This is a genomic window from Streptococcus pseudoporcinus LQ 940-04, assembly GCF_000188035.1.
Taxonomy (GTDB): Bacteria; Bacillota; Bacilli; order Lactobacillales; family Streptococcaceae; genus Streptococcus; species Streptococcus pseudoporcinus.
In genome coordinates this window covers 634,386-692,056 of the sequence record NZ_AEUY02000005.1, presented here as the reverse complement: position 1 = coordinate 692,056, position 57,671 = coordinate 634,386, and the positions used below count along the sequence as shown (strand labels likewise).

The following is a 57,671-nucleotide window of genomic DNA, read 5'->3' as shown; positions in this document are numbered from 1 at the left end:
TAACGTTTTTTGTAATTGCTCTTGGGATAATTGACTAAGAAAATAGGTTTGGTCTTTTCCATTATCCACTCCCCTTAGCATATGAACTCTGCCATCTGAATCACGTTCTACTTGTGCATAATGTCCAGTAGCTACATAATCTGCTCCTAAATTTAGAGCGTAATCAAGGAAAGCTTTAAATTTTATTTCCTTATTACACATAACATCAGGGTTGGGGGTTCGTCCTGCACGGTACTCTGCCAAAAAGTATTCAAATACTCGATCCCAATACTCTTTCTCAAAATTGACGGAGTAATAAGGAATGCCAATCTGGTCAGCTACTGCTGCCACATCCTTATAATCCTCTGTTGCTGTACAGACGCCAAATTCATCTGTATCATCCCAATTTTTCATAAAAACGCCGATCACATCATAACCCTGCTCTTTTAATAAAAGAGCCGTTACTGATGAATCGACACCGCCACTCATGCCGACTACGACACGCGTTTTTGACTTATCTGTCATATATAGTCTCCCATCTTTTCGTTTAACGTACGATTGAAGGTCGTCGTTTCCAAAAGTCGATTTGAAGGTCGATTTTGAAGCGTCTCTGACGCACTGACTATTATAACAAGAATTCAGCCGAAATCAACTACTTAATAGTCGCAAAAATTAAGACAAGTTATCCACTAGTTTGTTATAATAAAACTACAGTAAAATTTGGGAGTAACTATGAAAACACAAAAATTTCAATCTGTTTTTGATATTATTGGACCTGTGATGATTGGACCATCCAGTAGTCATACCGCAGGAGCTGTCAGAATCGGTAAAGTCGTCCATTCTATTTTTGGTGAGACTCCTGATGAAGTCACATTCCATCTTTATAATTCTTTTGCCAAAACCTATCAGGGACATGGAACCGATAAAGCCTTAGTCGCTGGTATTCTTGGCATGGATACTGATAACCCTGATATTAAAAATTCCTTGGAAATTGCCCATCAAAGAGGAATCCGTATTTATTGGGATATTTTAAAAGATAGCAATGCTCCTCACCCAAATACTGTTAAAATAGCGGTCAAAAAGAAAGACAAATCGATGAGTATTACTGGAGTTTCCATTGGTGGTGGTAATATACAGGTAACCGAGTTAAATGGTTTTTCAGTTTCTCTAACAATGAATACACCAACCCTTATTATCGTTCATCAAGATATTCCAGGTATGATTGCTAAAGTTACTGATATTTTATCGGAATATGAGATCAATATTGCACAGATGAATGTTACTCGTGAAAGCGCTGGTGAAAAGGCTATAATGATTATCGAAGTTGATACCCATGACTGTCAAGATGCTGTCAATAAAATTGCAACTATTCCACATTTACATAATGTCAACTTCTTTGACTAGAAAGATTATCACATGTTTTATACAATCGAAGAACTTGTTAAACAAGCTAATGAAAAATATGACGGCAACGTTGCAGAATTGATGATAGCAACAGAAATTGAAATGACTGGTCGATCCCGTGATGAGATTCGTGTGATTATGGGGCGGAATTTAGAAGTTATGAAAGAATCTGTTGTGAATGGTTTAACTCCTAGTAAATCTATAAGTGGCTTAACTGGTGGAGATGCATTAAAAATGGACACCTACATCAAATCTGGTACAACGCTTGCTGATGTAACAGTCCTTACTGCTGTTCGGAATGCCATGGCAGTTAACGAACTAAATGCTAAAATGGGACTTGTCTGTGCAACTCCTACTGCTGGGTCTGCGGGGTGCTTGCCTGCTGTCTTAGCGACTGCCATTGATAAACTGAAATTAAATGAAGAAGAACAACTTGACTTTCTCTTTACAGCTGGTGCTTTCGGATTAGTTATTGGAAACAATGCCTCTATTTCGGGTGCAGAGGGAGGTTGTCAAGCTGAAGTTGGTTCTGCATCTGCAATGAGTGCTGCAGCAATGGTTAAAGCTGCAGGAGGTACTGCCTTCCAAGCCAGTCAAGCCGTTGCCTTTGTTATTAAGAATATGCTAGGTCTAATTTGTGACCCGGTGGCTGGACTTGTTGAAGTGCCTTGTGTTAAAAGGAACGCTTTAGGTGCAAGCTTTGCAATTATAGCAGCTGATATGGCATTAGCAGGAATCCAATCACAGATACCTGTTGACGAAGTTATTGATGCTATGTATCAGGTTGGCTCAGCTTTACCAACTGCTTTCAGAGAGACTGCTGAAGGAGGCCTTGCAGCAACTCCAACTGGCCGTCATTACAGTAAAAAAATTTTCGGTGACTAATTAAGGTGATAGAGTGAAAAATATATTATTTGATTTAGATGGCACTTTAGTTGACTCCAGTAAAGGGATCATAAATGCCTTTACATATACCTTTACAAATATTAATTTAGAAGTTCCTGATGTAAACCTCTTGTCAACATACATTGGCCCTCCTCTAGAAACAACTTTTTCGAGTTATTTTTCCAACCAAGAAGACATTGACCTTGCCATTGGACATTTTCGAAAATACTATCAGGACCTTGGTGTCTACCAAGTTATAATGTATGAGGGCATAGAAGAAATGTTAGCCCAGCTTACCAATTCTGGTTATCATTTGTTTGTCACCACCAGCAAGCATGAATCTATGGCTTTACACATGCTTGAGGAACTTGGAATTCAAACCTACTTTTCTGGCATTTATGGTTCATTACCTGATAGATTCATAAAAGCAGACGTCATAAAAGCATGTTTAGAACAAGAAAATATTTCAGCAAGTGAGTCACTTATCATTGGAGATACACCCTTTGATATTATTGGCGGAAAATCTGCCGGTATTACAACCCTAGGAATAACATGGGGCTTTGGATCTGAAATTGATTTAGTAAAGGCTGGTGCTGACTACATCAATCATACACCAAGTCAAATTGCTGAAACTATAGAAAAAATGAGTTAGTTTCCACTGCAAAAAAGCATAAGTTAGTCATTCTAACTTATGCTTTTTTAGTTAATTTATTCTAATAACCCCAAGCAGACAAACCTTGAGCGCGGTAAGCTCGAGTAGCTGCATTAATCTGGTCTTCAACCGTTGCAGTTGATCCCCATCCTGGCATAGTTTGGAATAGACCTGAAGCCCCTGAAGGATTTGACGCATTTGGATTACCGTTTGACTCACGAGCAATAATAGCCTCCCAAGTTGCTTGTGGAACACCCGTAGCTGCTGCCATTTGAGCTGCTGCCTGGCTTCCAATCACACCTGCACTATTACCATTTGCCTGATAAACACTAGTAGGTGAAGCATATTGTTGCACTGTGGCTTCTTGTGTTTGAACTACTGGGCTAACCTCTTGTGCAGGAGTCTCAACTACCTCTGCTACCGGTTCAGTAGCTGAACTTTCTGAAGTTACTGCTTCTGATTGACTCCTTGAACTTGATTGACTTGAAGACGATGAGTCACTTGTTTTTTCTTTTTTTACTTCTCTATTCCTTGAAGCTAGTTTTGATTCTTTTTTGATAACTTTAGTTTCTGGTTTTTTTACAAAAGATTCCGTGTCAACACTTCTACTTGAAAATGCAAAGACAAGAGCAACTAAAGAAATTGCAAATGCAAAGACTCCAAAACTAACGTATCGTTTTTTAAAATTCTCATTTTTAAACATTTAATACACCTCTTTTTTTCTCCAAGTATCATACTAACCTAAGTTTGTTACTTATCTATAGAAGTTATATTAAAAATATTACAATAGTATTGATTTTATAAGAAGTTCAGAACTTTTAGCATACTTGGTAAGCTCGACTACTAGATGTAGAATTAAATAGGGCTTTTTAGGTAATATAAAACTAAACCTAGAATAAGCATTCCAATTACCACACAAGTATCACCCAATTTCCATTCTAATAATCTAAACTTACTCCTATTATTACCACCTTTGTATCCTCTTGATTCCATCGCAATAGCTAAAGCATCTGCACGTTTGAAGCTTGAAGCAAAAAGTGGGATTAATATAGGGATGATTGATTTTACTTTTTGGACCAGAGTTCCTTCACCAAAATCAACCCCTCTTGCTTTTTGAGCGTTCATAATTAAGATGGTATCATCCATCAAAGTTGGTACAAATCTTAGACTTAAGGAGAGCATTAAACCAATTTCATGTGCGGGAACTTTCACTAATCTAAATGGCTTAAGTAAGGACTCTACTGCATCAGATAAGCTTAATGGAGTGGTTGTTAATGTCAGTAGAGTTGAAAAAAAGATAATCAAGATAAATCTCATAAAGATTAGCAAAGCTTGGCTTAAGCCATGACTTGTTATTTTAATAATCCAAAAATCTACTAATACTTGACCACCTTTTGTAAAGAATACTTGAAACATGGTAGTAAATAAAATAATACCAATCATGGGTTTTAAACCATTCAAAAAAAATGAAATCTTCACTTGAGAGAGAATAACAACTAACATGGTCAATCCAAACATAATTGCATTTGTTACCAGGTTATTTGCCCAAAAAATAATAACAATATAAATCATCATTGCAATTAATTTACTTCTTGGATCAAGGCGATGTATTACAGAGTCACCTGGTATGTAACGACCCAAAATAAGTTTATCCATGTTTCAGCATCTCCCTTAATTCTTCTAAAGTAATTGGTAGTCTTGAAAATTGGAAACCCTTTTTTTCTAAATGATAAGCAAACCTAGTAATTTTTGGAACACCTAGTTGCTTTTCTTCTAATAATTCTACTCTTTGAAAAATATCATTTGGTTTTCCAGATAAAATAACCTTTCCTTTTTCAAGAACATATACCTTATCTGCATAGTTGGCAACATCATCCATCAAATGAGTCACCAAAACAATTGTCATCCCTGACTTGTGTAATTTTTTAAATAGGGTCATCAATTCTCTACGGCCTTTAGGATCAAGACCTGCTGTTGGTTCATCTAAAACTAAGATACTTGGCTCCATCGCTAGAATTCCTGCAATAGCTACGCGGCGCATTTGACCGCCAGAGAGTTCAAAAGGATTCTTTTCAAATAGGGTCTCTGAAATACCAACCAAAGCTAGCTTTTCACGCGCTAACTTTTCAGCATCTTCTTTTGTGACACCAAAATTTTGGGGGCCGAAAGCAACATCTTTTAATACAGTTTCTTCAAAAAGTTGACTTTCAGGAAACTGAAAAACAAGTCCAACTTCTTTACGAATAAGTTTAATATCCTTATTTTTTGATTGACTCGTAATCGCTTTTCCACCAACATTCACAATTCCAGAAGTAGGTGTTAACAGGCCATTTAATAATTGCATTATAGTTGATTTTCCAGAACCCGTGTGCCCAATGAAAGCAGTATAGGAAGCATCCTCAATTTCAAGGTTAATGTCAAAAAGGGCACGCCCTTCAAAGGGTGTCCCTGCCTGATAAGTAAAACTCACATTTTGGAAATTAATTGCCATAACTGATTTTCTAATTCCTTCTCTGTTAGATAATCTTTGTCTAGATCATATCCATCGTCTATTAAAGCCTTTGCTAGGGTACTTGTAAACGGAATATCTAGACCTAAATCTAATAATTCTTCCCCCCGAGAAAAGAGTTCTTTTGGAGTTGAACTAGACTCGACTTGTCCATTTTTCATTACTAATACACGATCACTTAGCGCAACTTCATCCAAATCATGAGTAATTGAAATAACTGTTAATTGATAATCTTTTCTGATTGATTGTATAGTCTTGATTAATTCCATACGACCTTTAGGATCTAACATACTAGTAGATTCATCCAAAACAATAATCATAGGTCTCATCGCAATTGCACCAGCAATTGCAACCCGCTGTTTTTGACCTCCAGATAGTCGTGCAGGTTCTCGTGTCTTAAATTCTGACATTCCCACAAGTTTTAATGCTTGGTCAACTCGTTCAACCATCTCCTCATGCGGAACACCTTTATTTTCTAATCCAAAGGCAACGTCATCTTCTACAGTAGCTCCAACGAATTGGTTATCTGGATTTTGAAAAACCATCCCTATTTTTTCTCTGATTTCCCAAACATTAGATTCTGTCAAATCGTCACCGTCCACTCGAATAGAACCTGACTCAGCTACAAGTAGCCCATTTAACAACCTAACAGATGTAGATTTTCCAGAACCATTGTGCCCAATAATTGATAACCATTCTCCTCGTTTCACGTGAAACGACACATTATTTAAAGTATAATTTTCCTGGTTTTCTTGGTATTTAAATTTAATATTTTTAACTTCAATTATGTTCGACATCGTTACTTAATGGTATCCTTAAAAAGAAAACCGGCTCCCTTAAAGTAATCATAACCTGAATAAATTGTGAAAAACAAAGCAATATAGAGGAGAATTGTTCCCACAACTGACAAATGACAAAATAAGAAAATAATTGAAAGCATTTGCGAAACCGTTTTGATTTTTCCTGGCATTGCTGCGGCTAAAACTTCACCACCTGATTCAACTAACAGAAGACGCAAGCCTGTTACAGCCAACTCTCGACAAATGATAATAGCCGAAATCCACGCTGGTGCTAAGCCTGCCCCAACCAACATAATGAAGGCACTCATGACAAGCATTTTATCAGCAAGTGGGTCAGCAAATTTACCAAAATTCGTTACGACATGCCATTTCCTTGCAAGATAGCCATCAAGGTAATCAGTAAAACTAGCAATTGCAAAAATAACTGCTGCGACAATATGCCAAGTAAGAGATTGTGAAAGAGTTGTGACGATTAAGAAAAGAGGAATCATCACAATTCTAATTGCAGTTAGTAAATTAGGAATATTTTCTTTTTTTATCATTATTTTTCCTTAAAATTATTGAATTTTTAGCGTGATATAACTAATATCATTACTTGTCATAGGAGTTAGGTCTAACTTTTGCCCATCAACAGTGACTGAGACCCCTTCTCTAACACCAAGCATTAAGAGCGACTCCTTAGTATCAGCAGGTAAGGTAGTTGTGTAAGTGGGTGATTCTTGAGTAAGTGTTGTGCCAGCTTCACCAATATCTGAATGTGATAATGCAATCCAAGCACTTTCAGCGCCGGCTAATGAGACCGAAACTTCAACAGTATCTTTTGCTTTCTGAATATCAGCTACTAAATAATTATCTTGCCCTTCTGTCTTAATAACAGTTTTCTTTTCACTACTACTTGGTTGACTTGATACCTCAGGAGTCTTAGAACTTGAAGTCTTGTTTTCATTTTTTTTAAATAAAATACTCTTTGCCTTATCAAGAGTAAGATTGTTTTCTTTTGAAAATTGCTGCCAGACAGCAAAGAAAACAAAAGCAAACACAGCTAAAGCAATAACAGTCAACAAGATTATCGAAAAAATAGATTTGGATTTTTTATGATCATCTTGATAACGGCTTAAACGTGAAGTATCTCTATCTCTATGATTATCTGCCAATAAACTATCACGTTTTTTTTCTTTCGTATTATCAACTAAAGCATTCGCCTCAACATCTGGTTCCTTTTCCTTAAAATCCAATTCTTTACTAGCTAAAACATCTGGTTCAGACACTCTTGCTTCAGTTTTTAGAGGAAAAACGAATGGCTCTTGTCTTTGACTTAATTTTTCTTCAACCCGCTGAGTAATACTAGGTTCTTCATTATACTGAGTATTTGCTATTTGGTCCAGATACATTTTCTTTATCATTCCAAAGTCCAACGAGACCATCTTAGCATATTGACTAAAGAAGGAGTCAATTTTATCTTCTGGAATAATTTTAAACTGATCCAGTTCCATAGCTAATAAGTAATGAGAAGATATCCCAGTTTTATCTTCAATCTCATCCAAAGTAACTTTTCTATTAACTCGCGATTCTCTCAGGAACTCGCCTAAAGTTTGATTTCTCATACAGGTACCTCAATACTAAAATATTACTTCCATTATATCAAAATATATGCTATTTAGGAAAGACAGTAAAATCGGAGATTTCCGCAGACTCAAAAAAATCGTGACCAATAAGTAATATCTCTTCAAAATTAATTTTTTCGATGATTTGAGGAATATCCATATAAGAATCCTGAGCAGATAAATAAAGGTTAAATTGACTTACAAATTGATCCATAAAATCTAAGCTTTGCACAAAATCACCAAACATTTCTTTCTTTAAAAGTGTTAGATGATCTTGGTTAATATCCTTTGATTTCATAAAGTCTTTGATTTTTCTTCTAATATTACTAGACATCGCAATAGGTTCATTGGTATCCAAGGTTATCAAAATAAAGGAGAAATCTGCTTGTATTTCGATTTCGATATCAAACGAGTCATCTATTTTCCCATCATCGTACCAAGTCTGGTAAGTTTTTGATGTCCATCCAAATAACAGAGATAAAAGTAAACGCAAGCCAACTTTATATTCCAATAATGAAATACCTTTAGGAAGTTTTTTTCCTCTAAAGCCAACTGCTAATTTAGGAGTTGAAACGTCCATACTGATAGAACCTGTCTTTACTACTGAATGATAGGGTAAAGGGGAAATAGTCGGCTTAGCAGGTTTTCGTCTCTTTAAACGATCTTGACAATTTTCAATTGACTTAAAGGTTTCTTCAACGTTAATGTCCCCTACCACGATAAGTGTCATATTTGATGGGTGATAAAAGTGTTTATAATTTTTTTCTAAATCAGTAACCGTGATAGCTTCAATTGATTGTCGACTTCCAGCAATATCTCTTGATAGATAGGTATCTGGAAAAAGATTCTGTAGAATGCCAATATAAGACTGATAATCAGGATCGTCCATATACATATCAATCTCTTGAGCAATAATCTTTTTCTCTCTTTCGACCGATGCTTCTGTAAAATGTGCAGACATAACAAATTCTTGAAGCAAGGTTAATGACTCCATAAAGTGATTGCTAGCAGAAATAAAGTAAGAGGTTTTATCAAAGGTTGTAAAGGCATTTACTTCTGTCCCAAATTGTGTAAAGCGTTGTGAGACATCTTGTCCTCTTTCATCCTCAAAAACTTTATGTTCTAAAAAATGGGCTAGTCCTTCAGGGTAAGTATAATCTCTGTTTCTTACTGTAAAGGCATTGTCAAGAGAGCCATAATGAACTGTCAACATTGCCGTTTTTTCCGTAAACATGGGTTTTGGGATAAAAAAGACTTGAAATCCATTTTTGAATTCTACTTGGTAAACACTTTCACTTACTCTGGAATAGGTTATTTTATTTAACTGTGTCACTTATTACCCTCCAAAAAGTATACTGATTGTAATTTTAGTTTGTTAGCTGCTTTGATAATATCCATTTTCTTTACAGCTCTTATTCCGCTCAACCAATTTTCCAATGTAAACTCAGGTGTCACATAAGACTTTATATATGAACTGTCAACTAAAGCTTTACAATAATCTTCTGATTGCTTTCCATTTGTCTGTAGCATTATCTTAGTTTTTTCAACTAAGTGACTAGAAAATCTTCCCATTTTGATATCATTCATTTCTTTGACAATTAGTTGCAAAGCTCGCGCTTTATCTTCTTTATTAATACCCGCAAAAATTTCTAAAAGGCCTGTATACCTGTCTAAGTTACTACCAATACTGTAAGCAATACCTTCCTTTTCTCTTACTTTGGTAAATAATAAAGAATGAGCGTAAGATCCTAGTAAACCATTTAAAACTAATAAAGCATAATAATCTTCTTTAAACGCTTCAACTGGGAAATAATAAGCTAACTCTAAAATAGATTGATTTAACAATTTATTTTCAATTTTTTCTGAAACAACATTGTCATATTCCTGATGATAATAATATGATAGTTTCTTTTGACGACCTTCAAATGGAAATTGATGGAAAAGTTGAACCACTTTGTAATCATCAAATTCACCTAAAATATAAATATCAATCTGGTCTTCCAACAACATTTTATGAAATTCTTGATAGCTGGTGTATGCTGTTTCTCTGTCAACCAATTCCACAGATCCATATTTTGAGATTTGTAAATCTTGATTATGATAGAAGAGCTTTTTTAATTGTAAAGAGCTATAATAAAAAGAATCTTCTTTATCAGACTCAAGGTAATTCATTAAGTTAGACTTTTCAACTTCAAAAACTTTTGGTTGATATTGAGCAATTGAAAGTAAAGGCGAAAAAAGAATTCCTTTAAGTAAAAGAATAATTTCTTCCAATAGCTTTTCCCCTTGAAAACTATACTTGTCCTGAATAAATGTGATGTCAATATCAACAATGTGCACTTTACCTTTAACAGACACCTCTGTTGATAAACTTGCACCATACAACTCAGCTAATCTTTCTCTAAAAAGCTTAGCAGTGGGATAGTCATCATTAGCTGTTGCCAACATTTGGGCAACTAAGACTCTCTTTGCGACTAATTTCTGATTAAAGTCACCAGAAAATCTTAAAGTAATGTGATTAGTTTTAAATTTCTCTGTTTTTATAAGATGTAATTGGACACCTTCAACGATTTTCATAGTTCTTCCTTACTCATTTGACTAGTTCCTTAAATTATACCATTTTTAAACCAATTGATTTAAGAGAAACTTATTTTTTATTATCTTGTAGCAATAGAAAACGATATTGATATAAATCAATCATAAAAGCCCTAAGAAATAAAATTTTATTCTCTTATTTCTTAGGGCACTATTCTTAAAAATACTGAAAATATTATAACATATAATATCTCTTTTATGTCATAATATTGACCAAAATACTTCGATTAATTGGTATAATATTAATTACTGCTAATTTATGCTATAATGACTTGAATTAGCAATTGGAGAATAACAATGGATTATAAACTTTTTACAGAATTTATTACTTTACAAGCCCTGCTAAAAGAAGTAGGCATCATACAAAGTGGAGGAGCTATCAAGTCTTTTCTTGCTGAAACTACTGTTTTATTTAATGGTCAAGATGAAAAACGACGGGGAAAAAAACTACGAGTCGGCGATCATATTGAAATTCCAAGTCATCAAGTCACTATTCATTTAATTGAACCGACATCTCTTGAAAAAGAAGCCTTCCAAGAAGAACTTTTTGAAAAAGAACAACTCGCGAAGCGAGTTAAAGAAATAAATAAAGTCAATAAGAAACAATCTACTTCATTAAAACAGAAAAAACAGGGGAAAAAGCCTCTAAAAGACAAGCAAAAACCTATTCGATTCCCTGGTATGTAATATGTGGCTGAAAGAATTAACTTTAACAAATTATCGTAATTATGAGCAAATACAAACAAAATTTGTTCCAGGACTGAACGTTTTTATCGGAAATAATGCTCAAGGAAAAACAAATTTTTTAGAAGCAATTTATTTCATTGCCCTCACTAGAAGTCATAGAACACGGATTGATAAGGAACTAATCCATTTCTTAAAGGATGATTTAAAGGTCTCTGGAAAAATAGAGAGAACAAGTGGTATCATCAGTTTAGAAATTGCTTTAACAAAAAAAGGACGCATCACCAAAATTAATTCCTTAAAACAAGCAAAATTATCTGATTACATTGGTAATATGAAGGTTGTTTTATTCGCTCCAGAAGATTTACAACTTATCAAGGGAGCACCCAGTCTAAGACGAAAATTCATTGATATTGACCTCGGACAAATAAAACCTGTCTATTTATCAGATTTATCTCAATACAACTATGTTTTAAAACAAAGAAATACTTATCTCAAAACAGCTAGTTCTATCAATAGCGATTTCTTAGATGTCTTAGATGAACAATTAGCTGATTATGGCACACGAGTCATTCATCAACGTATGCAATTTATTGAAGCATTAGAAGAAGAAGCTCATAGACATCATTTTGCCATATCAGATGGATTAGAAGATTTAACATTAAGCTATCAATCTTCCATTGTATTAGAGCCAAAAGAGTCTATTAAAGAAAGATTTATAGAAGCTTTACAGAATAATAGACAAAAAGATATGTTTAAAAAAAATACAAGTGTTGGCCCGCATCGTGATGATATTTTGTTTTATATTAATGACATGAATGCAAATTTTGCCAGTCAGGGGCAACATCGTAGTTTGATATTATCTTTAAAAATGGCTGAAGTGAGCTTAATGAAAGAGCTAACTGGAGAAAATCCTATTTTGCTATTAGATGATGTTATGAGTGAACTTGATAATCTAAGGCAAACAAAATTACTTGAAACTATCATTCAGGAGCATGTTCAAACGTTTATCACTACGACAAGTCTCGAACATCTTTCAAGCTTACCACCCGATATCAAAACATTTTATGTTAGTCAAGGAACTATTAGTTTTCAATAATATAAGTAATATCAATATTAAAAAAATCGAGATCCTAGTGGCCTCGATTTTTATGCTAATTAAGCTTTAACAATTCCTAATAATATTGCCCCAGCAATAAAGCAAATAATTCCTAATATAACCCAGCGCATTTCCTGTTTTGATTTTTTCTCACCCAGAAAAATAATACCCCCAATAATGGAAATAATAGCTCCTAATTGTGAGAAACTAAAGGCAATTGCTAGTCCTGCCTTAGATGCAGCAAGAAGCATGAAGACGTTCCCAATTCCCCACATAATTCCAACTAAACTATTTTTTAAGACATAAGTATCAAAACTTAGCTTAAATGACATGAACAAACTCGCACCAAATACCATTCCAATAGCCATTGGTAGAAGAACAGAAATGAGGTCAAATTTCATAATATTATTGAAAAGGACAACATAGGAAACGTAGCCAATCGTTGAATAAGTTAAAGATTTAAAACCTTTCCCATAATGATGTAATTCTGCTTTTTGAGTGTTTTTATCCTTTTTACTTGAAAAATAAAATCCGATAATTAATAGAACTAAGGCACAGCTTCCTAAAATATATTGGTAAACTTGTGTCCATTCACCAAACAGAAACACCCCAATTAAGCTTCCTAAAACTAATTGAGAACCACTTGATAAGGGATTTGCTACAGAAACTCCCATATATTTCATTGCATGAAACTGCCCTGTCTGTCCAATGGACCACAGAAAGCCACCTAAAAAGCCAAAAATCCATAACTGACTTGTCATTTCAGGCCTTTTTACTATCCAAACCATAATAGCAAATAAAACAGCACCCAATGTCATACCAAAGGTTTGTTGACTAGGTTTACCACCAATTTTATTACTAACAAACCCAATACTTCCCCATGCAACCATTGGTACTAGTGCAAAAAGTATACCTTCCACTATACTACTCCTTTACAAAAGGTTGACACTACTTTTACAAGTAAGACAACCAAATTGACAACATTTAGATTAAAATAACCTAGAGAAATATTATATCTTAAAATGTAATAAGAAACAAGACCAAAAAAGCTAAGAAATACACTTAGCTTAGTTTATAAATCAGTGCACAGAGTAATTTGGTGCTTCATTTGTAATATGAACATCATGAGGATGACTCTCAATAAGTCCTGCACCAGACATTTCAATAAATTGTGCTTTATTATGTAAACCATTAATAGTTGCCGCACCTACGTAACCCATACCAGAACGAATACCACCTAACATTTGAAAGACTATATCTGAAACAGCACCCTTGTAGGCTACACGACCTTCAATTCCTTCCGGTACCAACTTATTAGCTTCATTAACAGAACCTTGGAAATAACGATCACTAGACCCTTTTTTCATTGCTGCAATAGATCCCATTCCACGATAAGTTTTAAACTTGCGCCCTTGGAATATCTCTGTTTCACCCGGGGCTTCATCAGTCCCTGCAAACATAGAACCTAACATGACTGCATTACCTCCAGCAGCTAAAGCTTTCACGATATCACCAGAATATTTAATACCGCCATCAGCAATAATTGTTTTCCCATATTCCTGAGCAACAGATGCCGCATCATAAATTGCTGTAACCTGAGGTACTCCCACGCCCGCAACAACACGCGTAGTACAAATTGAACCCGGACCAATACCAACTTTCACCACATCTACACCTGCATCATATAAGGCGCGTGCTCCTTCAGCAGTTGCAATATTTCCGGCAATAAGAGTCTTATCAGGAAAATGAGCACGAATCTCCGCAATTTTACGCAGAACCCCTGCTGAATGTCCATGAGCGGTGTCAATCACAATTGCATCAGCACCTGCTTCAAATAAAGCTTCTGCACGATCAAAGGTATCTGAAGTAACACCGACTGCAGCCGCAACAAGTAAGCGACCAAAAGTATCTTTCGCGGCATTAGGGAACTCAATCACTTTTTCAATATCTTTAATCGTAATAAGACCAGATAAACGACCACTATCATCTATCAAGGGTAATTTTTCAATACGATGCTGATGTAAAATTTGTTCTGCAGTTGTTAAGTCTGTTCCAACTTCTGCAGTTACTAATTTTTCACTTGTCATATGCTCAGAAATTGGTGAATCATAATCACTAATAAAACGCATATCACGATTTGTAATAATACCAACTAATCTACGATTCTCCATTGTTTCAACGATAGGAACCCCGCTAATCCTGTAGCGTTGCATAAGCTCCTCAGCTTGGGCAACTTTATGATTTGGAGTTAGGAAAAATGGATCAATGATAACACCGTTTTCAGAACGTTTCACCTTACGAACTTCTTCTGCCTGTTCAATGATTGACATGTTTTTATGGATAACGCCTAATCCACCTGCACGCGCAATAGCAATAGCCATTCTACTATCAGTAACAGTGTCCATAGCAGCGCTAATAATAGGAATATTTAATGTTAAATTTTTGGCTAATTTTGTTTGCATATTAACTTCATTTGGCAAAATATGGCTTTCAGCTGGAATAAGTAATACATCATCAAAAGTGAAGCCCTTTTTAAAAAATTTGGTGTCCCAATTCGACATTAAAATCATCCTCTTTTCTTTGTTTTTCGTGGTTTTTAGCCCAGTCATTTTTATTGTTACTATCATATCATGCTAGATGAATTTGTCAATAAATAGACTACAATTTTTATATTTATTCGTTCTTATCTTTCACGATTTCTCTATTCTTTTTTCAGAAGTAAGCGACCATTATAATCAAAAAGCCAACCCCTTAGAATTGACTTTTCCTTTAATTAAAAATAATTTATACCCATTGCCGATTTCACTTCTGATAAGGTTTGCGCAGCAACTTTTTGGGCCTTTTGACTACCTTTTTCTAACATTCTAAAAACTTCGCCCATATCTCGTGCATATTCTAATCTTTTCTCACGTATGGGGGTCAGTTCGCGATCAAGAATATCTAATAAGAAGCGCTTAGTTTTTACATCACCTAAACCTCCTTTTTGATAATGTTCTTTCATCGCCTGAATCTCAGCTTGGTCTTCTTCTCTACCAAAAATATCAAGATAGTGGAATACCATATTGCCCTTAATCTGACCAGGGTCTGTTACCTTTATATGATTTGGATCGGTATACATACTCATAACTTTTTTCTTTACCGTATCTGCATCATCGGATAGGTAGATACCATTTCCTAGCGATTTAGACATCTTTGCATTACCATCTAAACCAGGTAGGCGACCTGCACCTTCATTTTCAGGATATAGTCCTTCAGGTTCAACAAGACAATCAGTTTTATAAGTAAAATTAAAACTTCTGACAATCTCTCTCGTTTGCTCAATCATAGGTTTTTGGTCGTTACCGACTGGAACTATGTTTGCTTTAAATGCTGTAATATCAGCAGCTTGAGAAATTGGATACACTAAAAAGCCACTAGGTATGCTTTCTCCAAACCCTTTTTGGGTAATCTCTGTCTTCACTGTTGGATTACGCTCCAGTCTTGCTAAGGAAACAAGATTCATGTAATACATAGTTAATTCTGCTAATTCGGGAATTTGACTTTGAATAAAAATAGTTGATTTTGCTGGATCTAGACCAACAGATAGATAATCTAACGCGACATTCCCAATTGAATTTCTGATTAATTCTGATTCTTTAGCGTGGTCAGTTAAAGCTTGTTGATCCGCAAGGAAGACAAACATTTGATACTTACCTTCATTCTGTAAAACAACTCGATTTTTTAAACTGCCTACATAATGACCTAGGTGTAATTTACCGGTTGGTCGATCTCCAGTTAATATAATTGGTTTTTCCATTTTTCTCCTTTTTACATATAAAAATCCTCACACAAAAACTTGCGTGAGGGCGTTATTAGTCGCGGTACCACCTCAGTTGATATTCTAAAAATACCATCTCTATCTTCTCAAATTAAGAAGTAGCACGATAAGGAGTGCTAGACCTGAAAGTTATTGTTTCCTTACAAAAATGTCCATTAGTCCATTTCACTAATTGTGTTACTAGTTCACAGCGACCACTAGCTCTCTAAAAACACGATAAAAGCTACTCCTCTAATTCACAACCATTTTATGAAATTTTATAATGTTTGTCAACTTCCCTATATTTTTTCAAAAATATGCTTGACTCATAAGGGACTTTTAAGAGATAATGATTCTCTAGTCTTTTTATTAATAAATCTGAGGAGAAAACTGCTAATGACAAGAAAGTTAGTGGACATCCTATATGTTACATTAGGATCTTTTATTACAGCAATAGGTTTCAATACAATGTTTGTTCATAATAATATTGCTTCAGGTGGTATGGTCGGAATTTCAGTTGTTATTAAAGAACTTCTTGGAATTAGTCCATCGCTTTTTTTAATGGTTAGTAATATTCCTTTGTTACTTTTATGCTATTTTTTCTTAGGGAAACAAACCTTTGTTAAAACCCTATACGGATCATGGATTTACCCTATTGCTATTAGATTTACAAGTTTTTTACCTACTTTAACTCATAATCAATTATTAGCGGCAATTTTTGGAGGAATTATTGTTGGAATTGGCTTAGGAATGGTCTTCTGGGGAAATTCCTCAACTGGTGGGACTGGGATCCTAACTCAAATTTTACATAAACATTCACCTCTAACTTTAGGGGTCGCCATGACAATTGTCGATGGTATTAGTGTCTTAATGGGATTTATATCATTAACTGCTGATGATGTCATGTATTCAACAATTGGTTTATTAGTAATTGGTTACGTTATTTCTGTAATGGAAAATGGTTTTGATACCTCAAAAAATATAATGATTATTTCAAAAGAGTATCTCACTATCAAAGACTATATTACAAAAGTAATGGATCGTGGGGTTACTAAAATTCCAATTCGTGGTGGTTATACAACTTCTGATAAAGTCATGTTAATGGCTATTGTCTCAACTTATGAACTACCCAGCTTACAAGAAAAAATACTGGAAATTGATGATACCGCATTTTTAGTTGTTATGCCTGCAGCACAAGTTATGGGACGTGGATTTAGTCTTACCAAACAATATAAAAGAGAAGATGAAGATATTCTACTTCCTATGTAAAACAAGCCCCCTTTCCAATTGAAAAAAGAGGGGTTTTTAGATACAATGGATTTTAGACAAATAATTATGAGGTGACGAATTGCTTACAGTTTCTGATGTATCACTACGTTTTAGTGATCGAAAACTTTTTGATGATGTTAATATCAAATTTACTCCTGGGAATACCTATGGGCTGATTGGTGCAAATGGTGCAGGAAAATCAACCTTTTTAAAAATTCTAGCTGGGGATGTTGAACCATCTACCGGTCATATTTCTCTCGGTCAAGACGAACGACTTTCTGTTCTTCGGCAGAACCACTTTGACTACGAAGAAGAACGTGCTATTGATGTTGTTATTATGGGAAATGAACAACTTTACAACATTATGAAAGAAAAAGATGCTATCTACATGAAAGAAGATTTTTCAGAAGAAGATGGCGTTCGTGCTGCTGAATTAGAAGGTGTTTTTGCAGAACTTGGCGGCTGGGAAGCAGAGAGTGAGGCGTCTCAATTACTTCAAAATTTAAATATTGCTGAAGAGTTGCATTATCAGACAATGAGTGAGTTAGCAAATGGTGATAAGGTTAAAGTTCTCTTAGCTAAAGCTTTATTCGGTAAACCTGATGTGCTCTTACTAGATGAGCCGACTAATGGTCTTGACATTCAGTCAATTTCCTGGCTTGAAGATTTCTTAATTGATTTTGAAAACACAGTAATTGTTGTGTCCCATGACCGGCACTTCTTAAATAAAGTCTGTACCCATATGGCAGACTTAGATTTTGGAAAAATTAAATTATATGTAGGAAACTATGATTTCTGGAAACAGTCTTCTGAACTAGCAGCGCGTTTACAATCTGATCGGAATGCTAAAGCAGAAGAAAAAATCAAAGAATTACAAGAATTTGTTGCTCGTTTCTCAGCAAATGCCTCTAAATCAAAACAAGCGACTTCTCGTAAAAAAATGCTTGATAAGATTGAATTAGAAGAAATTGTTCCTTCAAGCCGTAAATACCCATTTATCAACTTTAAAGCAGAGCGTGAGATGGGAAATGATTTTCTCACAGTTGAAAATTTATCAGTCACAATTGATGGTGAAAAAATACTTGATAATATTAATTTTATTCTCCGCCCAGGTGACAAAGTTGCACTAATTGGTCAAAATGACATTCAAACAACAGCTTTGATGCGTGCTCTAATGGATGATATCGCTTATGAGGGAACTATTAAGTGGGGGGTTACCACAAGTCGGTCTTATCTACCAAAAGACAACTCAAAAGATTTTGCATCTGGAGAATCCATTCTAGAATGGTTGAGACAATTTGCTGCTAAAGGGGAAGATGATGATACTTTCTTACGTGGTTTTCTTGGTCGTATGCTTTTTTCTGGAGATGAGGTTAAAAAATCTGTTAACGTTCTCTCTGGTGGGGAAAAAGTACGTGTTATGTTGTCTAAACTGATGCTCCTAAAATCAAATGTTTTAATCTTAGATGATCCTACTAATCACTTAGATTTAGAATCAATTTCTAGTTTGAATGATGGTATCAAAGACTTTAAAGAATCTGTTATTTTTGCCAGTCATGACCACGAATTTATTCAAACAATTGCAAATCATATCGTGGTTATTTCAAAAAATGGTGTCATTGATCGGATTGACGAAACCTATGATGAATTCCTTGAAAATGAAGAAGTACAAGCAAAAGTTACTGAACTTTGGAAATAGAACAATAAGGCGGAAACGCCTTATTCTTTTTTTAATCACTAACTAGAAAGAACAAGCTATGATTCAAAAAAAATATATTTCTACACTATTAATCTATCTAGCAAGTTTTATCCTTCCAACCTTGATCATGTTTACCGTCCTGTTTTCAAAAGGGATTTATTGGGGAAGTAGCAAAACTATTTTAGCCAGTGATGGATTTCATCAATATGTTATATTCGCTCAAGCTCTTAGAAATATTTTACATGGTTCAGATAGTATCTTTTATACCTTCACAAGTGGTTTAGGACTCAATTTTTATGCGTTAATTAGCTACTATCTCGGAAGCTTCTTTTCTCCATTTGTTTATTTTTTTGATTTGACATCTATGCCTGATGCAATATACTTATTTACTTTACTAAAGTTTGGCTTAATTGGTCTATCAACCTACTTTTCTTTACACCATATTTACAGCAAAGTAAAACCATATTTAATTTTATCGCTCTCTACTACGTTTGCATTGATGAGCTTTTTAACTAGCCAACTTGAAATTAATACTTGGTTAGATGTCTTTATACTAGTTCCACTAATTATCCTTGGTTTACATCGACTTCTCAATCAAAAAATTGGTTTTTATTATTTTACACTCACCATCTTATTTATCCAAAATTATTATTTTGCCTATATGGTTTCCATATTCTTGACAGTATATTTACTTATACAATTACTAAATCAAGAAAGTTGTAAACAAGGTGTCAAGACATTTTTAAGATTTGTTACTATTTCTATTCTTTCTGCCTTATCTGCTTCATTTATGCTCCTACCCACTTATCTTGATTTACGAAACCAAGGAGAAAAGTTTACAGCAATTTCAAAACTTATAACGGAGAATAGCTGGTCTCTTGATTTACTTTCAAAGTCTATTCTAGGAACTTATGATACAACAAAATTTAATGCTATCCCAATGATTTTTGTTGGTTTATTACCTTTACTACTTACTATTCTTTATTTTACAATAAGGTCAATTAAGTGGCAGGTAAAAGTGGCGTATTTAATTTTTATTGTCTTTATCTGTTTGAGTTATTATTTCCAACCCCTTGATTTATTTTGGCAAGCAATGCACGCGCCAAATATGTTTCTACATCGCTATGCTTGGACTATTCCCCTCTTACTAGTCTTGCTTTCATGTGAAACACTCACTCATATTGAAGATTTATCTATTAATAAAATTGTTTTTGCCTTTACAATTCTTAGTTTAGCATTAGCTAGTCCTTATCTATTTTTAGAGCACTATTCTTTTCTATCACCCAACTTATTCTTCTTAACCATCGCTTTTTTAACTGCCTACACTATAATTTTATTAAGTCTGGAAGAGTTTAAGTTTCCTATCATTATTATTGTTATCTTTACACTTATCTTTACAACTCTTGAAAGTACTTTAAATACCTATTATGTTATTACTGGACTAGAAAATGAATGGGTATTCCCTACTCGACAAGGCTATAATCAAGATTTACATGCCATTAACCATTTAGTAAAGAAACAAAATAAAGTTGACACAGATTTTTATAGGACTGAACGCATTCTTCCCCAAACAGGAAATGATAGTATGAAATTCAATTACCATGGTATTTCTCAGTTCTCATCTATCCGGAATCGCCTTTCAAGTAAAGTTCTTGATAGACTTGGGTTCAAATCAGAAGGAACTAATCTAAACCTACGGTACCAAAATAATACTTTAATTGCTGATAGCTTATTTGCAGTTAAATATAATTTGAGTGAATCCGAGAATAAAAAGTTTGGTTTTACCAAAGTTAACCAAATTGATAACATTAATCTCTATAAAAATAACTATGCTCTTCCACTTGCTATTATGACGAGTGGAAAATATTTTGACACTAACTTTACTGTTAATACATTAGACAACCAAACCCGCTTATTAAACCAACTCTCTGGTAAGAATTATACTTATTTTACTGAACAAAATGCGCACTTGATATCAAAAGAGAACGTGGTAGGTAAGCGCATTTCTAAAAAAGCAGAAACTAATGCTGAAGATACTGTCGTAAGCTATCGTCTTAAAATTCCTGAGAATAAACAAATGTATTTAAGTTTACCAAATATCTCCTTTGAGAATCAACAAGAAAAAAATGTATTGGTTACTATTAATGGCAAAACAAGTCATTATACAACCGATAATACATTTACATTTTTTGATTTGGGCTATTTTAAGGATGAACAAATTGCTGATATCCATATTATATTCCCAAAAAATAAATCTATTTCATTTGATTCCCCACATTTTTACAGTTTAGATATTACTAACTATAAAAAGGCATTTTCTACAATTAAAAACCGAGAGATTACCGTGAGACAAAATCAAAATAAACTAACTTTGGATTATCAAACAACCACAAAATCTTCAATTCTACTGACTTTGCCTTACGATCAGGGATGGAGTGCTAAGCATAATAATAAGTCAGTTGTGATTCGAAAAGCACAAAAAGGGTTTATGGCTATAGACGTCCCTAAAGGAAAAGGAAAAATTTATTTAACTTTTATTCCTAAAGGTTTTAAAGAAGGTCTTGTGGTATCGTTAATAGCTTTTGTTACATTCTCTATTCACTTTATTTTAAAACTAATGCATTCAAAAAAATCAGCTCTTTAACATAAGGGCTGATTTTAACTTACTTTATTTACTCCGGCAGTAGGACTCGAACCTACGACATCATGATTAACAGTCATGCGCTACTACCAACTGAGCTATGCCGGAAAATTGTTATAAAAAAAATTGCTTCTCAGCAATTATGATAGTCCGTACGGGATTCGAACCCGTGTTACCGCCGTGAAAAGGCGGTGTCTTAACCCCTTGACCAACGGACCTTAAGGCTTTTAAGGAATACTTTCCTTAACACTCTTATTATTATATCAGAACTTTTGATTTTGTCTATAACTTTTTTTAAAAAATTTCAAAAGTTTTTCAACTTTTTTGAGGAAGCCATCTTTCCTGTTATTAGCATTGACAGAAATACCTATCTTCTGTTAAAATAAGGGAGTTGAGGTCTCATAGCTCAGCTGGATAGAGCATTCGCCTTCTAAGCGAACGGTCGCAGGTTCGAATCCTGCTGGGATCAAAATAAAACATCATGACTCATATAGTCATGGTGTTTTTTTATGTTTCATGTGAAACATTCTTATTTATGATAAGGGCTCCCTTCTTGAATCATAAATGCACGATAAATTTGTTCAATTAAAACTAAACGCATTAACTGATGAGGCAGGGTCAGTAGTCCGAAGCTCATTAATATATTAGCTCTTTTTTTCAAAGAAGCATCCAGTCCTAAACTACCACCGATAATAAAGGTAATATTAGAATAACCTTGGACTGTAATATTAGTCATTTGTTGACTGAATTTTTCTGAGGGAAATTGTTTCCCTTCAATAGCAAGTGCTATAATAAAGTCTCTTGAATCTATCTTTTTTTGAATACGTTCAGCCTCTTTTGCTAGAATTTTTGTATTCTCAGCTTGACTAGCATTGTCAGGAGTTTTTTCATCAATAAGTTCAATTATTTCAAACTGACAAAAACGGGACAGTCTTTTTTGATATTCTATAATCCCATCTTTTAAATATTTTTCTTTGAGTTTCCCCACACTTATTATTTTTACTTTCATAAAGAACATTTTATCATATCCTTTTAAAAAATGATTTATCCACAAAAATATTTTCAGTTTTTAATTATAAATCGACGACTTATCACTAATTCTGAAAACTTTTCCACAAGCTGTGGATTTCTTTTCTTTTTCTCTAATTTAAGGTATAATTAAGCAGAGTTTTATACGATGGTGAAAATAAGTGGAGGTCAAAAGTGTGACAATAATAAAAAATATTTCGAAACTATTTGGTATCTTGGTGGTTGGTATTCTTGGTGGTGTTATTGCTTTTTTCGCACTAAGTGCCTTTCACCCTGATTTTACTAATAATCAAGAGGGAGTTGCAAAACCCACAACAGTTAGTAAAGTGACTTATAAAAATACGACTAATACTACAAAAGCTGTTAAAGTTGTTCAAAATGCTGTCGTTTCAGTCATTAATTATCGAAAATCTGATTCAGCTAATCAAACTTATGATATTTTTGGTGAAGCTAGACCTTCTTCAAAAGACGACAATGGTTACTCTATTTATAGTGAAGGATCAGGGGTGATTTACAAAAAAGAAGGCAAAGAAGCCTATATTGTAACGAACAACCATGTTATTGACAAAACAGATAGAATTGAAATTTTACTAGCCGATGGTTCAAAGGTAGTTGGTAAATTAGTAGGAGCTGACACATATTCTGATCTAGCAGTTGTTAAAGTTTCTTCAGAAAAAATTAAGACAATTGCTAAATTTGCCAATTCTGCCAATTTAAACGTTGGTGAAGTGGCTATTGCTATTGGTAGTCCTTTAGGAACCGAGTATGCTAACTCTGTTACAGAAGGAATAGTATCAAGTTTAAGCAGAACAGTAACTCTTAAAAATGATGAAGGGCAGACCATTTCAACAAATGCTATTCAAACAGATGCAGCTATTAACCCAGGAAATTCTGGAGGTGCTTTAATTAATATTGAAGGTCAGGTTATTGGAATTAATTCAAGTAAAATCTCACAATCTAACGCTTCTGGCAATGCAGTTGAAGGAATGGGATTTGCAATTCCATCTAATGATGTTATTAAAATTATTAACCAGTTGGAAGCCAAGGGTGAGGTTATTCGACCAGCCATTGGAATTAGAATGGTAAACCTTGGTGATTTATCAACGAATGCTTTGAACCAACTTCAAGTACCAGAAGATGTTAAAGGTGGTATTGTGGTTGCTTCAGTGATAGATAATATGCCTGCAGTTGGTAAACTAAAGCAATATGATATTATCACCGAAATTGATGGTGAAGTGGTGAATACAAAGTCTGATTTACAAAGTATCCTTTACGGTCATGAGATAAATGATGACATTAAAGTTACTTACTATCGTGGTAAAGAAAAGAAAACAACCACTATCAAATTGACAAAAACAACAAAAGATTTAAAGGAATAAAATTAATCAGTATTGACAGGTTATGTAAAATACCTTTACAATATCGTAAAGGTATTTTAGTATGCAAAGGATAACTATGACAGAAGAATTAAAAGAAATAAGAGTAGAAGATATTGTTGCTAACCCACATCAACCTAGACTTCACTTTGATTATGAAGAATTAAAAGAATTAGCAAACTCTATTAAAATAAATGGACTCATACAACCTATTATCGTCAGACCATCCGAAATTTACGGCTATGAATTAATTGCGGGTGAGAGACGTTTAAAGGCATCTCAGTTAGCTGGTTTAGAAAAAGTTCCTGCAGTTATTAAAAATATTTCAACAACTGAAAGTATGCATCAAGCAATCGTGGAAAATCTTCAACGATCAGACTTAAATCCAATTGAAGAAGCAAAAGCTTTTCAAAATATTCTTACTAAAAAGCATTTAACACATGAACAATTAGCTACCTTTATGGGCAAATCACGTCCCTACATCACTAATAGTATCCGCCTTTTACAATTACCTGATATCATTTTGACTGCACTAGAAGAGGGAAAAATTAGTTCTGGCCATGCACGTAGTTTAGTTACTTTGGATAATAGTCAAGCTCAAGAGGATTATTTTCATCGCATTATTGACCAAGACCTCAGCGTACGTCAGACTGAGCAGCTAGTAAAATTAAAAAAACAAGCTAAAAAGCCGCAGATAAACACAAATATTTTTATTAAAGCCCTCGAAGAAGAACTTGCTAAATCATTAGGCCTGCCCATTCATATTAAACTAAAAAAAGATGGTAGTGGACAATTATCTTGCTTTTTTCAGAATGAAGAAGAACTTAACAGAATTATCAACAAACTAAAATGACTTGTTGATATTCTGTTTTTTTAATCCTATTTATCCACATTAATAAAGAGTCTTAAAAACTTGTCTTCTCTTAGGTTTTAAACTTTTCCACAAGCTGTGGAAAAATAGAACCCACACTGTTAACATTTTTTCCACAAGCTGTGGGTAAGTCCTTAATTAATGGATTGAGACTGTGGAAAACTAACTTTTTTTATGTTAGAATAGTTCTAGTATTATCCATAGAAGGACACTAAGATGACTGAAAACGAAACTATTTTTTGGAATAGGATCTTAGAACTAGCACAAAGTCAATTAAAACAAACAACCTATGAATTTTTTGTACTTGATGCTAGATTAATAAAGGTTGAAAATAATGTTGCAACCATTTATCTAGATCCTATGAAAGAACTCTTTTGGGAAAAAAATTTAAAAGATGTCATTCTAACAGCCGGCTTCGAAATTTTCAACGCTCAAATTGCTGTTGATTATCAATTTGAAGACGATTTAGAAATGATGCCTGGAACACAAGAAGGTTCACAGGCCTTTTCTTCCCAAAATATTAATCCTTTACCACTTGTGAAATCTGATTTAAATCCAAAGTATTCCTTCGAAAATTTCATTCAAGGAGATGAAAATCGGTGGGCTGTAGCAGCTTCTATAGCAGTGGCAAATACACCAGGAACTACCTATAATCCTTTATTTATTTGGGGTGGGCCCGGCCTTGGCAAGACACATTTATTAAATGCCATTGGAAATTCTGTTTTATTGGATAACCCTAATGCGCGTGTTAAATACATTACCGCCGAAAACTTTATTAATGAGTTTGTCATTCATATCCGTCTTGATACTATGGACGAACTTAAAGAAAAATTCCGAAATCTTGATTTACTTTTAATTGATGATATTCAGTCACTTGCCAAGAAAACATTATTAGGTACTCAAGAAGAATTCTTTAACACGTTCAATGCGCTTCATAATAATAATAAACAGATTGTTTTAACAAGTGATCGAACACCTGATCATTTGAATGATTTAGAACAGAGGCTTGTTACGCGCTTTAAATGGGGACTAACTGTAAATATCACACCACCTGATTTTGAAACGCGAGTTGCGATTTTAACCAATAAAATACAAGAATATAGTTTTACTTTTCCTCAAGATACTATTGAGTACCTAGCAGGACAATTTGATTCAAATGTAAGAGATTTAGAAGGTGCTCTAAAGGATATCAGCCTTGTTGCTAACTTCAAACAGATTGATAGGATTACTGTTGATATCGCAGCAGAAGCCATCCGTGCTCGAAAGCAAGATACCCCAAAAATGACAATTATACCAATTGAAGAAATTCAAACACAAGTTGGAAAATTCTATGGCGTAACTGTAAAAGAAATAAAGGCAACTAAACGAACACAAGATATTGTTTTAGCTCGTCAAGTAGCTATGTTTCTAGCACGTGAGATGACTGATAACTCCTTACCAAAAATTGGTAAAGAATTTGGTGGTCGGGATCACTCAACTGTTCTTCATGCTTATAATAAAATAAAAAATATGATTGTCGAAGACGAGAGTCTGCGTATTGAAATCGAAACTATCAAAAATAAGATTAAATAAGCTGTGGATAACGTCACATTTTAGAGCCATCTTGTCCACAAGTTGTGAACAAAGCTTTAGGCTTATCCTCACTGCGTTAGAGCTTATTTTCCACTGTATACACAAGACCTACTACTACTACTAAATATTATACTTATAAAATAAAGGAGTCCTCATGATTCAATTCTCTATAAATCGTTCACTTTTTATTCAAGCTTTAAATGCGACCAAAAGAGCTATCAGTAGTAAAAATGCTATTCCAGTTCTTTCAACTATAAAAATTGAAGTGAGTCAATCTGATATTACTTTAACAGGTTCCAACGGACAAATTTCAATTGAAAATATTATTCCAGTTTCAAATGAAAATGCTGGACTTTTAATTTCTTCAACAGGTGCAATCTTATTAGAAGCAAGCTTTTTTATCAATATTATTTCAAGTCTTCCAGACCTTACTTTAGATTTCAAAGAAATTGAACATCATCAGGTTGTTTTGACGAGTGGTAAATCAGAAATTACCTTGAAAGGTAAAGATGTTGAACAATATCCTCGTTTACAAGAAGTTTCAACTGATAATCCACTTATTTTAGAAACAAAATTATTGAAATCTATTATTTCTGAAACGGCATTTGCTGCTAGCACTCAAGAAAGTCGACCAATTCTAACAGGTGTGCATTTAACCTTGAAGGATCATAAAGCATTTAAAGCGGTAGCCACAGATTCACACCGTATGAGCCAACGGCTTTTAACTTTAGAAAAATCAGCCACTGACTTTGATGTCGTTATTCCAAGCAGATCCTTAAGGGAGTTTACTTCGGTTTTTACAGATGATATTGAAACAGTGGAAATCTTTTTCTCTCCAAGTCAAATCTTATTTAGAAGCGATTATATTTCTTTTTATACGAGACTTTTAGAAGGAAATTATCCTGATACTGATCGTTTATTGATGAATCAATTTGAAACTGAAGCTGTTTTTAATACCCAAGCTTTAAGACATGCTATGGAACGTGCTTACCTCATTTCTAATGCGACTCAAAATGGAACTGTTAAACTTGAAATCACTGAGACTTCAGTTACTGCTCATGTTAACTCGCCTGAAGTAGGGAAAGTTAATGAAGAATTGGAAACAGTGGAAAAAACTGGAAGTGATTTGACCATTTCTTTTAATCCCACATACTTAATTGAAGCATTGAAAGCTCTAAAAAATGAAACTGTAAGAATCCGTTTTGTATCACCAGTTAGACCTTTTACGTTAACTTCTGATGATGAAGAGGGATTTATTCAATTAATTACACCTGTAAGAACTAACTAATTAAAAAAGATAAGCTCTTAGGGCTTATCTTTTGATATAATAAATAAATTTGTTAAGGAGTGAGTCCCCATGTATCAGCTTGGAACTGTTGTAGAGATGAAAAAGCCTCATGCATGCATTATCAAAGAGACTGGGAAAAAAGCTAATTCTTGGAAAATTGTAAGAATTGGAGCAGATATCAAAATTCAGTGTCAAAACTGTGATCATATTGTTATGATGAGCCGTCATAATTTTGAAAGAAAATTAAATAAAATTATTTCGCAACCTTAGAAACCTTGTTTTTAAAGGGTAGCAACTTCTAGTTGCCCTTAAAAAGTGCTGGTATTTTCTCTATAGGATAGTGTAAACTGGATGTAACTAGTGAAAGGTAGTATTATATTTTGAATAATTTTGCAAAACAATTAAAAAAATATCGACTCGAAAAAAACTATTCTCAAGATACTTTAGCTGACCAACTTTTTATTTCACGACAAGCAATTTCTAAATGGGAAAATGGAGATAGTACTCCTGATTTGGAAAATCTTGTTAAACTAGCAGAAATTTTTGATGTAACACTTGATCAATTGGTGAGGGGAAAAGAATCAACTTCCTCATTAGACAATGAAAATTCTTTAGAAAATGATAATCTTAACCTTCTTGAAGGGAGAGAATATGTTATTAATCCAGAGACAGGAAAATATGAAAAACGTGATGGACTCACAATTTTTATTGACCTTGTGTCAGAATATTGGTGGTTAGTCCTTTTTGCACCAATTATTATTAGTTTTATTAAATTACTTCTATTTTAGCTTGTCACTAGACAGGCTTTTTTTCTCTGGTTTATGCTATAATATTATTGATTGAAATTATGAACGGAGAATGAAAATTTATGGCTTTAACAGCTGGTATTGTTGGTTTACCAAATGTTGGTAAATCAACCCTTTTTAATGCAATAACAAAAGCGGGAGCAGAAGCTGCCAATTACCCTTTTGCGACAATTGATCCTAATGTGGGTATGGTAGAAGTTCCGGACGAACGTCTGAATAAATTAACAGAATTAATCACGCCTAAAAAAACGATTCCAACTACTTTTGAATTTACTGATATTGCAGGTATTGTTAAAGGAGCCTCAAAAGGAGAAGGTTTAGGAAATAAATTTCTTGCTAATATTCGTGAAGTAGATGCTATTGTTCATGTGGTTCGTGCTTTTGATGATGAAAATGTTATGCGTGAGCAAGGACGTGATGATGCCTTTGTTGACCCAATGGCTGATATTGATACCATTAACTTAGAATTGATTTTGGCCGACTTAGATTCTATCAATAAACGTTATGCACGTGTTGAAAAAATGGCTCGAACACAAAAAGATAAAGACTCTGTAGCTGAATTTAATGTTCTTCAAAAAATTAAGCCAGTCCTAGAAGATGGTAAATCAGCTCGGACTATTGATTTTACAGACGAAGAAGAAAAAGTAGTAAAGGGACTATTCTTACTAACAACAAAGCCAGTTTTATATGTTGCTAATGTTGATGAAGATCGTGTTGCTGATCCAGATGACATTGATTATGTTAAACAAATTCGTGCTTTTGCAGACACAGAAAATGCTGAGGTTGTTGTTATTTCTGCGCGTGCTGAAGAAGAAATTTCAGAATTAGACGATGATGATAAAGTAGAATTTTTAGAAGCTATCGGTCTAACAGAGTCAGGTGTTGACAAATTAACACGTGCAGCCTATCATTTACTTGGTCTAGGGACCTATTTCACTGCTGGTGAAAAAGAAGTGCGTGCTTGGACCTTTAAACGAGGAATTAAAGCACCACAAGCTGCTGGAATCATTCATTCTGATTTTGAAAGAGGGTTTATCCGTGCAGTAACAATGAGTTATGATGATTTGATTAAGTATGGTAGTGAAAAGGCTGTTAAAGAAGCTGGTCGTCTTCGTGAAGAAGGTAAAGAGTATATTGTACAAGATGGCGACATTATGGAGTTTCGATTTAACGTCTAAAATGAGAAAGAATAACTAAGAAGGTTGGAAAATAATTCCAACCCTTTTGGCATTTAATAGAAAAGAGGAAAAATGGTAAAAATGATTGTAGGACTGGGAAATCCTGGTTCTAAATATGATAATACAAAACATAATGTTGGTTTTATGGCTGTAGATCAACTTGCGAAAAATTTTGATGTTAGTTTTACAGAAGACAAGAATTTTAAAGCACTTATTGGTTGGGCATTTATTAATCAAGAGAAGGTTTATTTTGTTAAACCAACGACATTTATGAATAATAGTGGTATTGCTGTCAGAGCATTATTGACTTATTATAATATTGCTATTTCAGATTTAATTGTCATTTATGATGATTTAGACATGGAAGTGGGTAAACTTCGTTTTCGACAAAAAGGCTCTGCTGGGGGGCACAATGGCATAAAATCTATTATTGCAAATATAGGCAGTCAAGAATTTGACCGTGTCAAAATTGGTATTGGTAGACCACATTCAGGAATGACGGTCATCAACCATGTTTTAGGAAAATTTGAAAAAGAAGATGGAATAAGAATTGCATTAACATTAGAAAAAGTTGTCATGGCTGTAAACTTTTACTTACAAGAAGGTAACTTTGAATTGACCATGCAAAAATTCAATGGGTAATTATGGATATTATAGAATTATTTAGTCAAAATAAAGTCTTAAAAGAGTGGATGATAAACTCGACAAAGGTGGACAGACAACTGGTAATGGGTTTATCTGGATCAAGTAAAGCCTTGGCTATTGCAGCTAATTACCGTTACCAGAATGGTAAATTAATTATTATTACTTCTAGTCAAAATGAACTAGAAAAATTAGCATCAGACTTGTCTGCTTTGATAGGAGAAGCTGACGTCTATCAATTTTTTGCGGACGATGTTGCTCCTGCTGAGTTTATTTTTTCTTCTTTGGATAAATCGTTATCACGGATAGAAGCTCTGCAATTTTTAATAGACCATGAAGCTAAAGGAATCCTGTTAACGACCATTATAGGTTTAAAGATCCTTTTACCTAATCCTCGCACTTTCCAAAAATACAGTCTTCAATTTTGTGTAGGGAATGATTATAATCTTGATCACTTGGTCAAAAAGTTGGCTCAAATTGGTTACCAAAAAGTTAGTCAGGTGATTAACCCTGGGGAATTTAGTAGACGTGGGGATATTTTAGATATTTATGAAGTTAGGCAAGCAAATCCCTATCGGATGGAATTTTTTGGGGATGAAATAGACGGAATTCGTAGCTTTGATAGTGATAGTCAAAAATCTATTGAAAATTTAAGAGAGATTATGATTAGCCCTGCTAGTGAAATGATTTTAGAAAAAGAAGATTTTTCACGTGGCATTAGCAATCTAGAGTCAGCTCTCCATCTGATAAATGCTGAATCAAAATCCTATGTAGAGGAGATCCTGGCAGTCTCAAAAAATGGTTATCGCCATAAGGATATTGGTAAATTTCTTTCACTTTTTTATGATAAAGAGTGGACATTGCTTGATTATATTCCTAAAGGAGTACCAATATTTTTTGATGATTTCCAAAAAATATTGGATAAAAATGCTAGTTTTGATTTAGAAGTTGCTAATTTATTAACAGAAGATTTACATCAGGGGAAAGCTTTCCCTTCTTTGCATTATTTTGCAGATACTTATAAGGACGTTAGAACTTACAAGCCAGCAACTTTTTTCTCTAATTTTCATAAGGGTTTAGGAAATATTAAATTTGACAAGTTGCATCAGCTGACTCAGTATGCTATGCAAGAATTTTTTAATCAATTTCCCTTATTAATTGATGAAATTAATCGCTATACAAAATCAAATGCGACAGTTCTCATTCAAGTTGACTCAAAGCAAGCTTATGAACGATTAGTAAAAAATTTAGAAGACTATCATTTTGATATTCCATTAGTAGATAATGGTCATATTCAAGCTCATCAAGTTCAGATGGTCATTGGTCAGTTAACAAATGGATTTTATTTTGCAGATGAAAAAGTTGCTTATATTACTGAGCATGAAATTTATCATAAAAAAATTAAGCGTCGTGTCCGTAAATCGAATATTAGTAATGCTGAGCGTCTGAAGAATTACAATGAATTAGTAAAGGGTGATTACGTTGTTCACAATGTCCATGGGATAGGTCGCTTTTTAGGAATTGAAACCATTCAGATTCAAGGTATTCATCGTGATTATGTAACTATCCAATACCAAAATTCAGATAGAATTTCTCTTCCTGTTGAACAGATTGAAAGTTTATCAAAATATGTTTCAGCGGATGGTAAAGAACCTAAGATAAACAAATTAAATGATGGTCGATTTCAGAAGACAAAACAAAAAGTCAGCAAACAAGTGGAAGATATTGCTGATGATTTATTAAGGCTATACGCTGAAAGAAGTCAGTTAAAAGGATTTCAATTTTCACCTGATGATGAATTACAAGCATCCTTTGATAATGATTTTCCTTTTGTTGAAACTGAAGATCAGTTACGCTCAATTCAGGAAATCAAAAAGGATATGGAAAGTCAACGCCCGATGGATCGTCTTTTAGTAGGTGATGTGGGATTTGGTAAAACAGAAGTGGCGATGAGAGCAGCATTTAAAGCTGTAAAGGATCATAAACAAGTTGCTATTTTAGTTCCAACAACTGTCTTAGCTCAGCAACATTATGATAATTTTAGAGAGCGATTTGAAAATTATCCTATTAAGGTTGATGTTTTAAGCCGTTTTCGGAGTAAAAAAGAACAAAATACAAGTTTAGAAAAACTTGCTAAAGGTCAAGTTGACATCATTATTGGCACTCATCGTCTCCTATCAAAAGATGTTCAATTTTCTGATTTAGGTCTCATTGTTATTGATGAAGAACAACGTTTTGGCGTTAAACACAAAGAAAAGTTAAAGGAACTAAAAAATAAAGTTGATGTTTTAACCTTAACAGCAACGCCCATTCCCAGAACACTTCACATGTCAATGCTCGGTATCAGAGATTTATCAGTTATTGAAACTCCTCCTACCAATCGTTATCCTGTTCAAACTTATGTTTTGGAGACAAACCCTAGCTTAGTTAGAGAGGCTATCCTACGGGAAATGGATCGTGGAGGTCAAGTCTTTTATGTGTACAATAAGGTTGATACCATTGACAAAAAAGTGTCCCAGCTACAAGAATTAGTGCCAGAAGCAGCAATTGGCTTCGTTCATGGACAAATGAGTGAAATTCAACTTGAAAATACTCTGATTGATTTTATAAATGGTGATTATGATGTTCTAGTGGCAACCACAATCATAGAAACAGGGGTTGATATTTCTAATGTGAATACCTTATTTGTTGAAAATGCTGATCATATGGGCTTATCTACCCTTTATCAACTCCGGGGGCGCGTAGGGCGCTCCAATCGAATTGCTTATGCTTACTTGATGTATCGTCCAGATAAAGTTTTGTCTGAAATATCAGACAAACGTTTAGAAGCCATTAAAGGGTTCACAGAATTAGGATCAGGTTTTAAAATTGCTATGCGGGACTTAGCAATTCGTGGTGCAGGTAATATTTTAGGAGCTTCACAGAGTGGCTTTATTGATTCTGTCGGCTTTGAAATGTATTCTCAATTATTAGAAGAAGCTATTGCTAATAAACAAGGAAAAGTTAAGGTAAGACGTAAAGGTAATGCTGAAATTAATTTACAAATAGATGCTTACCTGCCTCAGGAATACATTACTGATGAACGACAAAAAATTGAGCTTTATAAACGTATTCGAGAACTTGAAAGTAAGGATGATTATCTACTCTTACAAGAGGAGATTATTGATCGTTTTGGAGAATATCCTGATCAGGTAGCCTATCTCTTAGAAATTGGTTTATTCAAATACTATATGGATAAGGCTTTTGCAGAATTAGTTGAGCGAAAAGGGAATCAGGTAGTTGTAAGATTTGAAAAAGTTTCTTTAACTTATTACCTCACTCAAGATTATTTTGAAGCTTTAGCAAAGACAGCCTTAAAAGCAAGAATTAGTGAAACAAATGGAAAAATTGATATTACTTTTGATGTGAACTACAAAAAAGATTATGATATTTTAGAAGAATTGATATTATTTGGAGAATGCTTGGGTGAAATTAAAGACAGAAAAACTCGAAAATCAAGTTAGGAAATCAAGTTTAGTAATAACATTAAGTGGCCTTATCTCGAAGATATTAGCAGCTATTTATCGTATTCCTTATCAAAATATAGTAGGGGATAGAGGTTTTTATGCCTATCAGCAAGTTTATCCTTTACTGGCAATTATCAGTGCTCTAAGTTTAACAGCACTTCCTAATGTTGTTGCAAGTATTTTTCAAAAAAATAAAAATGAAGATTTACAAATTCTTTTTAGATTGCAAATGTTTATAAGTCTCATTTTTGCTTTATTATTAATGCTCTTTTGCAGGCCACTAGCTATCATTATTGGAAGCGAAAAGCTCATTTTTAGTATTATTATAACTGCTTTGGTCTTACTAACTGTCCCTTTTAACTCTTTTTACCGTGGTTTAGCACAAGCAAGAGTGAATATGATTCCAACAGCTGTTAGTCAGGTAATGGAGCAAATTATCAGAGTAGGGATTATTATCCTAGCAGCCTTATTTTACAAGCTATTTTCCTGGTCAATTTATAGAACTGCAAACATGGCAGCAACCGGAAATTTAGTTGCTAGCCTCTCTATTCTTATTTATTTTATTTATCAAGATCCTAAAGCTTTACATTTTTTAGTCATTAAAAAAGAAAAGAGTGATGCTAAAACATATTCTATTGGTGTCTCTAGCTTAATTTTTATCTTCTATACTGTCTATCTACTCCTCTTTCAATTTATAGATAGCTTATTTGTTAAAAATAGTTTGGTAGGAGCAGGCTATCACACTATAATGGCTGAAGCTAGTAAAGGCGTCTATGATCGTGGTCAACCACTTATTCAATTTGGGCTCATTTTCTCAACTGCTTTTTTTACCACTTTTCTACCAAAACTGACTAGAGACTACTATCACAATCAGTGGATTTATCAACATGAAAGCCAACAATTTTTTGACTTTATCTGTTACTTAAACATGACTATTTATCTTGGTTTTTCTATGATTTTAGCTGCTATGAATAGAACTTTATTTGAAGATAATAAGGGTTGGCTAAGCCTAGAAATTTTTATCAGTATTATTTTTATATCAAGCCTTATTCAATTCTTTCATCAAAAGCTCTTTATTGAAAATCGTCAGAAAAAATCATTCTTGTTCCTATGCTTAGGTCTAGTGCTGAAAGTTATTATGACACCTCTATTAACAAGATTATATGGTATTGTTGGAAGTTCTTTATCAACTATCTTACCTTTAATGCTTGTTCTTATCCTATACATCAGGTATGCTAACATGGAAATGAAATGGTTTAAAAATTGGAGATTTATGATCAGCTTATTAGCCATGCTCATTATGGTTTTTGTTGTGCAAACTATCTTACCAAATGAAACGCGAATTGAAAATTTTATAGAGATTGTTCTCGCTAGTTTACTTGGCTTAATAACTTTTATTTTTGCAGCAAAGCGTCTGAATGCTTTCGATAAGAAATTATGGTCTTACCTACCATTTGCAAAAGAAAAATGATAGAATAAAATGGATTGTGAGGTAAAAGATGAGATTAGATAAATTTTTAAAAGTTTCCCGGATTATAAAAAGGAGACCAGTAGCAAAAGAGGTTGCAGATAAAGGTCGAATAAAAGTTAATGGTATTTTAGCTAAAAGTTCCACTGATTTAAAATTGAATGATGAGATTGAGATTCGTTTCGGTAATAAACTATTAACGGTTAAAGTCTTAGAGATGAAGGATAGCACCAAAAAAGAAGATGCTTTAAAAATGTATGAAGTGATAAAAGAAGCAAGGATTGAAAGCGATGAAGAAGCCTAGCATTGTCCAATTAAATAATAAATTTATCAAAGATGAGAATCAGAAAAAACGCTTTGAGGAAGAAGAATTACAGAAACGTAACCGTTTTATGGGCTGGATTCTGGTTATTATGATGTTTCTTTTTATCTTACCAACTTACAATTTAGTTAAAAGTTATGTGTCTTTACAAAATCAAAATCAGCAGGTTATTAAGTTAAAAAAAGAATATAAAGAATTAGATGCTAATACCCAAGCTGAAAAACAATTGGCAAATCAGCTTAAAGATACAAATTTTGTTAAAAAATATGCTCGTGCTAAATATTATTTAACTCAAGAAGGTGAAGTTGTTTACCCAATCCCAGGATTGTTACCAAAATAATTATGGAAGATATTGTCAAAAAAATAGAAACTTTTCTGTCTTTTTCAGAAGAAAAGTTGGAAGAACTCAAAAAAGAAAATCAAGCTTTAAAAGAAGAATGCTTTGATGAAAACTAATTAAGAAAGGAGATAGCATGAAAAAACTATTAGCACTAATGATAATGGTCTTTTTTGTGTCTCCTGTACCTATTATTAGTACCGAAAAGGAAATCCCTTTTTCTAGTACGCATCTTCATCCACTGACACAAAATAGTGTTACTAAGGCAACTTATTTTAGCAATATTCCTCAAAATCCTAATCTTTATTATGAAACAAATACCTATTCAGATGCTAATTTAAGTGTTTTTGCAAAAGTTTTGAAGCCTAATGATGATTTCCAGATTACAGATTTACTTCTAAATGCAAGTGGTATACCTGTGTTTTTATTATCAGATGGTACCTATATTGAAGCAAATCACCGCTATATTTATGACGATATGACTATTAATCAAGTAAAGGTAGACCTTACTTTTTGGTTACAAGAAAACTTTACTGTCTATAAACAACCTTTTGTAAAGGGAATAGCCACTATCAAGACTGATTTAAAAGCTTTTACTAACGTTCATGCCAGCCAGGTGGCACAAACACAAGAAGGAAACTATTATTATATTGATGATAAGGGGTGGATCTCTGAGAAAGATTTATCAATAGCTGATAACCGAATGGCTAAAGTACAAGAGGTCCTAAGTCAAAAATATAACAAAGATAAGTATTCTATCTATGTTAAACAGTTAGATAGCCAGGCCAGTGCTGGTATTAATGCTGACAAAATGATGTACTCGGCAAGTATTGCTAAACTAGCAACACTATATTATGTGCAAAATCAGTTAAATACAGGTCAAATAAAACCAGACAAACCCTTAAGGTATATTGATCAAGTGAATCACTTTGATGGCGCTTATGGCCCATCTGGTAGTGGGCATATTGATAAAGAGGCTGATAATAAAGAATATCGTGTAGACTCTTTATTAAAAGCTATCGCCCAACATTCTGATAATGTAGCTACAAATATTTTAGGCTATTATATTGCTAATAAATATGATCACAAATTTTATTTACAGGTTAATGCTATTTCAGGTATTGACTGGAATATGGAAAGTAGAATGATATCATCACACGCTGCTGCAAATATTATGGAATCTATCTATTATCAAAAAGGAGAGATTATTTCTTATCTTTCTCAAACTGATTTTGATGATACACGTATTTCAAAAAATATTCAGGTACCAGTTGCTCATAAGATTGGTGATGCCTATGACTATAAGCATGATGTTGCGATTGTCTACGGAAATTCACCCTTTATTCTGTCTATTTTTACAGATAAATCCTCTTATGATGACATTACAAATATAGCAGATGATATCTATGCCATTTTAAAATGATGTATTCAGAAATTTATACTTATTGTCTTCAGAAAGCTTTTTTTAAAAATCATAAAAAGGTTTTAATAGCTGTTTCAGGTGGAGTAGATTCAATGAATTTACTGCACTTTTTGCATACCTTTAAAGATCAATTTAAAATAAGTATTGCCATTGCTCATGTCAATCATAAGCAAAGAAAAGCGTCTGATTTAGAAGAGGATTATCTCAAAAGTTGGGCTAATCAACATGATATACCAATTTTTGTTGACTACTTTAAAGGTAATTTTTCAGAACAAAGGGCGCGTGATTTTCGCTATCAATTTTTTAAAAGAATAATGTCCCAAGGAGGGTATACAGCTCTTGTGACAGCACATCATGCAGATGATCAAGTGGAAACTGTTTTTATGCGTCTAATTAGAGGAAGCTTACTGAGGCATCTTGCGGGGATTAAAGAAGTTCAACCATTTGCTGGCGGACAATTAATTAGGCCATTTTTACACTTTCATAAAAAAACTTTGCCTCAACCTTTTCATTTTGAAGATAGTAGTAATTTAGGTCTTGATTATTTTCGAAATCGCGTTCGCAATTTCTATTTGAAAGAACTAGAAAAAGAAAATCCTAAGTTAAGTGAGTCATTATTAGCTCTCGCTGAAGAATCTGCAACTCTTTTCGCAGCGCTCGCTGATTTAACAAACCACATTGATGTTACTGATAGAAAAACATTTTTAGAACAAACAGACTCTGTTCAATTTTATTTATTACAAAACTATTTAGCAAAATTTGATGACCTATTTTTATCACGGAAGCAGGTTAAAGAAGTATTACATATTTTAAGAGTAAAAGAAGAAGGGAAATTTTTCTTGAAAAATCATTACGAGCTTTTAATAACTCCAGAGCAATTTTGTATCCGAAAAATCAGGCTTGAGACGGAGCACAAGGAGCAAGAGCTTTTGTTAGAATATGACTCAGACCTTTCTTACCAATCATATAAGTTTACTTTCAGGTCTCAAGAAGCTAAAATAGCGAGTGAATTCAGTATTCCAATTTATCACTTAACACCTATAATGCTTCGTAAGCGTCAGCCTGGCGATAAAATTGATTTTGGAACATTCTCCAAAAAACTTAGACGTCTCTTTATTGATGAGAAATTTTCCCAACAAGAGAGAAAAGATGCTATTATTGGGGTTCAAGAAAATGAAATTATCTTTGTGATCATAGCTGGGAAAACATATTTGAGAAAAGCACCAGAACGTGATATAATGAAGGCTAGACTCTATATTGAAAAATTAAGAAAAAGGTGACACCATGCTTGAGCAAGATATTAAAAAAATTCTTTATTCAGAAGAAGATATCATTCTGAAGACTAAAGAACTTGGCCAACAGTTAACAAAGGATTACCATGGAAAAAATCCTTTATTGGTTGGAGTTTTAAAAGGTTCTGTTCCATTTATGTCTGAATTGATGAAACATATTGATACCCATGTCGAGATTGATTTTATGGTCGTTTCAAGTTATCATGGTGGTACAACTAGTAGTGGTGAAGTCAAAATATTAAAAGACGTTGATACTAATATTGAAGGTCGTGATATTCTTTTTGTTGAGGACATTATTGACACTGGTCGTACCTTAAAATACTTAAGGGATATGTTCAAATATCGTAAAGCAAATTCTGTTAAGATTGCCACTTTATTTGATAAACCAGAAGGTCGAGTGGTTGAGATTGAAGCTGATTATGTTTGTTATGATATTCCAAACGAATTTATTGTTGGTTTTGGTTTAGATTACGATGAAAATTACCGTAATCTTCCCTATGTAGGAGTTTTAAAGGAAGAAATCTATTCAAAATAGAAAAAGGTTAATTGTTACTTTATGAAAAATAATAAAAATAATGGTTTTGTTAAAAATTCATTTGTCTACATTATAGTTATTGTACTTGTTATTACAGGTTTTCAATACTATTTGAGAGGAACAAGTACACAAAGCCAACAGATTAGTTATACCAAACTAATCAAACAGATTAAAGCTGGTGATGTTAAGTCAATTACTTATCAGCCAAGTGGAAGTATTATAGAGGTAAAAGGAAAATATGAGAAACCACAAAAAACGGCTATTGACCAAGGTTTGTCATTTTTCGGAACAGGCTCATCAACAAAAGTCTCAGAATTTACTGCTTTAGTATTGCCTAGTGATTCTGTAGTGAAAGAAATGACTGCAGCTGCCGATAAAAGCGGTACGACTATCACCGTCAAACAAGAAAGTTCAAGCGGTGCTTGGATATCATTCTTAATGAGTTTCTTACCACTTATTATTTTTGCTGGTTTCATGATGATGATGATGAACCAAGGTGGTGGTGGTGCTCGAGGTGCCATGAGCTTTGGTAAAAATAAAGCAAAATCACAAAGTAAGGATGATGTTAAGGTACGTTTTACAGATGTTGCCGGGGCTGAGGAAGAAAAACAAGAACTTGTCGAAGTTGTTGATTTTCTTAAAAATCCTAAAAAATACAAAGCTTTAGGTGCCCGAATTCCTTCTGGAGTTTTACTTGAGGGCCCTCCTGGTACAGGTAAAACCTTATTAGCAAAAGCAGTAGCAGGTGAGGCGGGAGTCCCTTTCTTCAGCATTTCAGGTTCTGATTTTGTTGAAATGTTTGTAGGTGTTGGAGCTAGTCGTGTCCGTTCCTTATTTGAAGATGCTAAAAAAGCTGAACGCGCCATTATTTTTATTGATGAAATAGATGCTGTTGGTAGACGCCGTGGTGCTGGTATGGGCGGTGGTAATGATGAACGTGAACAAACCTTGAACCAACTTTTAATTGAAATGGATGGTTTTGAAGGAAATGAAAGTATCATTGTTATTGCGGCAACAAACCGTAGTGATGTTTTAGACCCAGCTTTATTGAGACCAGGTCGTTTTGACCGTAAAGTCCTAGTTGGACGCCCTGATGTTAAAGGTCGCGAAGCGATATTGAGAGTTCATGCTAAAAATAAACCGCTAGCAGAAGATGTTAATTTGAAAGTTGTTGCTCAGCAAACACCTGGTTTTGTCGGTGCTGATTTGGAAAATGTTTTAAATGAAGCTGCCTTAGTAGCGGCTCGCCGTAACAAAGAAAAAATCGATGCTAGTGATATTGATGAAGCAGAGGATCGTGTTATTGCTGGACCTTCTAAGAAAGATAGAACAATATCTCAACGAGAACGAGAAATGGTTGCCTACCACGAGGCGGGACACACAATCGTTGGTTTGATCTTATCAAATGCTCGTGTTGTTCATAAAGTAACCATTGTTCCACGTGGTCGTGCAGGTGGTTATATGATTGCTCTTCCTAAAGAAGACCAAATGTTATTATCGAAAGATGATCTGAAAGAGCAACTTGCAGGTCTTATGGGTGGACGTGTTGCTGAGGAAATTATTTTTAATGCACAAACAACAGGTGCATCAAATGACTTTGAGCAAGCTACTCAAATGGCCAGAGCCATGATTACAGAATATGGAATGAGTGAAAAACTTGGCCCAGTCCAGTATGAGGGAAATCATGCTATGATGCCAGGTCAGATGTCACCAGAGAAGTCATATTCTGCGCAAACTGCTCAAATGATTGACGATGAAGTAAGGGCTCTCTTAAATCAAGCACGTAATAAGGCAGCTGATATTATCAATGAAAATAGAGAAACTCATAAATTAATTGCTGAAGCTCTATTGAAATATGAAACATTGGATGCTGCTCAAATTAAATCTATTTTTGAGACAGGTAAAATGCCAGAAACTCCAGATTCTGAGAATGACGATGTTCATGCATTGTCATATGAAGAAATTAAGGATAAAATGGTAGAAGAAGACGAACAATAAATAATTAAAAATCCAGAAATCTAAGATCTCTGGATTTTTATAATATTTACAGTTTTTTGTAACTATGTTACACTAAAGAATATTTATTTAGAGAAGAAAGGTCAATATGAATCTATTTCGCAAAAAAAATAATAGTGTCAAGAAAACAGAAATGAGACGACATTTGAAGGTTCAAGATCTCATTTTCCTGGGTCTTGGTTCTATGGTAGGTACAGGGGTATTTACAATAACAGGAATTGGTGCTGCTAAGTATGCAGGGCCGGCACTTACGATATCGATTATTCTTTCAGCAGCAGCAGTTGCTATCTTAGCATTATTTTATGCAGAGTTTTCTTCTCGAATTCCAGCTAATGGTGGAGCATATAGCTATGTTTACGCTACTTTAGGTGAATTTCCAGCATGGATTGTTGGCTGGTATATTATTATGGAATTCTTGACAGCTATCTCCAGCGTCGCAGTAGGTTGGGGAAGTTATCTTAAAGGTTTACTTGGTAATTTTGGAGTGCATATTCCAACAGCACTGAATGGAACATTTAACCCTAAAGAAGGAACTTATATTGATATTTTACCAGTTATAGTCATGTTAATAGTTACAGCTATTGTTTTGCTGAACTCAAAGACAGCTTTAAAATTTAATTCTATACTTGTTATTTTAAAGTTTTCTGCCTTAGCATTATTTATAGTTGTAGGGCTGTTTTTTATTAAGGCAAATAACTGGATACCATTTGCCCCATATGGGTTAGGTCAATTTTATGGAGGAAAATCTGGGATTTTTGCTGGAGCTTCTGTCATGTTTTTTGCTTTTTTAGGATTTGAGTCAATTTCTATGACAGTAGATGAAGTCCAAGAACCTCAGAAGAACATTCCTAGAGGGATAACTTTATCACTGTTAATTGTAACTATTTTATACATAGTTGTGACTACTATTCTTACAGGGATTGTTTATTACAAAAAATTAAATGTTCCTGATGCTGTCTCCTATGCTTTAAGACTTGTTAAGATGGATTGGGCAGCTAATTATATCTCTATCGTCGCAGTAATGACCTTAATAACGGTCTGTATTTCTATGACCTTTGCGCTAGCAAGAATTGTTTATACAATTAGTAGGGATGGGCTTTTACCAAAATCATTACATAAAGTATCAAAAAGTAGCTTCGTTCCCCAAAATGCAACGATTACTGTTGGTTTTATATCAATGATTTGTGCAGGCTTAGTACCTCTTGCTAGTTTAGCGGAATTTGTTAATATTTGTACTCTTGCTTATCTTATTATTATGTCTTTTTCTATCATTATTTTAAGGAAAAATAATGGTAACCCTAAAGTAGGTGAATTTAAAACGCCTTTAGTGCCATTATTACCTATTCTCGCCATTATTATTTGTGCTTCATTTATGTCACAATATATGATGATAACTTGGATAGCGTTTGGAATGGCTACATTAATTGGAACAATAATCTACTTTGTTTATGGCTATCATCGCTCAGAGGAAAATAGAAATTAAACTATATTATTATAGTTATATTAACTTCTAGGTTCAGATTGAAGAAAATGCTTTATTGGGAGCTTTCTTCAATCTTTTTTTATCCCAAATCAATAAATAATTATAACAATTCTTTTAGATTTTAAAATCTAGTTTGATTGCTTTGGTACACTTTGAAAGGATGTAATCTACATACGGAAATAGTACATAATTACCATACTAACCAATTCTTGTAGTATTTGTAACATTACAGAAAAAAACTTTTTAAAATTGAAATAATCATCTTGACAAAGATGAAAAAGGTAGTTATACTAATAAAGTTGCTAAAAGGGCAACAAGGATCCCAACGAGGCCGAAATAAAAAGAAAAAAGTTATTGACAAAGGCAGAAATAGTTGGTAGAATGAAATAGTTGTCTCGTAAGAGACAAAGACCTTTGAGAACTGAATAAGACAAGAATAACCAAACGTGAGGGTGATATGTTAGCGCATATTACCCGTCAAAGCAAAAGACAATAAATCTGTCAGCGACAGAAAAGAACGAGTGAGTTCAAACTAAAAAGAGAGTTTGATCCTGGCTCTGGACGAACGCTGGCGGCGTGCCTAATACATGCAGGTAGAACGCTGAGGTCTGGTGCTTGCACTAGACCAAGGAGTTGCGAACGGGTGAGTAACGCGTAGGTAACCTACCTCATAGCGGGGGATAACTATTGGAAACGATAGCTAATACCGCATGAGACTGGGGTTCACATGAACCCGAGTTAAAAGGAGCAAAAGCTTCACTATGAGATGGACCTGCGTTGTATTAGCTAGTTGGTGAGGTAAAGGCTCACCAAGGCGACGATACATAGCCGACCTGAGAGGGTGATCGGCCACACTGGGACTGAGACACGGCCCAGACTCCTACGGGAGGCAGCAGTAGGGAATCTTCGGCAATGGGGGGAACCCTGACCGAGCAACGCCGCGTGAGTGAAGAAGGTTTTCGGATCGTAAAGCTCTGTTGTTAGAGAAGAACGGTAATGGGAGTGGAAAATCCATTATGTGACGGTAACTAACCAGAAAGGGACGGCTAACTACGTGCCAGCAGCCGCGGTAATACGTAGGTCCCGAGCGTTGTCCGGATTTATTGGGCGTAAAGCGAGCGCAGGCGGTTTGATAAGTCTGAAGTTAAAGGCTGTGGCTTAACCATAGTATGCTTTGGAAACTGTCAAACTTGAGTGCAGAAGGGGAGAGTGGAATTCCATGTGTAGCGGTGAAATGCGTAGATATATGGAGGAACACCGGTGGCGAAAGCGGCTCTCTGGTCTGTAACTGACGCTGAGGCTCGAAAGCGTGGGGAGCAAACAGGATTAGATACCCTGGTAGTCCACGCCGTAAACGATGAGTGCTAGGTGTTAGGCCCTTTCCGGGGCTTAGTGCCGGAGCTAACGCATTAAGCACTCCGCCTGGGGAGTACGACCGCAAGGTTGAAACTCAAAGGAATTGACGGGGGCCCGCACAAGCGGTGGAGCATGTGGTTTAATTCGAAGCAACGCGAAGAACCTTACCAGGTCTTGACATCCTTCTGACCGGCCTAGAGATAGGCTTTCTCTTAGGAGCAGAAGAGACAGGTGGTGCATGGTTGTCGTCAGCTCGTGTCGTGAGATGTTGGGTTAAGTCCCGCAACGAGCGCAACCCCTATTGTTAGTTGCCATCATTAAGTTGGGCACTCTAGCGAGACTGCCGGTAATAAACCGGAGGAAGGTGGGGATGACGTCAAATCATCATGCCCCTTATGACCTGGGCTACACACGTGCTACAATGGTTGGTACAACGAGTCGCAAGCCGGTGACGGCAAGCTAATCTCTTAAAGCCAATCTCAGTTCGGATTGTAGGCTGCAACTCGCCTACATGAAGTCGGAATCGCTAGTAATCGCGGATCAGCACGCCGCGGTGAATACGTTCCCGGGCCTTGTACACACCGCCCGTCACACCACGAGAGTTTGTAACACCCGAAGTCGGTGAGGTAACCTTTTAGGAGCCAGCCGCCTAAGGTGGGATAGATGATTGGGGTGAAGTCGTAACAAGGTAGCCGTATCGGAAGGTGCGGCTGGATCACCTCCTTTCTAAGGAAATGGAAGACGTTTGTCTTGTCTTATTTAGTTTTGAGAGGTCTTATATAAGCTTCATGATAAGATAGCACACCACTAATAATGCAAAACCAGTTTATTAGTCGGGGCCTTAGCTCAGCTGGGAGAGCGCCTGCTTTGCACGCAGGAGGTCAGCGGTTCGATCCCGCTAGGCTCCATGGGATATAAGTCCACCTAAACTTAATAATAAGTGAAGTTGAACACGCAACTAACTTCCTAGGAAAATAGATAATCTTCCTTGTGTGCAAGCACACTGTGTCAGATTCCTAATTTTCTACAGAAGTTTCGCTAAAGCGACCGTTGCTTTGTATCCTAGTATAGTCCATTGAAAATTGAATAACTATATCAAATTCCACGATCATGAAAATGATTGTAGAAAAGTAACAAGAAATAAACCGAAAAAAAGATAAACGCGAACATATTAAAAAAAATCAAGAAGGTCGCAAGACTGGAAATAAGGTTAAGTTAATAAGGGCGCACGGTGGATGCCTTGGCACTAGAAGCCGAAGAAGGACGTGACTAACGACGAAATGCTTTGGGGAGCTGTAAGTAAGCGCTGATCCAGAGATGTCCGAATGGGGGAACCCACTAACTAATGGTTAGTATCCATGACTGTAAAGGTTGTGAGAAGGAAGACGCAGTGAACTGAAACATCTAAGTAGCTGCAGGAAGAGAAAGCAAACGCGATTGCCTTAGTAGCGGCGAGCGAAACGGCAGGAGGGCAAACCGAGGAGTTTACTCCTCGGGGTTGTAGGACTGCGATGTGGGACTTAAATTTAATAGAAGAATTACCTGGGAAGGTAAGCCAAAGAGAGTAACAGCCTCGTATTTAAAATTGAATTAAGCCCTAGCAGAATCCTGAGTACGGCGAGACACGCGAAATCTCGTCGGAATCTGGGAGGACCATCTCCCAACCCTAAATACTCTCTAGTGACCGATAGTGAACCAGTACCGTGAGGGAAAGGTGAAAAGCACCCCGGGAGGGGAGTGAAATAGAACCTGAAACCGTGTGCCTACAACAAGTTCGAGCCCGTTAATGGGTGAGAGCGTGCCTTTTGTAGAATGAACCGGCGAGTTACGTTATGATGCGAGGTTAAGTTGAAGAGACGGAGCCGTAGGGAAACCGAGTCTTAAAAGGGCGCTTTAGTATCATGATGTAGACCCGAAACCATGTGACCTACCCATGAGCAGGTTGAAGGTGCGGTAAAACGCACTGGAGGACCGAACCAGGGCACGTTGAAAAGTGCTTGGATGACTTGTGGGTAGCGGAGAAATTCCAAACGAACTTGGAGATAGCTGGTTCTCTCCGAAATAGCTTTAGGGCTAGCGTCGATGTTAAGTCTCTTGGAGGTAGAGCACTGTTTGGGTGAGGGGTCCATCCCGGATTACCAATCTCAGATAAACTCCGAATGCCAAGTAGATATAATCGGCAGTCAGACTGCGAGTGCTAAGATCCGTAGTCGAAAGGGAAACAGCCCAGACCACCAGCTAAGGTCCCCAAATAATTGTTAAGTGGAAAAGGATGTGGGGTTGCACAGACAACTAGGATGTTAGCTTAGAAGCAGCTATTCATTCAAAGAGTGCGTAATAGCTCACTAGTCGAGTGACCCTGCGCCGAAAATGTACCGGGGCTAAAACAATTTACCGAAGCTGTGGATTACTAGTAATAGTAATGGTAGGAGAGCGTTCTATGTGTGAAGAAGGTATACCGTGAGGAGTGCTGGAACGCATAGAAGTGAGAATGCCGGTATGAGTAGCGCAAGACAGGTGAGAATCCTGTCCACCGTAAGACTAAGGTTTCCAGGGGAAGGCTCGTCCGCCCTGGGTTAGTCGGGACCTAAGGAGAGACCGAAAGGTGTATTCGATGGGCAACAGGTTGATATTCCTGTACTAGAGTATGAAGTGATGGAGGGACGCAGTAGGCTAACTAAAGCGGGCGATTGGAAGAGCCCGTCTAAGCAGTGAGGTGTGATATGAGTCAAATGCTTATATCTCTAACATTGAGCTGTGATGGGGAGCGAAGTTTAGTAGCGAAGTTAGTGATGTCACACTGCCAAGAAAATCTTCTAGCGTAGTATCATACTCTACCCGTACCGCAAACCGACACAGGTAGTCGAGGCGAGTAGCCTCAGGTGATCGAGAGAACTCTCGTTAAGGAACTCGGCAAAATGACCCCGTAACTTAGGGAGAAGGGGTGCTGTCAGCGATGACAGCCGCAGTGAATAGGCCCAAGCAACTGTTTATCAAAAACACAGCTCTCTGCTAAATCGTAAGATGATGTATAGGGGGTGACGCCTGCCCGGTGCTGGAAGGTTAAGAGGAGGGTTTAGCGCAAGCGAAGATCTGAATTGAAGCCCCAGTAAACGGCGGCCGTAACTATAACGGTCCTAAGGTAGCGAAATTCCTTGTCGGGTAAGTTCCGACCCGCACGAAAGGCGTAATGATTTGGGCACTGTCTCAACGAGAGACTCGGTGAAATTTTAGTACCTGTGAAGATGCAGGTTACCCGCGACAGGACGGAAAGACCCCATGGAGCTTTACTGCAGTTTGATATTGAGTATCTGTACCACATGTACAGGATAGGTAGGAGCCATAGAGAACGGGACGCCAGTTTCGTTAGAGGCGCTGTTGGGATACTACCCTTGTGTTATGGCTACTCTAACCCAGATAGGAAATCCCTATCGGAGACAGTGTCTGACGGGCAGTTTGACTGGGGCGGTCGCCTCCTAAAAGGTAACGGAGGCGCCCAAAGGTTCCCTCAGATTGGTTGGAAATCAATCGCAGAGTGTAAAGGTATAAGGGAGCTTGACTGCGAGAGCAACAACTCGAGCAGGGACGAAAGTCGGGCTTAGTGATCCGGTGGTTCCGCATGGAAGGGCCATCGCTCAACGGATAAAAGCTACCCTGGGGATAACAGGCTTATCTCCCCCAAGAGTTCACATCGACGGGGAGGTTTGGCACCTCGATGTCGGCTCGTCGCATCCTGGGGCTGTAGTCGGTCCCAAGGGTTGGGCTGTTCGCCCATTAAAGCGGCACGCGAGCTGGGTTCAGAACGTCGTGAGACAGTTCGGTCCCTATCCGTCGCGGGCGTAGGAAATTTGAGAGGATCTGCTCCTAGTACGAGAGGACCAGAGTGGACTTACCGCTGGTGTACCAGTTGTCTTGCCAAAGGCATCGCTGGGTAGCTATGTAGGGAAGGGATAAGCGCTGAAAGCATCTAAGTGCGAAGCCCCCCTCAAGATGAGATTTCCCATGATTAGATATCAGTAAGAGCCCTGAGAGATGATCAGGTAGATAGGTTAGAAGTGGAAGTAGTGTGAGCTATGAAGCGGACTAATACTAATAGCTCGAGGACTTATCCAAAGATAAAAAGTTTATTGACAATGAGGTAGAGTTCTTGGTAAGATATAGTTATTCAATTTTGAGTGGACTAAATGAAGTAATGAGAACGTAAAAAAAATCTAGTATGAAAATAGGAAAGTGACGCTGTGTGCTTGCACAAGGAAGTTTATCTTTTTGACTAAGATTTTAGTTCGACTACAATTCATTCATAAGTTAAGTGACGATAGCCTAGGAGATACACCTGTACCCATGCCGAACACAGCAGTTAAGCCCTAGAACGCCTGAAGTAGTTGGGGTTGCCCCTGTTAGATAAGGAAGTCGCTTAGCTTAGGAACACTCAAAGGGAGTTTAGCTCAGCTGGGAGAGCATCTGCCTTACAAGCAGAGGGTCAGCGGTTCGAACCCGTTAACTCCCATAGTATTAAAAAGATACGAGGTCCCGTAGTGTAGCGGTTATCACGTCGCCCTGTCACGGCGAAGATCGCGGGTTCGATTCCCGTCGGGACCGTTTAAGAAGTCTAGTAGACTTTTTAAAGTTGCGGATAAATTAAGCGAAGCTTATGTCATTCGTTACTAAATGATAAAAAAGATGATATGAGACTCGTTAGCTCAGTTGGTAGAGCAATTGACTTTTAATCAATGGGTCACTGGTTCGAGCCCAGTACGGGTCATCAAGCGGGTTTGGCGGAATTGGCAGACGCACCAGATTTAGGATCTGGCGCTTAACGGCGTGGGGGTTCAAGTCCCTTAACCCGCATAACCTTTAGGCCGGCTTAGCTCAGTTGGTAGAGCATCTGATTTGTAATCAGAGGGTCGCGTGTTCAAATCATGTAGCCGGCATTGACAACAATTGCGAACGTAGTTCAGTGGTAGAACACCACCTTGCCAAGGTGGGGGTCGCGGGTTCGAATCCCGTCGTTCGCTTTTGAGTGGCCGGGGTGGCGGAACTGGCAGACGCACAGGACTTAAAATCCTGCGATGGTTTACATCGTACCGGTTCGATTCCGGTCCTCGGCATTAATTTAATAAAAAGCACCCTTAGCTCAACTGGATAGAGTACCTGACTACGAATCAGGCGGTTAGAGGTTCGACTCCTCTAGGGTGCATGAGTTCGGGAAGTAGCTCAGCTTGGTAGAGTACTTGGTTTGGGACCAAGGTGTCGCAGGTTCGAATCCTGTCTTCCCGATGTGATGGCGGTGTAGCTCAGATGGCTAGAGCGTCCGGTTCATACCCGGAAGGTCGGGGGTTCGATCCCCTTCGCCGCTATTTTATATTTATATATGGATGACTTTGGACCTTTAGCTCAACTGGTTAGAGCACTCGGCTCATAACCGAGCGGTCGTAGGTTCGAGTCCTACAAGGTCCATTTATATTTATATGGAGGATTACCCAAGTCCGGCTGAAGGGAACGGTCTTGAAAACCGTCAGGCGTGTAAAAGCGTGCGTGGGTTCGAATCCCACATCCTCCTTTAAAGAATATCGCGGGATGGAGCAGCTAGGTAGCTCGTCGGGCTCATAACCCGAAGGTCGTAGGTTCAAATCCTGCTCCCGCAATAGACATCATTTGTATGTACGGCTCGGTAGCTCAGTTGGTAGAGCAATGGATTGAAGCTCCATGTGTCGGCGGTTCGATTCCGTCTCGCGCCATTTATTTCGAATGCGGGTGTAGTTTAGTGGTAAAACTACAGCCTTCCAAGCTGTTGTCGCGAGTTCGATTCTCGTCACCCGCTTTATAGTTTTTACCAAGCTATACATTTATACTGTAGCTTGGGCGCGTAGCTCAGGTGGTTAGAGCGCACGCCTGATAAGCGTGAGGTCGGTGGTTCGAGTCCACTCGTGCCCATTAATATAATGGAGAATTACTCAAGAGGCTGAAGAGGACGGTTTGCTAAATCGTTAGGTCGGGAAACTGGCGCAAGGGTTCGAATCCCTTATTCTCCGTATTGATAAACGAAAATATCTAGTGTAGATATTTCGTTTTTTTTTATTCCACGGAGGGATATATGTTTAATAAAAAAGTGTCTAGGTTTATTTTTATATTTACTTCTATAATTGTTCTAATTTTTTTCCTTTCATCCTTATACAATTCATCTATTTCACCTTATATATCGCAGACTACTACTGGTATTATTGGTAAGATTGATACTATAATAGGAAAACCTTTTAAGATTGTGGAAAATGCTATTTCTGATAGTAAAGTATTTTTGAGAACTTTTGATGAAAATAAAAAGCTTAAAAATAAAATTTCTCAATTAGAGTTAATGTCTAGGGAAGTTAAGTATCTGAGAAAGGAAAATAAAGAATTAAGAGATCAGTACGGCATTAATTTACCAAAAACTAGCATGATACCTGCTCAAATTATTACTAGAACCCCTGAAACTTGGTCTCAAGCTATCATCATAAACTTTGATAAAAGTGAAAAAGTCCAAACTGGTATGCTTGTGGTTTCGGGTTCATCTTTAGTTGGGAGAGTTTCTACTGTTGATAAAGGGATATCACATGTTGATTTATTAACATGTGGAAAACTATTGGATTTACCAATTAAAATCAAGGGGAAAAAATCGGTCGTTTATGGTAATCTGAAGTCGTATTCTGCTTCAACGCAAACAATATTAGCAAGTGAGCTAAATTCAAATGATCCACTTACAGTTGGTTCCTCAGTTTATACTAGTGGTTTAGATGGGACTACAGTTTCAGATATTCTTATTGGAAAAGTAAAAAAAGTAGAGGGTGCAGATGATAAATTACGACGCAAGGTCTATATTTCTTTATCTGGAAATTTTTCTGAGATGAATTACCTTTCAATTGTTGGGAAATTTTAAAATGAATAAAAAGTTATTTTTATGGTGTTTACTAATTATGCCTTTATTGTTATTGGATGCTCATATAACACACTTATTTAGTATGATTTTTGTTGAAAATATAAAAGTAAATTCAGCTATCTTTCTCGTTTTTTTATATTCTATTTCTATCACTCTTAATGATGTGAATTATACCATTCTTCTAGTTGCTACTCTATGTGGCCTTGTGTATGATTACTACTATTTTGATCAGTTTGGTATCATGGTAGTTGCATTTCCTGTCTATGTTTTATTGACTTTTTTGGTGAAAAAGATATTTAAAGGCTCAATAACGCTTTTTCAAAATAGCTTGATTTTTTCGGTGAATCTGTGTGTGTTTTATATGCTTATTTTTATGCTTTTACAAGGCCATCAGTTAATGAATAATTATTGGAGTTTTTACATAACTTATCATTTTTTGCCATCATTACTTTTCAATTTGCCATTTTTTGTAATAATCCATAAACAATTGAACAAATTTTTTTATTGATTATTACACATAACTGTAATATGGACGTAACATTACTTCTTGTTTTTTTTGATACAATATATGATGTCTTATCGAAAAGGAGTAGTTTTTTTAATGAAAAAGAGAATTTTATCAGCCGTTCTTGTAAGTGGTGTGACCCTTGGAGCTGCTGCGACTGTTAATGCAGATAATTTTGATTCTAAAATTGCTGCACAAGACACAATTATATCAAAATTAACAGCAGAACAAACAGAAGCGCAAGAAAAAGTAACAACACTACAAAATCAAATTAGCTCACTACAAACTGAGCAAGATAATTTAACACAAGAAAATGATGAACTACAAGCTAAGTCTATTAAGTTGGCAGAAGAAATTCAATCTCTTTCTAGTAAGATTGTAGCTCGTAATGAAGCTTTGAAAAAACAAGCTCGTAGCGCTCAAAGAGGTAATACAACTTCAAGTTATATTAATACGCTTTTAAATTCTAAATCAATTTCAGATGCAGTTAATCGTATTGCTGCAATTCGTGAAGTTGTTAGTGCAAACGCTAAAATGTTGAACCAACAAATGGCGGATAAAAAAGCACTTGAAGAAAAACAAGCTGAAAATCAACAAGCTATTAATACAGTTGCAGCCAATATGGGAACAATTGCTGCTAATAAAGTATCATTAGAAACACAAAAAGCTAACTTAGACGTAGCTAAACTAGATCTTTCTGAAAAGATGGCTACTGCTGAGTCTGAAAAAACTAGTCTTCAAAGTCAAAAAGCTGAAGCTGAACGTGTAGCTGCAGAAAAAGCAGCAGCAGAGAAAGCAGCAAAAGAAAAAGCAGCGGCAGAAGCAAGAGAACAAGCAGAATCAGTTTCTCGAGCACAAGCTGCAGTAGCTCCACAGGCTTCTACAAGTGTAGCGCCTTCAGGGTTAACGTCATCAGTAGCAAGTGCTGCACCGGCAGCGTCATCTTCATCAGCAGCGAGTGCTGCGCCTGCTTCATTTACACCTAGACAGACTTATAGTTCAGCTAACACTTATCCTGTTGGCCAATGTACTTGGGGTGTTAAATCGCTTGCACCATGGGTAGGTAACTATTGGGGTAATGGCGGACAATGGGCAGCAAGTGCGGCAGCAGCAGGTTACACTGTAAGTAGTACACCAGTTGTAGGAGCTGTAGCTGTATGGACTGGTGGTGGCTATGGTCACGTTGCCTACGTAACTTCTGTTGAAAGTTCAACTAGGATTCAAGTAATGGAAAGTAATTACAATGGAATTCAATCTATTGCTAATCACCGTGGTTGGTTTAACCCAACATCAACTTCTCTTGGATCTGCTGTCTATATTTATCCAAACTAAAAAAGTGACCAGCTTAGCTGGTCTTTTTAATACCCTCAAGTTTGGAAAAGAATTGAAAAAATAGCTAAAAAGGGTTAAAATGGTAGAGGATTAAAACTTTGGAGGAAAAAATGTCTTATTTTGATTTGAAATTGTTTGCTCTTTCGTCAAACAAGGAACTAGCGGAGAAAGTAGCAAATTCTATGGGGATTGAGCTTGGAAAATCGACTGTTCGTCAGTTTTCGGATGGGGAAATACAAGTTAATATTGAAGAATCAATTCGCGGTCATCATGTTTTTATTTTACAATCTACCAGTTCGCCTGTAAATGACAATTTAATGGAGATCATGATTATGGTTGATGCACTGAAACGTGCAAGTGCAGAGACTGTAAGTGTTGTCATGCCTTATTATGGCTACGCAAGACAAGACCGAAAAGCTCGTTCTCGTGAACCAATTACATCAAAATTGGTTGCAAATATGCTTGAAGTTGCTGGTGTTGATCGTTTATTGACTGTAGATCTTCATGCGGCACAAATTCAAGGCTTCTTTGATATCCCTGTTGACCATCTAATGGGTGCACCTTTGATTGCTGATTATTTTAAACGTAAAGGCTTGGTTGGTGACGATGTTGTCGTCGTTAGTCCTGACCATGGTGGTGTGACTCGGGCGCGTAAATTAGCACAATTCCTCCGTTCTCCAATTGCAATTATAGATAAGCGCCGTAGTGTTAATAAAATGAATACTAGTGAAGTTATGAACATTATCGGGAATGTTAAGGGGAAAAAATGTATCCTTATCGATGATATGATTGATACTGCTGGCACTATTTGTCATGCCGCGGATGCTCTTGCTGAAGCTGGTGCGACAGAAGTATATGCTTCATGTACTCACCCAGTTTTATCAGGCCCTGCTTTAGATAATATTGAAAAATCCGCTATTAAAAAATTAGTTGTTTTAGATACAATTTACCTCCCAGAAGAACGTTTGATTGATAAAATTGAGCAGATTTCCATTGCTAACTTAATTGGTGAGGCGATTATTAGAATTCATGAAAAACGCCCATTATCCCCACTGTTTGAAGTAGACTAAAGCTCGAAGTAGTTTCTGACTACTCCGATTGAAAAAAGTCCAATTTCATCGAAAGTTTTTCTTTTTAAGATAGGTTACTGGTAGCTTGGACGGTAGGTCAAACAGTCAGGGAAGTGACTGTTTGAGTTATCCAAAGGAATACTATACCTAAATCTTCACCTAAGGTCTAAAGATTTCTCAAGAGTCTGGGACAAAAAGATATTAATTTTTGAGATTCCCTGCCATTAATTTTTCCAATTGATAAATGAAACCCAAAAAGCGAACAAAACTCATTTTCTGATACTCAGAATACTGTCTTGTTCGCTTTTTATATTTGAGCTTAGACTTTTGTCCCAGACTCTTTTTGCTAACTCGTAACCGATGGTTTGTGTTCGTTTCACTGGCAAGATTTCCTATAGAACAGGTTTGAGAGTGATACTATTGTATGATAAAGGGAGGCGATAGTTAACAAAAATCTACTTTATCTACGTTCTAAGTAGTCTCTGACTACTTTTTTCATTAACTTCTTCGTGTTTTTTGCTTTTAATGTTCATTTTGAGAATTTTAGGTATAATAGTAATATTCAATTATTTAGGAGGACTTTTGTGGATTTAAGTCACAGGTTTAATAAACAACTTAACAAAATTGAAATTTCATTAATTAGACAATTTGATCAATCAATCTCTGACATTCCGGGTATGATTAGATTAACACTTGGTGAACCAGATTTTACAACGCCGGACCATATTAAGGAAGCGGCGAAAAAAGCGATTGATAATAACCACTCCTATTACACGGGGATGAGTGGATTAGTAGGACTAAGAAAAGCTGCTTGTCATTTCGTAAAAGAAAAATATCATTTAGATTTTAATCCAGATAATGAGGTCATGGTGACGATTGGCGCGACAGAAGCCCTATCAGCAGCTCTCCTAGCTGTTTTAGAGCCAGGAGATAAAGTTCTTCTACCGGCTCCTGCTTATCCAGGATATGAGCCTATAGTAACCTTAGCAGGGGCTGAAATTGTAGAAATTGATACAACGCCTAACAATTTTGTTCTAACTGCGGATGTTTTGGAAAAAGCTTTGCTTGCTGAAGGGGAAAGAGTCAAGGCTGTGCTCCTAAATTATCCCGCTAATCCTACAGGAGTTACTTATTCACGAGCAGAAATTGCTTCCTTTGCTGAGGTTCTCAAAAAATTTCCTGTTTTTGTCATTTCTGACGAGGTTTACTCAGAGTTAACTTATACAGATCAAGCTCATGTATCTATTGCTGAATTTTTACCGGAACAAGCCATACTAATTAATGGCTTATCCAAATCTCATGCTATGACAGGGTGGCGGATAGGTTTTATTTTTGCGAAAGAACCTCTATCTCATCAATTGCTCAAGAGTCATCAATATCTCGTTACAGCAGCTACTACGATGGCACAATTTGCTGGAATTGAAGCATTAACGAAGGGAATGAATGATACTCTTCCCATGAAGCGTGACTATCTGCTTCGTAGAGATTATATTATTGAAGAAATGACAAAGCTTGGTTTCTCCATTATCAGACCAGACGGTGCTTTTTATATCTTTGCTAAAATTCCAAAAGGCTTTGGTGAAGAGGATTCCTTTAAGTTTTGCCAAGACTTTGCTCGGAAGCAAAAAGTTGCGATTATCCCAGGAATTGCTTTTGGTCAATTTGGAGAAGGCTATATTCGCCTGTCTTATGCGGCAAGTATGACCATTATTATTGAAGCAATGGCTCGTTTAGCTACTTTTATGGAAAACTATGAAAACTAAAGAAAGTTACGCACTGGTTCTTTATAATAAAAATTATCGGGAAGATGATAAGCTCGTCAAGTTGTTTACAGAAACAGCTGGTAAGCGAATGTTTTTTATTAAACACGCTAGCAAGTCAAAACTGGCATCTGTTATCCAACCCCTGACAATTGCTGATTTCATGTTGAAAATCAATGAAAAGGGCCTTTCTTATATAGATGATTATAACGATGTTCAAACCTATCCTAGGATAAATCAGGATTTATACCGCTTGGCTTATGCTACTTATGTTATGTCCCTAGTAGATGCGGCAATACCAGATAATGAACCTGATAGTCAGCTTTTTGCTTTTGCTAGAAAAACCTTAGATTTAATGGAAGAAGGTTTGGATTATGAAATATTGACTAATATTTTTGAAATTCAAATTTTAGAACGTTTTGGCGTTAGATTGAATTTTCATGAATGTGTTTTTTGTCATCGTGTTGGATTACCTTTTGATTTTTCTCATAAATATTCAGGACCTTTGTGCCCTAACCATTTATATGAAGATACTCATCGCAGTCATCTTGATCCAAATGTGCTTTATTTATTAGATCAATTTCAAAATGTTCAATTTTCTGAATTAAAGAATATCTCCTTGAAAAAAGATATGAAAAAGAAGCTTCGTTATTTTATTGATGACCTTTATGAAGATTATGTGGGTATTCATCTCAAAAGTAAGAAATTTATTGATGATTTGGATAAATGGGGTCATATTATGGAATCAGAGCAGGAGCTGCCTTGAGTTAAAAAGTCGACTAGTGATAGATGGTCTTAGCTTTGGACATGGCTAAGGTGAGCAATGTGAATTGATTATGATTGTCTGCTGTGAAATGATTTGACTTTGTGCTATAATAGGGTCATTATTTGACAGTTAAGGAAGGTAAAAGGAATTACATTATATGAAAAAAATTGCAATTGATGCTATGGGGGGAGACAAGGCCCCAAAAGCTATTGTAGAAGGTGTTAATAAAGCCATCCAAGCTTTTTCTGATATTGAAATTCAGCTTTATGGGGACCAAGAAAAGATAAAAAATTATCTGACACCCTCAGAGCGTGTTACCATTATCCATACTGATGAAAAGATTAATTCCGATGATGAGCCAGCTAAAGCGATACGGCGTAAAAAAAATGCCTCTATGGTTTTAGCAGCTAGAGCTGTAAAAGAAGGAGAAGCCGATGCGGTTCTCTCAGCAGGTAATACAGGTGCCCTTCTGGCAGCCGGTCTTTTTGTGGTCGGACGTATTAAGGGGGTCGATCGTCCAGGTTTACTCTCAACTTTACCAACAATTGATAAAGTTGGGTTTGATATGCTTGATTTGGGGGCTAATGCTGAAAATACAGCGGCACATCTACACCAATACGCGGTACTAGGTTCTTTTTATGCCAAAAACGTTCGCGGCATTGCTAACCCTCGGGTAGGTTTGCTCAATAATGGAACAGAAACTACTAAAGGAGACCCTATCCGTAAAGAGACTTATGCTTTACTTGATGCCGATTCAAGCCTAAATTTTGTTGGTAATATTGAAGCGCGTGACCTCATGAACGGTGTTGCTGATGTTGTTGTGACTGATGGTTTCACGGGAAACGCTGTTTTGAAGTCTATTGAAGGTACTGCTCTTAGTATTATGAAGCAGCTAAAAACGTCTATCAAAGGCGGTGGTTTTAAAGCAAAAATGGGAGCCCTTCTGATGAAGTCCAGCTTGAAAGATATGAAGCATTCACTGGATTATTCGGATGCTGGTGGTGCTGTACTTTTTGGACTTAAAGCTCCAGTAGTTAAATCACATGGTTCAAGCGGTGAGACCTCCATTTTTTACACGATAAAGCAAATCCGATCAATGCTGGAGACAGACGTGGTTGGACAGTTAATTGAAGAATTTTCTAAGGAGAATAGCAATAATGACTAGAAAAATTATTTTAGAAAAATTACAAGACATTATAAGGGAACAGG

At 35.9% G+C, this 57,671-nt stretch carries 46 protein-coding genes, 21 tRNA genes, 3 rRNA genes and 1 other annotated feature (2 of these 71 cut by a window edge); of the genes, 55 read left to right on the top strand and 15 right to left on the bottom strand.

Going from position 1 to position 57,671, the window contains the following annotated elements:
- Positions 1–504 carry the start of a tRNA 2-thiouridine(34) synthase MnmA gene (gene mnmA, locus STRPS_RS04760; protein WP_007896478.1) on the bottom strand. It extends 618 nt beyond the left edge of the window, so only the first 504 of its 1,122 coding nucleotides appear in the window; the start codon lies at positions 502–504; the stop codon falls past the left edge of the window.
- Positions 505–711: 207 nt separating this feature from the next.
- Between mnmA and sdaAB the strand changes: the two genes are divergently transcribed.
- From sdaAB to STRPS_RS04745, 3 genes are read left to right on the top strand one after another with little or no spacing between them, the layout of a single operon-like run.
- The gene (sdaAB, locus tag STRPS_RS04755; protein ID WP_007891639.1) at positions 712–1,383 is read left to right on the top strand and encodes an L-serine ammonia-lyase, iron-sulfur-dependent subunit beta; all 672 of its coding nucleotides are present in this window, start codon (positions 712–714) and stop codon (positions 1,381–1,383) included.
- A 12-nt stretch (positions 1,384–1,395) separates the two neighbouring features.
- Positions 1,396–2,268 carry an L-serine ammonia-lyase, iron-sulfur-dependent, subunit alpha gene (sdaAA, locus tag STRPS_RS04750; protein WP_007891609.1) on the top strand — a complete coding sequence of 291 codons (873 nt, stop codon included), beginning with the start codon at positions 1,396–1,398 and terminating at the stop codon, positions 2,266–2,268.
- A 13-nt stretch (positions 2,269–2,281) separates the two neighbouring features.
- A complete protein-coding gene (locus STRPS_RS04745; protein ID WP_007891596.1) occupies positions 2,282–2,920 on the top strand; it encodes an HAD hydrolase-like protein in 639 nt (212 codons plus the stop codon).
- A gap of 61 nt (positions 2,921–2,981) precedes the next feature.
- On the opposite strand, the gene STRPS_RS04740 is transcribed toward STRPS_RS04745, so the two are convergent.
- From STRPS_RS04740 to yfmF, 8 genes are all read right to left on the bottom strand, one after another.
- Positions 2,982–3,623: a transglycosylase family protein gene (locus tag STRPS_RS04740; RefSeq protein ID WP_007891626.1), complete on the bottom strand. Its 642-nt coding sequence runs from the start codon at positions 3,621–3,623 to the stop codon at positions 2,982–2,984.
- A 152-nt stretch (positions 3,624–3,775) separates the two neighbouring features.
- The gene (locus tag STRPS_RS04735) at positions 3,776–4,576 is read right to left on the bottom strand and encodes an energy-coupling factor transporter transmembrane component T family protein (RefSeq protein WP_007891616.1); all 801 of its coding nucleotides are present in this window, start codon (positions 4,574–4,576) and stop codon (positions 3,776–3,778) included.
- Positions 4,569–5,411 carry an energy-coupling factor ABC transporter ATP-binding protein gene (locus STRPS_RS04730; protein WP_007891631.1) on the bottom strand — a complete coding sequence of 281 codons (843 nt, stop codon included), beginning with the start codon at positions 5,409–5,411 and terminating at the stop codon, positions 4,569–4,571. The genes STRPS_RS04735 and STRPS_RS04730 overlap by 8 nt, the downstream gene beginning before the upstream one ends.
- Positions 5,387–6,226: an energy-coupling factor ABC transporter ATP-binding protein gene (locus STRPS_RS04725; protein WP_007891575.1), complete on the bottom strand. Its 840-nt coding sequence runs from the start codon at positions 6,224–6,226 to the stop codon at positions 5,387–5,389. Before STRPS_RS04725 ends, STRPS_RS04730 begins: the two co-directional genes overlap by 25 nt.
- 2 nt (positions 6,227–6,228) lie before the next feature.
- On the bottom strand, positions 6,229–6,771 hold the full coding sequence (gene pgsA / locus STRPS_RS04720) for a CDP-diacylglycerol--glycerol-3-phosphate 3-phosphatidyltransferase (protein WP_007891606.1): 543 nt from the start codon (positions 6,769–6,771) through the stop codon (positions 6,229–6,231).
- A gap of 15 nt (positions 6,772–6,786) precedes the next feature.
- Complete coding sequence (locus tag STRPS_RS04715) at positions 6,787–7,833, bottom strand: helix-turn-helix domain-containing protein (protein ID WP_037598916.1); 1,047 nt, start codon at positions 7,831–7,833, stop codon at positions 6,787–6,789.
- A gap of 49 nt (positions 7,834–7,882) precedes the next feature.
- A complete protein-coding gene (yfmH, locus tag STRPS_RS04710) occupies positions 7,883–9,166 on the bottom strand; it encodes an EF-P 5-aminopentanol modification-associated protein YfmH (RefSeq protein WP_007891583.1) in 1,284 nt (427 codons plus the stop codon).
- Entirely contained in the window at positions 9,163–10,410 is a 1,248-nt protein-coding gene (yfmF, locus tag STRPS_RS04705) for an EF-P 5-aminopentanol modification-associated protein YfmF (RefSeq protein ID WP_007891573.1), read from the bottom strand. Before yfmF ends, yfmH begins: the two co-directional genes overlap by 4 nt.
- A 315-nt stretch (positions 10,411–10,725) precedes the next feature.
- Here yfmF and yaaA point away from each other — a divergent pair, with 315 nt between their 5' ends.
- Positions 10,726–11,115: a S4 domain-containing protein YaaA gene (yaaA, locus tag STRPS_RS04700; protein ID WP_007896414.1), complete on the top strand. Its 390-nt coding sequence runs from the start codon at positions 10,726–10,728 to the stop codon at positions 11,113–11,115.
- A gap of 1 nt (position 11,116) precedes the next feature.
- Positions 11,117–12,211: a DNA replication/repair protein RecF gene (recF, locus tag STRPS_RS04695; protein ID WP_007891594.1), complete on the top strand. Its 1,095-nt coding sequence runs from the start codon at positions 11,117–11,119 to the stop codon at positions 12,209–12,211.
- A gap of 59 nt (positions 12,212–12,270) precedes the next feature.
- On the opposite strand, the gene STRPS_RS04690 is transcribed toward recF, so the two are convergent.
- From STRPS_RS04690 to trpS, 3 genes are all read right to left on the bottom strand, one after another.
- Positions 12,271–13,131 (bottom strand): GRP family sugar transporter, encoded by an 861-nt coding sequence (locus STRPS_RS04690; protein WP_007891577.1) that lies wholly within the window; start codon positions 13,129–13,131, stop codon positions 12,271–12,273.
- Between the two features lie 159 nt (positions 13,132–13,290).
- Positions 13,291–14,772 (bottom strand): IMP dehydrogenase, encoded by a 1,482-nt coding sequence (gene guaB / locus STRPS_RS04685; protein ID WP_007891644.1) that lies wholly within the window; start codon positions 14,770–14,772, stop codon positions 13,291–13,293.
- 212 nt (positions 14,773–14,984) lie between these two features.
- Positions 14,985–16,007: a tryptophan--tRNA ligase gene (trpS, locus tag STRPS_RS04680; RefSeq protein ID WP_007891604.1), complete on the bottom strand. Its 1,023-nt coding sequence runs from the start codon at positions 16,005–16,007 to the stop codon at positions 14,985–14,987.
- Between the two features lie 42 nt (positions 16,008–16,049).
- Positions 16,050–16,277, bottom strand: a binding site (T-box leader).
- 126 nt (positions 16,278–16,403) lie between these two features.
- On the opposite strand from trpS, the gene STRPS_RS04675 reads away from it, so the two are divergent.
- From STRPS_RS04675 to STRPS_RS04665, 3 genes are all read left to right on the top strand, one after another.
- Positions 16,404–17,276: a YitT family protein gene (locus STRPS_RS04675; protein WP_007891550.1), complete on the top strand. Its 873-nt coding sequence runs from the start codon at positions 16,404–16,406 to the stop codon at positions 17,274–17,276.
- A 79-nt stretch (positions 17,277–17,355) separates the two neighbouring features.
- Positions 17,356–18,975, top strand: coding sequence for an ATP-binding cassette domain-containing protein (locus tag STRPS_RS04670; protein WP_007891610.1), 1,620 nt, complete (start codon positions 17,356–17,358; stop codon positions 18,973–18,975).
- A 58-nt stretch (positions 18,976–19,033) separates the two neighbouring features.
- Complete coding sequence (locus tag STRPS_RS04665; RefSeq protein WP_007896235.1) at positions 19,034–21,619, top strand: YfhO family protein; 2,586 nt, start codon at positions 19,034–19,036, stop codon at positions 21,617–21,619.
- A 31-nt stretch (positions 21,620–21,650) separates the two neighbouring features.
- On the opposite strand, the gene STRPS_RS04660 is transcribed toward STRPS_RS04665, so the two are convergent.
- Both STRPS_RS04660 and STRPS_RS04655 read right to left on the bottom strand, forming a co-directional pair.
- Positions 21,651–21,724, bottom strand: a tRNA-Asn gene (locus tag STRPS_RS04660).
- Positions 21,725–21,762: 38 nt separating this feature from the next.
- Positions 21,763–21,834: transfer RNA gene (locus tag STRPS_RS04655), tRNA-Glu, on the bottom strand.
- A 177-nt stretch (positions 21,835–22,011) separates the two neighbouring features.
- On the opposite strand from STRPS_RS04655, the gene STRPS_RS04650 reads away from it, so the two are divergent.
- Positions 22,012–22,085: transfer RNA gene (locus STRPS_RS04650), tRNA-Arg, on the top strand.
- A gap of 60 nt (positions 22,086–22,145) precedes the next feature.
- On the opposite strand, the gene rlmH is transcribed toward STRPS_RS04650, so the two are convergent.
- Positions 22,146–22,625: a 23S rRNA (pseudouridine(1915)-N(3))-methyltransferase RlmH gene (gene rlmH / locus STRPS_RS04645; RefSeq protein ID WP_037598993.1), complete on the bottom strand. Its 480-nt coding sequence runs from the start codon at positions 22,623–22,625 to the stop codon at positions 22,146–22,148.
- A 196-nt stretch (positions 22,626–22,821) separates the two neighbouring features.
- Here rlmH and STRPS_RS04640 point away from each other — a divergent pair, with 196 nt between their 5' ends.
- From STRPS_RS04640 to STRPS_RS04415, 46 genes are all read left to right on the top strand, one after another.
- Positions 22,822–24,024 carry a S1C family serine protease gene (locus tag STRPS_RS04640; RefSeq protein ID WP_007891607.1) on the top strand — a complete coding sequence of 401 codons (1,203 nt, stop codon included), beginning with the start codon at positions 22,822–22,824 and terminating at the stop codon, positions 24,022–24,024.
- A gap of 76 nt (positions 24,025–24,100) precedes the next feature.
- A complete protein-coding gene (locus STRPS_RS04635) occupies positions 24,101–24,874 on the top strand; it encodes a ParB/RepB/Spo0J family partition protein (RefSeq protein ID WP_007891568.1) in 774 nt (257 codons plus the stop codon).
- 234 nt (positions 24,875–25,108) lie between these two features.
- Positions 25,109–26,464 carry a chromosomal replication initiator protein DnaA gene (gene dnaA / locus STRPS_RS04630; protein WP_007891643.1) on the top strand — a complete coding sequence of 452 codons (1,356 nt, stop codon included), beginning with the start codon at positions 25,109–25,111 and terminating at the stop codon, positions 26,462–26,464.
- Positions 26,465–26,618: 154 nt separating this feature from the next.
- Entirely contained in the window at positions 26,619–27,752 is a 1,134-nt protein-coding gene (dnaN, locus tag STRPS_RS04625) for a DNA polymerase III subunit beta (protein ID WP_007891593.1), read from the top strand.
- A gap of 69 nt (positions 27,753–27,821) precedes the next feature.
- Positions 27,822–28,022, top strand: coding sequence for a DUF951 domain-containing protein (locus STRPS_RS04620; RefSeq protein WP_007891625.1), 201 nt, complete (start codon positions 27,822–27,824; stop codon positions 28,020–28,022).
- A gap of 110 nt (positions 28,023–28,132) precedes the next feature.
- Positions 28,133–28,540, top strand: coding sequence for a helix-turn-helix domain-containing protein (locus STRPS_RS04615; RefSeq protein WP_007891597.1), 408 nt, complete (start codon positions 28,133–28,135; stop codon positions 28,538–28,540).
- A gap of 80 nt (positions 28,541–28,620) precedes the next feature.
- Positions 28,621–29,736: a redox-regulated ATPase YchF gene (gene ychF, locus STRPS_RS04610; RefSeq protein WP_007891636.1), complete on the top strand. Its 1,116-nt coding sequence runs from the start codon at positions 28,621–28,623 to the stop codon at positions 29,734–29,736.
- A gap of 72 nt (positions 29,737–29,808) precedes the next feature.
- Positions 29,809–30,378 carry an aminoacyl-tRNA hydrolase gene (pth, locus tag STRPS_RS04605; protein WP_007891637.1) on the top strand — a complete coding sequence of 190 codons (570 nt, stop codon included), beginning with the start codon at positions 29,809–29,811 and terminating at the stop codon, positions 30,376–30,378.
- Positions 30,379–30,380: 2 nt separating this feature from the next.
- Complete coding sequence (mfd, locus tag STRPS_RS04600) at positions 30,381–33,881, top strand: transcription-repair coupling factor (protein ID WP_007891623.1); 3,501 nt, start codon at positions 30,381–30,383, stop codon at positions 33,879–33,881.
- Entirely contained in the window at positions 33,844–35,355 is a 1,512-nt protein-coding gene (locus STRPS_RS04595; RefSeq protein WP_007891608.1) for an oligosaccharide flippase family protein, read from the top strand. Before mfd ends, STRPS_RS04595 begins: the two co-directional genes overlap by 38 nt.
- Positions 35,356–35,383: 28 nt before the next feature.
- Entirely contained in the window at positions 35,384–35,656 is a 273-nt protein-coding gene (locus STRPS_RS04590; protein ID WP_007891641.1) for an RNA-binding S4 domain-containing protein, read from the top strand.
- Positions 35,643–36,014, top strand: a complete 372-nt coding sequence (locus STRPS_RS04585; protein WP_007891635.1) for an FtsB family cell division protein — start codon at positions 35,643–35,645, stop codon at positions 36,012–36,014. Before STRPS_RS04590 ends, STRPS_RS04585 begins: the two co-directional genes overlap by 14 nt.
- Positions 36,015–36,016: 2 nt before the next feature.
- On the top strand, positions 36,017–36,130 hold the full coding sequence (locus tag STRPS_RS10870; RefSeq protein ID WP_007891588.1) for an SP_0009 family protein: 114 nt from the start codon (positions 36,017–36,019) through the stop codon (positions 36,128–36,130).
- 17 nt (positions 36,131–36,147) lie between these two features.
- The gene (locus tag STRPS_RS04580) at positions 36,148–37,434 is read left to right on the top strand and encodes a serine hydrolase (RefSeq protein WP_007896412.1); all 1,287 of its coding nucleotides are present in this window, start codon (positions 36,148–36,150) and stop codon (positions 37,432–37,434) included.
- Entirely contained in the window at positions 37,431–38,714 is a 1,284-nt protein-coding gene (gene tilS / locus STRPS_RS04575; RefSeq protein ID WP_007891621.1) for a tRNA lysidine(34) synthetase TilS, read from the top strand. The genes STRPS_RS04580 and tilS overlap by 4 nt, the downstream gene beginning before the upstream one ends.
- A 4-nt stretch (positions 38,715–38,718) precedes the next feature.
- A complete protein-coding gene (gene hpt / locus STRPS_RS04570) occupies positions 38,719–39,261 on the top strand; it encodes a hypoxanthine phosphoribosyltransferase (protein ID WP_007891595.1) in 543 nt (180 codons plus the stop codon).
- A gap of 21 nt (positions 39,262–39,282) precedes the next feature.
- Complete coding sequence (gene ftsH, locus STRPS_RS04565) at positions 39,283–41,259, top strand: ATP-dependent zinc metalloprotease FtsH (protein ID WP_007891602.1); 1,977 nt, start codon at positions 39,283–39,285, stop codon at positions 41,257–41,259.
- Between the two features lie 106 nt (positions 41,260–41,365).
- The gene (locus STRPS_RS04560; protein ID WP_007891557.1) at positions 41,366–42,760 is read left to right on the top strand and encodes an APC family permease; all 1,395 of its coding nucleotides are present in this window, start codon (positions 41,366–41,368) and stop codon (positions 42,758–42,760) included.
- 533 nt (positions 42,761–43,293) lie between these two features.
- Positions 43,294–44,842 (top strand): 16S ribosomal RNA (locus STRPS_RS04555).
- Positions 44,843–44,951: 109 nt separating this feature from the next.
- Positions 44,952–45,024 (top strand) — tRNA-Ala (locus STRPS_RS04550).
- A 300-nt stretch (positions 45,025–45,324) separates the two neighbouring features.
- Positions 45,325–48,229: ribosomal RNA gene (locus tag STRPS_RS04545) — 23S ribosomal RNA — on the top strand.
- Between the two features lie 192 nt (positions 48,230–48,421).
- Positions 48,422–48,535: ribosomal RNA gene (gene rrf / locus STRPS_RS04540) — 5S ribosomal RNA — on the top strand.
- Together the 16S, 23S and 5S rRNA genes with 18 tRNA genes alongside form the textbook arrangement of a ribosomal RNA operon.
- Positions 48,536–48,550: 15 nt before the next feature.
- Positions 48,551–48,623: transfer RNA gene (locus STRPS_RS04535), tRNA-Val, on the top strand.
- Between the two features lie 19 nt (positions 48,624–48,642).
- Positions 48,643–48,715: transfer RNA gene (locus tag STRPS_RS04530), tRNA-Asp, on the top strand.
- A 90-nt stretch (positions 48,716–48,805) separates the two neighbouring features.
- Positions 48,806–48,878, top strand: a tRNA-Lys gene (locus tag STRPS_RS04525).
- 4 nt (positions 48,879–48,882) lie between these two features.
- Positions 48,883–48,964 (top strand) — tRNA-Leu (locus STRPS_RS04520).
- Between the two features lie 10 nt (positions 48,965–48,974).
- A tRNA-Thr gene (locus STRPS_RS04515) sits at positions 48,975–49,047 on the top strand.
- A gap of 12 nt (positions 49,048–49,059) precedes the next feature.
- Positions 49,060–49,131: transfer RNA gene (locus STRPS_RS04510), tRNA-Gly, on the top strand.
- Between the two features lie 8 nt (positions 49,132–49,139).
- Positions 49,140–49,224 (top strand) — tRNA-Leu (locus tag STRPS_RS04505).
- Between the two features lie 15 nt (positions 49,225–49,239).
- Positions 49,240–49,313 (top strand) — tRNA-Arg (locus STRPS_RS04500).
- A 6-nt stretch (positions 49,314–49,319) separates the two neighbouring features.
- Positions 49,320–49,393 (top strand) — tRNA-Pro (locus tag STRPS_RS04495).
- Between the two features lie 6 nt (positions 49,394–49,399).
- Positions 49,400–49,473, top strand: a tRNA-Met gene (locus tag STRPS_RS04490).
- 26 nt (positions 49,474–49,499) lie between these two features.
- Positions 49,500–49,573 (top strand) — tRNA-Ile (locus STRPS_RS04485).
- A 13-nt stretch (positions 49,574–49,586) separates the two neighbouring features.
- Positions 49,587–49,676: transfer RNA gene (locus tag STRPS_RS04480), tRNA-Ser, on the top strand.
- Between the two features lie 11 nt (positions 49,677–49,687).
- Positions 49,688–49,761: transfer RNA gene (locus tag STRPS_RS04475), tRNA-Met, on the top strand.
- A gap of 20 nt (positions 49,762–49,781) precedes the next feature.
- Positions 49,782–49,854 (top strand) — tRNA-Phe (locus STRPS_RS04470).
- A gap of 12 nt (positions 49,855–49,866) precedes the next feature.
- Positions 49,867–49,937 (top strand) — tRNA-Gly (locus STRPS_RS04465).
- Between the two features lie 39 nt (positions 49,938–49,976).
- Positions 49,977–50,050 (top strand) — tRNA-Ile (locus STRPS_RS04460).
- A 10-nt stretch (positions 50,051–50,060) separates the two neighbouring features.
- A tRNA-Ser gene (locus tag STRPS_RS04455) sits at positions 50,061–50,148 on the top strand.
- A 62-nt stretch (positions 50,149–50,210) separates the two neighbouring features.
- Positions 50,211–51,029: a rod shape-determining protein MreC gene (gene mreC, locus STRPS_RS04450; RefSeq protein WP_007891656.1), complete on the top strand. Its 819-nt coding sequence runs from the start codon at positions 50,211–50,213 to the stop codon at positions 51,027–51,029.
- A gap of 601 nt (positions 51,030–51,630) precedes the next feature.
- Positions 51,631–52,866: a peptidoglycan hydrolase PcsB gene (gene pcsB, locus STRPS_RS04440; RefSeq protein WP_007891841.1), complete on the top strand. Its 1,236-nt coding sequence runs from the start codon at positions 51,631–51,633 to the stop codon at positions 52,864–52,866.
- Positions 52,867–52,976: 110 nt separating this feature from the next.
- Positions 52,977–53,936, top strand: coding sequence for a ribose-phosphate diphosphokinase (locus tag STRPS_RS04435; protein WP_007896527.1), 960 nt, complete (start codon positions 52,977–52,979; stop codon positions 53,934–53,936).
- Positions 53,937–54,520: 584 nt separating this feature from the next.
- Positions 54,521–55,699 (top strand): pyridoxal phosphate-dependent aminotransferase, encoded by a 1,179-nt coding sequence (locus tag STRPS_RS04430; protein WP_007891829.1) that lies wholly within the window; start codon positions 54,521–54,523, stop codon positions 55,697–55,699.
- Complete coding sequence (gene recO / locus STRPS_RS04425; protein ID WP_007891839.1) at positions 55,689–56,462, top strand: DNA repair protein RecO; 774 nt, start codon at positions 55,689–55,691, stop codon at positions 56,460–56,462. Before STRPS_RS04430 ends, recO begins: the two co-directional genes overlap by 11 nt.
- A gap of 157 nt (positions 56,463–56,619) precedes the next feature.
- Positions 56,620–57,627, top strand: coding sequence for a phosphate acyltransferase PlsX (gene plsX / locus STRPS_RS04420; RefSeq protein ID WP_007892005.1), 1,008 nt, complete (start codon positions 56,620–56,622; stop codon positions 57,625–57,627).
- Positions 57,620–57,671 carry the start of a phosphopantetheine-binding protein gene (locus STRPS_RS04415; RefSeq protein WP_007891757.1) on the top strand. It continues 194 nt past the right edge of the window, so the window shows 52 of its 246 coding nt (coding positions 1–52); the start codon lies at positions 57,620–57,622; its stop codon lies beyond the right edge, outside the window. The genes plsX and STRPS_RS04415 overlap by 8 nt, the downstream gene beginning before the upstream one ends.

Excerpts from the sequence above, each read along its gene's own strand:
- sdaAB (WP_007891639.1), top strand. The coding sequence starts at position 712 with ATGAAAACACAAAAATTTCAATCTGTTTTTGATATTATTGGACCTGTG.
- sdaAA (WP_007891609.1), top strand. The coding sequence starts at position 1,396 with ATGTTTTATACAATCGAAGAACTTGTTAAACAAGCTAATGAAAAATAT.
- STRPS_RS04740 (WP_007891626.1), bottom strand. The coding sequence starts at position 3,623 with ATGTTTAAAAATGAGAATTTTAAAAAACGATACGTTAGTTTTGGAGTC.
- STRPS_RS04735 (WP_007891616.1), bottom strand. The coding sequence starts at position 4,576 with ATGGATAAACTTATTTTGGGTCGTTACATACCAGGTGACTCTGTAATA.
- STRPS_RS04730 (WP_007891631.1), bottom strand. The coding sequence starts at position 5,411 with ATGGCAATTAATTTCCAAAATGTGAGTTTTACTTATCAGGCAGGGACA.
- STRPS_RS04725 (WP_007891575.1), bottom strand. The coding sequence starts at position 6,226 with ATGTCGAACATAATTGAAGTTAAAAATATTAAATTTAAATACCAAGAA.
- pgsA (WP_007891606.1), bottom strand. The coding sequence starts at position 6,771 with ATGATAAAAAAAGAAAATATTCCTAATTTACTAACTGCAATTAGAATT.
- STRPS_RS04715 (WP_037598916.1), bottom strand. The coding sequence starts at position 7,833 with ATGAGAAATCAAACTTTAGGCGAGTTCCTGAGAGAATCGCGAGTTAAT.
- yfmF (WP_007891573.1), bottom strand. The coding sequence starts at position 10,410 with ATGAAAATCGTTGAAGGTGTCCAATTACATCTTATAAAAACAGAGAAA.
- yaaA (WP_007896414.1), top strand. The coding sequence starts at position 10,726 with ATGGATTATAAACTTTTTACAGAATTTATTACTTTACAAGCCCTGCTA.
- recF (WP_007891594.1), top strand. The coding sequence starts at position 11,117 with ATGTGGCTGAAAGAATTAACTTTAACAAATTATCGTAATTATGAGCAA.
- guaB (WP_007891644.1), bottom strand. The coding sequence starts at position 14,772 with ATGTCGAATTGGGACACCAAATTTTTTAAAAAGGGCTTCACTTTTGAT.
- trpS (WP_007891604.1), bottom strand. The coding sequence starts at position 16,007 with ATGGAAAAACCAATTATATTAACTGGAGATCGACCAACCGGTAAATTA.
- STRPS_RS04675 (WP_007891550.1), top strand. The coding sequence starts at position 16,404 with ATGACAAGAAAGTTAGTGGACATCCTATATGTTACATTAGGATCTTTT.
- STRPS_RS04665 (WP_007896235.1), top strand. The coding sequence starts at position 19,034 with ATGATTCAAAAAAAATATATTTCTACACTATTAATCTATCTAGCAAGT.
- rlmH (WP_037598993.1), bottom strand. The coding sequence starts at position 22,625 with ATGAAAGTAAAAATAATAAGTGTGGGGAAACTCAAAGAAAAATATTTA.
- STRPS_RS04635 (WP_007891568.1), top strand. The coding sequence starts at position 24,101 with ATGACAGAAGAATTAAAAGAAATAAGAGTAGAAGATATTGTTGCTAAC.
- dnaA (WP_007891643.1), top strand. The coding sequence starts at position 25,109 with ATGACTGAAAACGAAACTATTTTTTGGAATAGGATCTTAGAACTAGCA.
- dnaN (WP_007891593.1), top strand. The coding sequence starts at position 26,619 with ATGATTCAATTCTCTATAAATCGTTCACTTTTTATTCAAGCTTTAAAT.
- STRPS_RS04620 (WP_007891625.1), top strand. The coding sequence starts at position 27,822 with ATGTATCAGCTTGGAACTGTTGTAGAGATGAAAAAGCCTCATGCATGC.
- ychF (WP_007891636.1), top strand. The coding sequence starts at position 28,621 with ATGGCTTTAACAGCTGGTATTGTTGGTTTACCAAATGTTGGTAAATCA.
- pth (WP_007891637.1), top strand. The coding sequence starts at position 29,809 with ATGGTAAAAATGATTGTAGGACTGGGAAATCCTGGTTCTAAATATGAT.
- mfd (WP_007891623.1), top strand. The coding sequence starts at position 30,381 with ATGGATATTATAGAATTATTTAGTCAAAATAAAGTCTTAAAAGAGTGG.
- STRPS_RS04590 (WP_007891641.1), top strand. The coding sequence starts at position 35,384 with ATGAGATTAGATAAATTTTTAAAAGTTTCCCGGATTATAAAAAGGAGA.
- STRPS_RS04585 (WP_007891635.1), top strand. The coding sequence starts at position 35,643 with ATGAAGAAGCCTAGCATTGTCCAATTAAATAATAAATTTATCAAAGAT.
- STRPS_RS10870 (WP_007891588.1), top strand. The coding sequence starts at position 36,017 with ATGGAAGATATTGTCAAAAAAATAGAAACTTTTCTGTCTTTTTCAGAA.
- STRPS_RS04580 (WP_007896412.1), top strand. The coding sequence starts at position 36,148 with ATGAAAAAACTATTAGCACTAATGATAATGGTCTTTTTTGTGTCTCCT.
- tilS (WP_007891621.1), top strand. The coding sequence starts at position 37,431 with ATGATGTATTCAGAAATTTATACTTATTGTCTTCAGAAAGCTTTTTTT.
- hpt (WP_007891595.1), top strand. The coding sequence starts at position 38,719 with ATGCTTGAGCAAGATATTAAAAAAATTCTTTATTCAGAAGAAGATATC.
- ftsH (WP_007891602.1), top strand. The coding sequence starts at position 39,283 with ATGAAAAATAATAAAAATAATGGTTTTGTTAAAAATTCATTTGTCTAC.
- STRPS_RS04560 (WP_007891557.1), top strand. The coding sequence starts at position 41,366 with ATGAATCTATTTCGCAAAAAAAATAATAGTGTCAAGAAAACAGAAATG.
- mreC (WP_007891656.1), top strand. The coding sequence starts at position 50,211 with ATGTTTAATAAAAAAGTGTCTAGGTTTATTTTTATATTTACTTCTATA.
- pcsB (WP_007891841.1), top strand. The coding sequence starts at position 51,631 with ATGAAAAAGAGAATTTTATCAGCCGTTCTTGTAAGTGGTGTGACCCTT.
- STRPS_RS04435 (WP_007896527.1), top strand. The coding sequence starts at position 52,977 with ATGTCTTATTTTGATTTGAAATTGTTTGCTCTTTCGTCAAACAAGGAA.
- recO (WP_007891839.1), top strand. The coding sequence starts at position 55,689 with ATGAAAACTAAAGAAAGTTACGCACTGGTTCTTTATAATAAAAATTAT.
- plsX (WP_007892005.1), top strand. The coding sequence starts at position 56,620 with ATGAAAAAAATTGCAATTGATGCTATGGGGGGAGACAAGGCCCCAAAA.